The sequence below is a fragment of the Tabrizicola sp. genome (genome assembly GCF_016793705.1).
GTDB lineage: Bacteria > Pseudomonadota > Alphaproteobacteria > Rhodobacterales > Rhodobacteraceae > Tabrizicola.
On the sequence record NZ_JAEULO010000070.1, the window covers coordinates 1 to 43,083 of the forward strand.

General features: G+C 67.8%; 39 protein-coding genes, 1 tRNA gene and 2 pseudogenes. 35 read left to right on the plus strand and 7 right to left on the minus strand.

Annotated elements, in window-relative coordinates; genetic code table 11:
• The first annotated feature begins 1 nt into the window (after nucleotide 1).
• The 8 genes from ftsH (at nucleotide 2) to folD (ending at nucleotide 8,408) form a co-directional block, all read left to right on the plus strand.
• Complete coding sequence (ftsH, locus tag JNJ68_RS19070; RefSeq protein ID WP_294985266.1) at nucleotides 2-1,822, plus strand: ATP-dependent zinc metalloprotease FtsH; 1,821 nt, start codon at nucleotides 2-4, stop codon at nucleotides 1,820-1,822.
• 152 nt (nucleotides 1,823-1,974) lie between these two features.
• Complete coding sequence (locus JNJ68_RS19075; RefSeq protein WP_294985270.1) at nucleotides 1,975-2,952, plus strand: magnesium transporter CorA family protein; 978 nt, start codon at nucleotides 1,975-1,977, stop codon at nucleotides 2,950-2,952.
• Nucleotides 2,943-3,752, plus strand: coding sequence for a methyltransferase domain-containing protein (locus JNJ68_RS19080; RefSeq protein ID WP_294985273.1), 810 nt, complete (start codon nucleotides 2,943-2,945; stop codon nucleotides 3,750-3,752). The genes JNJ68_RS19075 and JNJ68_RS19080 overlap by 10 nt, the downstream gene beginning before the upstream one ends.
• The gene (locus tag JNJ68_RS19085) at nucleotides 3,752-4,348 is read left to right on the plus strand and encodes an MOSC domain-containing protein (RefSeq protein ID WP_294985275.1); all 597 of its coding nucleotides are present in this window, start codon (nucleotides 3,752-3,754) and stop codon (nucleotides 4,346-4,348) included. The genes JNJ68_RS19080 and JNJ68_RS19085 overlap by 1 nt, the downstream gene beginning before the upstream one ends.
• A 162-nt stretch (nucleotides 4,349-4,510) precedes the next feature.
• Nucleotides 4,511-6,187: a formate--tetrahydrofolate ligase gene (locus tag JNJ68_RS19090; protein ID WP_294985278.1), complete on the plus strand. Its 1,677-nt coding sequence runs from the start codon at nucleotides 4,511-4,513 to the stop codon at nucleotides 6,185-6,187.
• 118 nt (nucleotides 6,188-6,305) lie between these two features.
• Nucleotides 6,306-6,617 carry a chorismate mutase gene (locus JNJ68_RS19095; RefSeq protein WP_294985280.1) on the plus strand — a complete coding sequence of 104 codons (312 nt, stop codon included), beginning with the start codon at nucleotides 6,306-6,308 and terminating at the stop codon, nucleotides 6,615-6,617.
• Nucleotides 6,618-6,624: 7 nt separating this feature from the next.
• Nucleotides 6,625-7,503: a bifunctional 5,10-methylenetetrahydrofolate dehydrogenase/5,10-methenyltetrahydrofolate cyclohydrolase gene (locus JNJ68_RS19100; protein ID WP_294985282.1), complete on the plus strand. Its 879-nt coding sequence runs from the start codon at nucleotides 6,625-6,627 to the stop codon at nucleotides 7,501-7,503.
• Between the two features lie 14 nt (nucleotides 7,504-7,517).
• On the plus strand, nucleotides 7,518-8,408 hold the full coding sequence (gene folD, locus JNJ68_RS19105) for a bifunctional methylenetetrahydrofolate dehydrogenase/methenyltetrahydrofolate cyclohydrolase FolD (RefSeq protein WP_294985284.1): 891 nt from the start codon (nucleotides 7,518-7,520) through the stop codon (nucleotides 8,406-8,408).
• A 39-nt stretch (nucleotides 8,409-8,447) separates the two neighbouring features.
• Here the strand turns inward: folD and pdeM are convergent, their stop codons facing one another.
• Complete coding sequence (gene pdeM / locus JNJ68_RS19110; protein WP_294985287.1) at nucleotides 8,448-9,092, minus strand: ligase-associated DNA damage response endonuclease PdeM; 645 nt, start codon at nucleotides 9,090-9,092, stop codon at nucleotides 8,448-8,450.
• Nucleotides 9,093-9,170: 78 nt separating this feature from the next.
• Nucleotides 9,171-11,558 carry a ligase-associated DNA damage response DEXH box helicase gene (locus JNJ68_RS19115; RefSeq protein WP_294985290.1) on the minus strand — a complete coding sequence of 796 codons (2,388 nt, stop codon included), beginning with the start codon at nucleotides 11,556-11,558 and terminating at the stop codon, nucleotides 9,171-9,173.
• A 259-nt stretch (nucleotides 11,559-11,817) separates the two neighbouring features.
• Between JNJ68_RS19115 and JNJ68_RS19120 the strand changes: the two genes are divergently transcribed.
• The 4 genes from JNJ68_RS19120 (at nucleotide 11,818) to JNJ68_RS19135 (ending at nucleotide 16,232) form a co-directional block, all read left to right on the plus strand.
• Nucleotides 11,818-12,630 carry a TIGR00282 family metallophosphoesterase gene (locus JNJ68_RS19120; RefSeq protein WP_294985293.1) on the plus strand — a complete coding sequence of 271 codons (813 nt, stop codon included), beginning with the start codon at nucleotides 11,818-11,820 and terminating at the stop codon, nucleotides 12,628-12,630.
• A gap of 128 nt (nucleotides 12,631-12,758) precedes the next feature.
• On the plus strand, nucleotides 12,759-13,637 hold the full coding sequence (locus tag JNJ68_RS19125) for a DMT family transporter (RefSeq protein ID WP_294985357.1): 879 nt from the start codon (nucleotides 12,759-12,761) through the stop codon (nucleotides 13,635-13,637).
• Nucleotides 13,637-15,415, plus strand: coding sequence for an SLC13 family permease (locus tag JNJ68_RS19130; protein WP_294985295.1), 1,779 nt, complete (start codon nucleotides 13,637-13,639; stop codon nucleotides 15,413-15,415). Before JNJ68_RS19125 ends, JNJ68_RS19130 begins: the two co-directional genes overlap by 1 nt.
• 76 nt (nucleotides 15,416-15,491) lie before the next feature.
• A complete protein-coding gene (locus JNJ68_RS19135; protein WP_294985298.1) occupies nucleotides 15,492-16,232 on the plus strand; it encodes a YebC/PmpR family DNA-binding transcriptional regulator in 741 nt (246 codons plus the stop codon).
• 39 nt (nucleotides 16,233-16,271) lie between these two features.
• Here JNJ68_RS19135 and JNJ68_RS19140 read toward each other — a convergent pair whose 3' ends face one another.
• Nucleotides 16,272-17,156: a LysR family transcriptional regulator ArgP gene (locus JNJ68_RS19140; RefSeq protein WP_294985301.1), complete on the minus strand. Its 885-nt coding sequence runs from the start codon at nucleotides 17,154-17,156 to the stop codon at nucleotides 16,272-16,274.
• 88 nt (nucleotides 17,157-17,244) lie between these two features.
• On the opposite strand from JNJ68_RS19140, the gene JNJ68_RS19145 reads away from it, so the two are divergent.
• From JNJ68_RS19145 to galE, 10 genes and pseudogenes are all read left to right on the plus strand, one after another.
• On the plus strand, nucleotides 17,245-17,850 hold the full coding sequence (locus JNJ68_RS19145) for a LysE/ArgO family amino acid transporter (protein ID WP_294985303.1): 606 nt from the start codon (nucleotides 17,245-17,247) through the stop codon (nucleotides 17,848-17,850).
• Between the two features lie 195 nt (nucleotides 17,851-18,045).
• Nucleotides 18,046-18,744: a GNAT family protein gene (locus tag JNJ68_RS19150; RefSeq protein WP_294985305.1), complete on the plus strand. Its 699-nt coding sequence runs from the start codon at nucleotides 18,046-18,048 to the stop codon at nucleotides 18,742-18,744.
• Between the two features lie 4 nt (nucleotides 18,745-18,748).
• Nucleotides 18,749-19,654, plus strand: coding sequence for a DMT family transporter (locus tag JNJ68_RS19155; protein WP_294985308.1), 906 nt, complete (start codon nucleotides 18,749-18,751; stop codon nucleotides 19,652-19,654).
• Between the two features lie 101 nt (nucleotides 19,655-19,755).
• A complete protein-coding gene (locus tag JNJ68_RS19160) occupies nucleotides 19,756-22,275 on the plus strand; it encodes a DUF2793 domain-containing protein (protein WP_294985310.1) in 2,520 nt (839 codons plus the stop codon).
• A gap of 1 nt (nucleotide 22,276) precedes the next feature.
• Nucleotides 22,277-22,648, plus strand: a complete 372-nt coding sequence (locus JNJ68_RS19165) for a hypothetical protein (protein WP_294985312.1) — start codon at nucleotides 22,277-22,279, stop codon at nucleotides 22,646-22,648.
• A 120-nt stretch (nucleotides 22,649-22,768) separates the two neighbouring features.
• Nucleotides 22,769-24,073: a UDP-glucose/GDP-mannose dehydrogenase family protein gene (locus JNJ68_RS19170; protein WP_294985314.1), complete on the plus strand. Its 1,305-nt coding sequence runs from the start codon at nucleotides 22,769-22,771 to the stop codon at nucleotides 24,071-24,073.
• Nucleotides 24,074-25,259: 1,186 nt separating this feature from the next.
• Nucleotides 25,260-26,447: pseudogene (locus tag JNJ68_RS19480) on the plus strand (hypothetical protein); the annotation flags it as partial.
• Nucleotides 26,448-26,670: 223 nt separating this feature from the next.
• Nucleotides 26,671-26,733 (plus strand): annotated as a pseudogene (locus tag JNJ68_RS19485) (hypothetical protein); the annotation flags it as partial.
• 78 nt (nucleotides 26,734-26,811) lie between these two features.
• Nucleotides 26,812-27,642 (plus strand): calcium-binding protein, encoded by an 831-nt coding sequence (locus tag JNJ68_RS19180; RefSeq protein ID WP_294985316.1) that lies wholly within the window; start codon nucleotides 26,812-26,814, stop codon nucleotides 27,640-27,642.
• A 13-nt stretch (nucleotides 27,643-27,655) separates the two neighbouring features.
• Nucleotides 27,656-28,642: a UDP-glucose 4-epimerase GalE gene (gene galE, locus JNJ68_RS19185; protein ID WP_294985317.1), complete on the plus strand. Its 987-nt coding sequence runs from the start codon at nucleotides 27,656-27,658 to the stop codon at nucleotides 28,640-28,642.
• Here galE and JNJ68_RS19190 read toward each other — a convergent pair whose 3' ends face one another.
• The 4 genes from JNJ68_RS19190 to JNJ68_RS19205 are packed head-to-tail and all read right to left on the minus strand — an operon-like array spanning nucleotide 28,643 to nucleotide 32,848.
• Entirely contained in the window at nucleotides 28,643-29,743 is a 1,101-nt protein-coding gene (locus JNJ68_RS19190) for a hypothetical protein (RefSeq protein WP_294985319.1), read from the minus strand.
• Between the two features lie 53 nt (nucleotides 29,744-29,796).
• A complete protein-coding gene (locus JNJ68_RS19195) occupies nucleotides 29,797-30,972 on the minus strand; it encodes an acetyl-CoA C-acyltransferase (protein WP_294985321.1) in 1,176 nt (391 codons plus the stop codon).
• Nucleotides 30,969-32,096 carry a 3-hydroxyacyl-CoA dehydrogenase NAD-binding domain-containing protein gene (locus JNJ68_RS19200; protein ID WP_294985324.1) on the minus strand — a complete coding sequence of 376 codons (1,128 nt, stop codon included), beginning with the start codon at nucleotides 32,094-32,096 and terminating at the stop codon, nucleotides 30,969-30,971. Before JNJ68_RS19200 ends, JNJ68_RS19195 begins: the two co-directional genes overlap by 4 nt.
• Nucleotides 32,093-32,848: an enoyl-CoA hydratase-related protein gene (locus tag JNJ68_RS19205; RefSeq protein ID WP_294985327.1), complete on the minus strand. Its 756-nt coding sequence runs from the start codon at nucleotides 32,846-32,848 to the stop codon at nucleotides 32,093-32,095. The genes JNJ68_RS19200 and JNJ68_RS19205 overlap by 4 nt, the downstream gene beginning before the upstream one ends.
• 108 nt (nucleotides 32,849-32,956) lie before the next feature.
• Between JNJ68_RS19205 and JNJ68_RS19210 the strand changes: the two genes are divergently transcribed.
• The 13 genes from JNJ68_RS19210 (at nucleotide 32,957) to JNJ68_RS19270 (ending at nucleotide 43,082) form a co-directional block, all read left to right on the plus strand.
• Complete coding sequence (locus JNJ68_RS19210) at nucleotides 32,957-35,242, plus strand: bifunctional salicylyl-CoA 5-hydroxylase/oxidoreductase (protein WP_294985330.1); 2,286 nt, start codon at nucleotides 32,957-32,959, stop codon at nucleotides 35,240-35,242.
• Entirely contained in the window at nucleotides 35,239-35,976 is a 738-nt protein-coding gene (locus JNJ68_RS19215; protein ID WP_294985332.1) for an SDR family NAD(P)-dependent oxidoreductase, read from the plus strand. The genes JNJ68_RS19210 and JNJ68_RS19215 overlap by 4 nt, the downstream gene beginning before the upstream one ends.
• Nucleotides 35,973-36,401 carry a MarR family transcriptional regulator gene (locus tag JNJ68_RS19220; RefSeq protein WP_294985335.1) on the plus strand — a complete coding sequence of 143 codons (429 nt, stop codon included), beginning with the start codon at nucleotides 35,973-35,975 and terminating at the stop codon, nucleotides 36,399-36,401. The genes JNJ68_RS19215 and JNJ68_RS19220 overlap by 4 nt, the downstream gene beginning before the upstream one ends.
• Nucleotides 36,398-37,225: an enoyl-CoA hydratase family protein gene (locus JNJ68_RS19225; RefSeq protein WP_294985338.1), complete on the plus strand. Its 828-nt coding sequence runs from the start codon at nucleotides 36,398-36,400 to the stop codon at nucleotides 37,223-37,225. The genes JNJ68_RS19220 and JNJ68_RS19225 overlap by 4 nt, the downstream gene beginning before the upstream one ends.
• Nucleotides 37,226-37,270: 45 nt before the next feature.
• Nucleotides 37,271-38,407 (plus strand): acyl-CoA dehydrogenase family protein, encoded by a 1,137-nt coding sequence (locus JNJ68_RS19230; RefSeq protein WP_294985340.1) that lies wholly within the window; start codon nucleotides 37,271-37,273, stop codon nucleotides 38,405-38,407.
• On the plus strand, nucleotides 38,404-38,820 hold the full coding sequence (locus JNJ68_RS19235) for a thioesterase family protein (RefSeq protein WP_294985343.1): 417 nt from the start codon (nucleotides 38,404-38,406) through the stop codon (nucleotides 38,818-38,820). Before JNJ68_RS19230 ends, JNJ68_RS19235 begins: the two co-directional genes overlap by 4 nt.
• Nucleotides 38,813-39,211 (plus strand): RidA family protein, encoded by a 399-nt coding sequence (locus tag JNJ68_RS19240; RefSeq protein WP_294985346.1) that lies wholly within the window; start codon nucleotides 38,813-38,815, stop codon nucleotides 39,209-39,211. Before JNJ68_RS19235 ends, JNJ68_RS19240 begins: the two co-directional genes overlap by 8 nt.
• A 26-nt stretch (nucleotides 39,212-39,237) precedes the next feature.
• On the plus strand, nucleotides 39,238-40,851 hold the full coding sequence (locus tag JNJ68_RS19245; RefSeq protein ID WP_294985348.1) for an AMP-binding protein: 1,614 nt from the start codon (nucleotides 39,238-39,240) through the stop codon (nucleotides 40,849-40,851).
• 98 nt (nucleotides 40,852-40,949) lie between these two features.
• Nucleotides 40,950-41,168, plus strand: a complete 219-nt coding sequence (gene infA / locus JNJ68_RS19250) for a translation initiation factor IF-1 (RefSeq protein WP_135450909.1) — start codon at nucleotides 40,950-40,952, stop codon at nucleotides 41,166-41,168.
• Nucleotides 41,165-41,740, plus strand: a complete 576-nt coding sequence (locus JNJ68_RS19255; protein ID WP_294985350.1) for a Maf family protein — start codon at nucleotides 41,165-41,167, stop codon at nucleotides 41,738-41,740. Before infA ends, JNJ68_RS19255 begins: the two co-directional genes overlap by 4 nt.
• Nucleotides 41,737-42,774: a ribonuclease E/G gene (locus JNJ68_RS19260; RefSeq protein ID WP_294985351.1), complete on the plus strand. Its 1,038-nt coding sequence runs from the start codon at nucleotides 41,737-41,739 to the stop codon at nucleotides 42,772-42,774. The genes JNJ68_RS19255 and JNJ68_RS19260 overlap by 4 nt, the downstream gene beginning before the upstream one ends.
• Complete coding sequence (gene yacG, locus JNJ68_RS19265; RefSeq protein WP_294985354.1) at nucleotides 42,771-42,947, plus strand: DNA gyrase inhibitor YacG; 177 nt, start codon at nucleotides 42,771-42,773, stop codon at nucleotides 42,945-42,947. Before JNJ68_RS19260 ends, yacG begins: the two co-directional genes overlap by 4 nt.
• Nucleotides 42,948-43,006: 59 nt before the next feature.
• Nucleotides 43,007-43,082 (plus strand) — tRNA-Phe (locus JNJ68_RS19270).
• Nucleotide 43,083: the final 1 nt, after the last annotated feature.

The window sequence follows — 43,083 nt, forward strand, 5'->3', positions numbered from 1 at the left end:
GCTGACCTATTCCGACTTCATGGAACGGGTGGACGCCGGTCAGGTCAGCAAGGTGACGCTGGACGGCGAGCGGATCGTGGTGACGGGCAAGGACAGCACCACCTATGTGACGATCAAGCCGCCGGGGGATGTCGTCACCGATAACCTGTCGCGCGACCTGATCGCCAAGGGGGTCGAGGTCGAGGCCGAGCCGCAGGCGCAGTCCGGGTTCGTCTCGGTTCTGCTGAGCTTCCTGCCGTTCCTTTTGCTGATCGGGGTCTGGATCTATTTCATGAACCGGATGCAGGGCGGCGGCCGTGGCGGGGCGATGGGCTTTGGCAAGTCGCGGGCCAAGCTGCTGACCGAAAAGCAGGGCCGGGTCACGTTTGACGACGTCGCCGGGATCGACGAGGCCAAGGAAGAGCTTGAGGAAATCGTGGAATTCCTGCGGAACCCGCAGAAGTTCTCGCGTCTGGGCGGCAAGATCCCGAAGGGGGCGCTGCTGGTTGGCCCTCCGGGTACCGGCAAGACGCTTCTGGCCCGCGCGATTGCGGGTGAGGCGGGGGTGCCGTTCTTCACCATCTCGGGCTCGGATTTTGTCGAGATGTTCGTGGGTGTCGGTGCGTCCCGCGTGCGCGACATGTTCGAGCAGGCGAAGAAGAACGCGCCCTGCATCGTCTTCATCGACGAGATCGACGCGGTGGGCCGGGCCCGGGGCGTCGGCATCGGCGGCGGCAATGACGAGCGTGAGCAGACGCTGAACCAGTTGCTTGTCGAGATGGACGGGTTCGAGGCGAACGAGGGCGTGATCATCATCGCGGCCACCAACCGCAAGGACGTGCTGGATCCGGCGCTGTTGCGTCCGGGCCGGTTCGACCGGCAGATCCATGTGCCGAACCCGGATATCAAGGGGCGCGAGAAGATCCTGTCGGTCCATGCCCGCAAGGTGCCGCTGGGGCCGGATGTGGACCTGCGGACGATTGCGCGCGGTTCGCCGGGGTTCTCGGGTGCGGACCTGATGAACCTGGTGAACGAGGCCGCGCTGATGGCGGCGCGGGCCGGTCGGCGGTTCGTGACCATGATCGACTTCGAATCGGCCAAGGACAAGGTGATGATGGGGGCCGAGCGGCGGTCGATGGTGCTGACGCAGGACCAGAAGGAAATGACCGCCTATCATGAAAGCGGCCATGCCATCGTGGGGATGGCGCTGCCGAAATGCGATCCGGTCTACAAGGCGACGATCATTCCTCGGGGTGGGGCGCTGGGCATGGTGATGAGCCTGCCGGAGATGGACCGGCTGAACTGGCACAAGGACCAGTGCGAGCAGCGCATCGCGATGACGATGGCCGGGAAGGCCGCGGAAATCCTGAAATGGGGTGAGAACTCGGTGTCCAACGGGCCGTCGGGCGATATCCAGCAGGCTTCGGCCCTGGCCCGCGCGATGGTGCTGCGCTGGGGCATGTCGGAGGTGGTCGGCAACATCGACTATGCCGAAGCGGCGGACGGCTATTCCGGCAACACCGGGGGCTTCTCGGTTTCGGCGGAGACCAAGCGCCTGATCGAGCAGGAGGTGAAGCGCCTGATCGACGAGGGCTATGAGACGGCGCGGCGCATCCTGATCGAGAAGAACGAGGAATGGGAGCGGCTGGCCAAGGGTCTGCTGGAGTATGAGACCCTGACCGGCGACGAGATCCGCAAGGTGATTGCGGGCGAGCCGCTGGGGGGCGACGACGGCGCCGATGCGCCTCCGTCCGGTGGGGGCTCGGCTTCGGTCACGGCGATCCCGAAGACCAAGGCGCGGGCCAAGAAGCCCGGACCGGACCCGGAACCGGCGCCGCTTTGATCACCGAAAAGGCCCCGCATCGCCGGGGCCTTTTGCTTTCCCCGCATTGGCTTGTCGGGCATTTGCGTCGCAATCCGCGCGGCGCCGAGAGAAGTGCTCGACGAGCGGTCCGTGGCAGGGGATAGTCCCGGCATCGCCTTCTGGAGACTGGCATGATCTCGGCCTACCTGTCGCATCACAACCGGCTGGAGAAGCTGGACCTTTCTGACCGGCACCTGTCCGAGGCGGTCTGGATCGACCTGGAAGCCCCGACGGAGGCCGAGGAAGACGCGGTGGAAGCGGCGCTTGGCCTGGATATCCCGACGCGCGAGGACATGCAGGAGATCGAGGTTTCGTCCCGCATCTACCGCGAAGGGGGCGTGCTGTTCCTGACCGCGCAGGTCATCGCCAGCCCCGAGGCGCGCGAGGCCGAGATCGGGCCGGTGACCTTCGCCGTCCAGCCCGACCGGCTGGTGACGGTGCATTACCACCACCCGCGCTCGCTGACCTATTTCGCCGACTGGGCTGCGCGCCACGACACGGCGCTGGAAACCGGGCTGGATGCGGCTTTGGGTCTTCTGGAGGCCATCGTCGATCGGCTGGCCGACATTCTGGAGGGTGAGACCCGGCAGCACGAGGCGCTGGCGAAGGCGATCTTCGCGGCGCATCGCCCGTCCGGCAAGGCCGAGACCTTGCAGGTGGTCTTGCAGCGGATCGGGCGGGCCGAGGCGATGAACGGCAAGGTCAACGAAAGCCTGGCGACGGTGCTGCGGCTGCTGACCTACCTGACCTCTACCCCCGAGGCGGCGGACGGGCCCTGCCTGCACGCCCGGCAGATGCCGATGGCGCTGGCGCAGTTGCAGGACTTGCGGTCCCTGCGCGAGGTGGCGGCGGCGCAGGCCGACAAGGTGCGGTTCCTTCTGGATGCGACGCTGGGGGTGATCAACATCCGGCAGTCGGACGTGATCAAGATATTCTCGGTCGTGGCCTTCGTCTTCCTGCCGCCGACGCTGATCGCCAGCATCTACGGGATGAACTTCAAGCACATGCCCGAACTGGACTGGACCTGGGGCTATCCGATGGCGCTGGGGCTGATGGTGATCTCGGCGCTGGTGCCCTGGCTTTTGTTCAAGTGGAAGAAATGGCTGTGACCGGACCGACGACGAAGGATTGGGACCCCGCCCGCTATGGGGCTTTCCGCGACCTGCGGCTGCGGCCGGCGCTGGATTTGCTGGCGCAGGTGGGGGAGCTGCCGTCGGGCGATGTGGTGGACCTTGGCTGCGGCGACGGGGCGGTGGCCGAGGCGCTGGCGGCGCGGTTCAGGCCGGATCATCCGCTGATCGGCGTGGATTCCTCGGCTGCGATGCTGGAGAAGGCCGCCGAGCGGATGACGCAATGGGAAAACCCGCTCTACAGCCGCCTGAAGCAGGCGGACATTGCGCTTTGGGCGGCGGAGACGCCGCCCGCGCTGATCTTCTCCAACGCCGCGCTGAACTGGCTGCCGGATCACGCGAGCCTGATGCCACGGCTGGCGGGGATGCTGGCGCCGGGCGGGGTGCTGGCGGTGCAGATGCCGCGGCAGGAAGCGGCGGCGTCGCACCGGCTGCTTCGAGAAGTGGCGGAGCGGCTGTTTCCGGGGCGCTTCCCGGCGAAGCCCGCGCCGGTTTTGCCCGCAGGGGACTATGCGCGTATGCTTCTGCCTCTGGGCGAGGTCCGGGCCTGGACGACCGACTATGTCCAGATCCTCGACCCCGTGCCGCAGGGCCATCCGGTCCGCGCCTTCACCGAAAGCACCGCGATGCGGCGTTTCGTGGAAGGATTGACCGAAGCCGAAGTGGCGGCCTACGTCTCCGCTTATGACGAGGCCCTGCCCGAGGCCTATCCGGCGCTGCCCGACGGGCGGGTGCTGTTTCCCTTCACCCGCGTGTTCTTCATCCTGGAGCGTTCCTGATGCCCCCGTTGATCCCCACCACTCACAGCGCCCGCGTCACCTGGCTGGGCTACCAGCCGGTGCCGGTGGAGAAGCTGGTGATCACCTCGGCGCCGGTGGGGGAGATGCCGCTGAGCTTCGCCGGGTTCGAGGGCGAGGTCCATGCCGGGCTGACCCGCCCCTCGTGCTCGCGCGTGCTGAAGCTGTACCCACGCGATACCGAGATCCGGAACGTGCGCCAGTTGAGCATTGTCAGCGCCGAGGAGATGGCGGAGGTCGCGCGGGACATGGGGCTGGAGGCGATGGACTATGCCTGGGTCGGGGCCTCGCTGGTCGTGGAAGGCATCCCGGATTTCAGCCATCTGCCGCCCTCCAGCCGGTTGCAGGGGCCGGACGGGGTGACGCTGGTCGTCGACATGGAGAACCTGCCCTGCCAGGAGCCCGCGGTGACGATCGAGAAGGCGCGACCGGGGTTGGGCAAGGGGTTCAAGCCGGCGGCCGAAGGCAAGCGCGGGGTGACCGCCTGGGTGGAGCGCGAGGGCATCCTGCGGCTGGGCGATGAGCTGCGCCTGTTCATCCCGGCGCAGCGGGGCTGGGAGCCGGAGCGCGTGGAATAAGCGTTCCGGAATTAGGGCGTTTCATGTAAACGTTCCACAGTTTCGTATCGGAAACACGGCAGGGCGAATTTCGCGGGTTTCAGGTCGGAAACCGCCTTCGGGAAGTGCCCCCGGCCCGCTATCACGTCGCAAATGGCACAATCCGCCCCGTGGGAGACACACATGGCCTTCAAGACCGACATCGAGATTGCGCGCGAAGCGAAGAAGAAGCCGATCATGGAGATCGGTCAGAAGCTCGGCATTCCCTCGGAGCATTTGCTGCCCTATGGCCATGACAAGGCCAAGGTGAGCCAGGAGTTCATCAAGTCATTGTCCGGCAAGAAGGACGGCAAGCTGATCCTCGTCACCGCGATCAACCCGACCCCGGCGGGCGAGGGCAAGACCACGACCACCGTGGGCCTGGGCGACGGGCTGAACCGGATCGGCAAGAAGGCGGTGATCTGCATCCGCGAAGCCTCCTTGGGCCCGAACTTCGGGATGAAAGGTGGCGCGGCCGGCGGCGGCATGGCGCAGGTCGTGCCGATGGAGGAGATGAACCTTCACTTCACCGGCGACTTCCACGCGATCACCTCGGCCCACAACCTTCTGTCGGCGATGATCGACAACCACATCTACTGGGGCAACGAGCTGAACATCGACGCCCGCCGGGTGGTGTGGCGCCGGGTGATGGACATGAACGACCGCGCGTTGCGCGACATCGTCGTCAACCTCGGCGGCGTGTCGAACGGCTTCCCACGCCAGACCGGGTTCGATATCACGGTCGCCTCGGAAGTCATGGCGATCCTTTGCCTGTCGAACGACCTGGAAGACCTGCAGAAGCGGCTGGGTGACATCGTGGTGGCCTACACCCGCGAGAAGAAGCCGATCTACTGCCGCGACATCAAGGCCGACGGCGCGATGACCGTGCTGTTGAAGGACGCGATGCAGCCGAACCTGGTGCAGACGCTGGAAAACAACCCGGCTTTCGTCCACGGCGGGCCCTTCGCCAACATCGCCCACGGCTGCAACTCGGTCATCGCGACCAAGACCGCGCTGAAGCTGGGTGAGTATGTGGTGACGGAAGCGGGCTTCGGTGCTGACCTGGGCGCCGAGAAGTTCTTCGACATCAAGTGCCGCAAGGCCGGGCTGAAGCCCTCGGCGGCGGTGATCGTGGCCACGGTCCGCGCGATGAAGATGAACGGCGGGGTGGCGAAGGCCGACCTTGGCGCCGAGAACGTGGAGGCCGTGAAGAAGGGCTGCCCGAACCTTGGCCGCCACATCGCCAACGTGAAGTCGTTCGGCGTGCCCGTCGTCGTGGCGATCAACCACTTCTACAGCGACACCGATGCGGAAGTGGCGGCGGTGAAGGCCTATGTCGCCGAACAGGGTGCCGAGGCGATCCTGTGCAAGCACTGGGCCAATGGCTCGGCCGGGATCGAAGACCTGGCGAAGAAGGTCGTTTCGCTGGCCGAAAGCGGCTCGGCCAACTTCGCGCCGCTCTATCCTGACGAGATGCCGCTCTTCCAGAAAGTCGAGACCATCGCCAAGCGTATCTACCACGCCGACGAGGTCATCGCCGACAAGTCGATCCGCGACCAGTTGAAATCCTGGGAAGCAGCGGGCTACGGCAACCTGCCGATCTGCATGGCGAAGACGCAGTACAGCTTCACCACCGACCCGAACGTCCGCGGCGCGCCGACGGGCCATTCGGTGCCGGTGCGCGAAGTGCGGCTGTCGGCGGGCGCAGGCTTCATCGTGGTGATCTGCGGCGAGATCATGACCATGCCGGGCCTGCCCAAGGTGCCGTCTGCCGAAGTGATCCGGCTGAACGATCAGGGTCAGGTCGAGGGGCTGTTCTGAGTAGAGCCGGAGGAGCGGGGGCCAGCCCCCGCACCCCCGGGATACTTGTGGACAGAAAATGGGGTTTCCGGGAAGGGGCGGCTGTTCTAAGGAAGAGCCGACTTTTCAGGGGGCAGGGATGCTGAAACCCGCAGATTGCACGACAATGGCCGAGATCAGGGCCGAGATCGACCGGCTGGACGAAGACCTCGTGCGGCTGTTCGCGGAACGGGCGGGCTATATCGACCGCGCGGCGGAGATCAAGGCCGAGGTCGACCTGCCAGCACGGATCGGAAGCCGGGTCGAGGAGGTGGTCGGGAATGTTCGCCATCATGCCGAGACCTACGGATTGCCGCCCGATCTGGTGGAAAAGCTGTGGCGGCGGCTGATCGACTGGTCCATCGCCCGCGAGGAAAGCCGGTTGGGGCCGGACAGTCTGCGGAAGGGGTAAAGACGGGATGACCGCAACGCTGATTGACGGCAAGGCCATCGCGGCCCGGATGCGGGACGAGACGCGCGCCGAGGCCGGGCGGTTGGCGGCTCTCGGCTGGGCGCCGAGGCTGGTGTCGATCTCGGTCGGCGACGTGGCGGCGGCGGAACTGTATGTCCGGAACCAGCAGCGGTCGGCGGAAGCGGCGGGCGTGGGGTTCGAGGCGCGGAACTATCCCGAGTCGATCAGCCTGGAGCAGTTGCAGGGCGTGCTGGCCGGGCTGAACGCCGACCCGCGGGTGAACGGGATCATCATCCAGCGCCCCCTTCCGGCGCATATCCCGGTGAAGGCGCTGCAAAAGGCGGTGCATCCGATGAAGGATGTCGAGGGGATGCATCCCTCCTCCATCGGCAACATTGTCTACAACGACCTGACGCTCGGCCCCTGCACCGCCGTGGCGGCGGTGGAGATATTGAAGACGCTGCCCCTGAAGATGGAGGGGCTGGATGTCTGCGTGATCGGGCATTCGGAGATCGTGGGCAAACCGATTGCCTTCCTGATGATGGGGCTGGGGGCGACCGTGACGGTCTGCCACCACATGACCCGGCAGGTCGCAGTGCATTCCCGCGCGGCGGATGCGGTCTTCGTGGCGGTGGGCAAGCCCGGTCTGGTCAGGGGCGAGATGCTGAAACCGGGCGCGGCGCTGATCGACATCGGGATCAACCGGGTCGAAGGGCGGACGGTCGGTGACGCGGATTTCGCCAGCTGCGCCGAGGTGGCGGGCTGGATCACGCCGGTTCCCGGTGGGGTCGGGCCGGTGACGGTGGCGATCTTGATGAAGAACGCGGTGCTGGCGACGGCGATGCAGATGGACCATTACCGCACGGCCTTTGCCGCAGCGGTTTGAACGGAGGGAACGGGATGACGGCCAAGGTGATCGACGGCAAGGCCTTTGCGGCGGGTGTGCGGGCGCAAGTGGCGGCGCATGTGACGCGGCTGAAGGAGGAGAACGGCATCCAGCCCGGGCTGGCCGTGGTGCTGGTGGGCGAAGACCCGGCCTCGAAGGTCTATGTGAAGAACAAGCACGCCTCGACCATCGAGGTCGGGATGGCATCATTCGAACATCGGCGGGATGCGTCCATCAGCGAGGCGGAGCTGCTGGCGCTGATCGACCAGTTGAACGCGGACCCGAAAGTGCACGGGATTCTGGTGCAGCTGCCGCTGCCGGGCCATCTGAATTCGGAGCTGGTGATCAACCGGATCGATCCGGCGAAGGACGTGGACGGATTCCACATTTCGAACGTCGGCTTGCTGGGAACGGGGCAGAAGAGCATGGTGCCCTGCACGCCGCTCGGTTGCCTGATGATGCTGCGGGATCATCATGGCAAGCTTGCCGGGCTGAACGCTGTGGTGGTGGGCCGGTCGAACATCGTTGGCAAGCCGATGGCGCAGCTTCTTCTGGGCGACAGCTGCACGGTGACGATCGCGCATTCGTGGACGAAGGATCTGGCCGAGGTCTGCAAGCGGGCGGATATCCTGGTGGCGGCGGTCGGGCGGCCCGAGATGATCACCGGCGAGATGGTGCGTCCGGGGGCCACGGTGATCGACGTCGGCATCAACCGGATCGAGCGCGACGGCAAGGCGAAGCTGGTCGGCGACGTGCATTACGAAAGTGCTGCGGCGGTGGCGGGGGCGATCACCCCGGTGCCGGGCGGGGTCGGGCCGATGACCATCGCCTGCCTCTTGGCCAACACGCTGACCGCCTGCTGCCGGGCGAATGGCCTCGCCGAGCCGGAGGGGCTGACGGCTTGAGCAAGTCTAAAAATTTTCGCGAAAATTTTTGGACTTGGGTCAGCGCGGCATCGGAATGGCAAGGACGCGCGGGCCGGTGAGGATGGCCAGCGCGTCCCTTGCCATCAGGGCAGTGAGCGTGGCGTCATGCGCGCGAAGGCCACCGGTGTAGGTGCCGTAGGCGGGCAGGATCAGGCGTTGGGCGTCGGCGAGGAAGCAGGGCCGCGACCGACCGGCAAGGCTGGCCTTGGGGTGGTAGTGGCCTGAGATTTCGGCCCTTTCCTGCGGTTCGGCGATGTGGCGGAAGGTGAAGGGCGTGAGCTTGAGGTCTGCCCGGTGGCTGCCGCCGATCTCGATCGGGCCGGGGTCGTGGTTGCCGGTGATCCAGGTCCAGTTGCGCCCGGCCATCAGGCGGATGAGCCAGAGGCGGGAGGCTTCCTCGATCCCGTCGGCGGCGGCGAGGTCGTCGAAACTGTCGCCGAGGCAGATGACGGTGGTCGCGCCGGTGGCTTCGAGGTCGCGGTCGAGTTTTTCCAGCGTGGCTTGTGTCTCGTAGGGAGGCAGCAGGGTGCCGCCGCGGCGGGCGAGGCGTTCGGATTTGCCGAGGTGGAGGTCGGAGACGGCGAGGGTGTTCCGCGCGGGCCAGTAGAGGCCGCCAGAGGGCAGGAGGTGCAGCGTCTCGCCGTGGAAGAAGAGCTTGTGCATTTGGGGTGAATGCCCCGGCGGTGCGTGGGTGGCAAGGGCGGAGCCTCCGGCGGGGATATTTGCGCCAGTATGAAAGGGTCAGGCGAGGCCTGCGGCCTCCATCAGCGCTTGCGCTTGCGCGGCGGCGAGGCGGTCGCGGCCTGCGCCTTCGACGGGGACGCGGCCGGGTTCGAAGAACAGGGGTGCGGCGAGCGGGGTGACGCGGTCGAGGCGGATGAGGTCGATGTTTGGGCCGACGCGGGCGAGGCGCTGTTCGATGCGGGAGAAGTCGATCAGGCCGCGGAGGGCTTCCTCGCGGGTGATCCTGAGGAGCAGGTGGTCCGGGTCGTAGCGGCGCAGCGTGTCGTAGAGGATGTCGGAGGAGAAGGTGGCCTGCCGCCCGGTCTTGCGGCGGCCCTGGTGGGTGCGCTCGATCAGGCCGGAGATGATCGCGGTGTTGCGGAAGGTGCGCTTCATCACGGCGTTGCCGGAGAGCCAGGTTTCGAGGCCATCGCGGAGGGTGGCGAGGTCGAAGAGGGGGGCGGGGTCGGTGACGGGGTCGAGGCCCCAGATCAGCGTCGCATAGTCGGTGGCGACGAAGCCGAGAGGGGCAAGACCTTGGTATTCCATCTGTTTCGTGACGAGGAGGCCGAGGGTCTGCTGGGCGTTCCTGCCCGCGAAGCCGTAGACGCAGAGGTGTTCCCGGCCGTCGTGGGGGAAGCTTTCGAGGAGCAGGGAGCGGGGGTCGGGGAGGCGGGAGACCTCGCGCTGTTTCGCCAGCCACCAGGCGGTGTGGGCGGGGAGGTCGGGCCAGCTCTCCTGCTGGAAGATCTGGAGGATGCGGTCGGTGAGGAGGGTGGAGGTCGAGAACTTGGTGCCGGAGAAGACGGCGACTTTCGGGTCACGGCCGGGGCTGCGGGAGACTTCCACAGTCATTTCGCGCAAGGATTCGTAGCGGACGACCTGTCCGCCGATCAGGAAGGTGTCGCCGGGGGTGAGGGAGGCGGCGAAGTCTTCCTCGACCTCGCCCAATGGGGCACCCTGGTTGCGGAGGCGGACCTTCAGGAGATCGGTGTCGATGATCGTGCCGAGGTTCTGGCGGATGAGGGCGGCGGCACGGGGGTCGCGGAGGTGCCATTTGCCGTTCGTCTGCTTCAGGCGTTGCCAGCGGTCATAGGCTTTCAGCGCATAGCCGCCGGTTGCCACGAAATCGAGGCAGGCTTCGAATTCCTGCTTGGTGAGAAGGGCATAGGGGCCTGCGGTGGTGACTTCCGCGTAAAGCTGGTCCGCGTCGAAGGGCCCGGCGCAGGCGGTGGCGAGGATGTGCTGGCAGAGCACGTCCTTCGGTCCCGGGCCGCGGGGTTCGCCGTCGAGCGTATGGGCGCGGACGGCGTCGAGGGCGGCCTGGCATTCCACCACCTCGAAGCGGTTGGCGGGGACGAGGAGGGCCTTGGAGGGGGCGTTGTAGCGGTGGTTGGCGCGGCCGATGCGCTGGACGAGGCGTTTGACGTTCTTCGGGGCGCCGACCTGGATGACGAGGTCCACGTCGCCCCAGTCGATGCCGAGGTCGAGCGAGCCGGTGCAGACGATGGCGCGCAAGGCCCCGTCGGTCATGGCTTTCTCCACCCGTTCGCGCTGTTCGCGGGAGAGGGAGCCGTGGTGGATGCCGATGGGGAGGTCCTCGATGTTCTGTAGCCAGAGGTCGTGGAAGAAGATTTCGCATTGGGCGCGGGTGTTGTGGAAGATGAGCGTGGTCTTGTGGCGGGTCACTTCGTTCAGGATGGCGGGGATGGCGTAGCGGCCGCCGCCGCCGGACCAGGGGGGCGGGGCCTCGGTTTCCAGCATCGAGATGTCGGGGTCGGGGCCGGGGTCGGCCTGGAGGATCGTTGTCGAGGGGCTGAGGAAGCGGGCCAGTGCGGGCGGGTTTTCCACGGTGGCGGAGAGGCCGATGCGGCGGAGGTTCGGGTTCAGGCTCTGCAGGCGGGCGATCTGCAGGGTGAGCTGGTCGCCGCGTTTGGATTCGGCGAGGGCGTGGATTTCGTCGATGATGACCCGTTGCAGCCCTGCGAAGATGCGGGGGGCGTCTTCGTAGCTGAGGAGGAGGGCGAGGCTTTCCGGCGTGGTCAGCAGGATATGCGGCGGGTCGGCGCGTTGGCGGCGGCGCTGGGTGTAGGAGGTGTCGCCGGTGCGGTCCTCGACGCGGATCTGAAGGCCCGCGCCTTCGATGGGGGTTCTGAGGTTGCGGCGGATGTCGGCGGTGAGCGCCTTGAGCGGGGAGACGTAGAGGGTGTGGAGGCCGGGGGGCGGGCTCTCGCCCAGCTCGGCGAGGGTGGGCAGGAAGCCGGCGAGGGTCTTGCCGCCGCCGGTGGGGGCGATGAGGAGGGTGGCGGGGTCGTCCGACCGGGCCAGCATGTCCTGTTGGTGGGGATGCAGGGTCCAGCCCTTGGCGGCGAACCAGTCGGAAAGGGCGGCGGGGAGCGGCGTCATGAAGGAAGAGATACTGCGGCGGGGCGGGTTGGGGAACGGGGTGAGACGTCAGGGGCTGACCTTTGACGGCGAATCGCCAGTGGTGAGGGATGCTCGGGCGTCGGTGGAGGCGAAGAATTTTCGGCGAAAATTCTTCTTCTCGGGCGGTTTTTCCGGGTGTGCCGGGGAATGTGGGGAGCTTCGGCCTTTCGGAGAAATTTCTTCCCCGGATGCTGCCAATTCGCTTGCCGGAACCCGGCCTCCCGCCTAATCGGGGCGGATGAGACTGCTTTTCCTTGGCGATGTCGTGGGCCGGTCGGGCCGGACGGCGGTGACCCTTCGGCTTCCCGGTCTGCGGGCGGCCTGGGGATTGGATTTCGTCGTGGTCAACGGCGAGAACGCGAGCCAGGGGGCGGGGATCACCGGGGACCATGCGAAGGAATTGCTGGCGGCGGGGGCGGATTGCCTGACGCTGGGCGACCATGCCTTCGACCAGAAGGACATGCTGAGCTTCATCGAGCAGGAGCCGCGGATCGTGCGGCCGCTGAACTTCTCCAAGGTCGCGCCGGGCCGGGGCGCGCGGGTGTTCGAGGCGACGCAGGGGCGCAAGGTGCTGGTGACGCAGGCGCTGGGGCAGGTGTTCATGAAGCGGCCCTTCGATGATCCCTTCAGCGCGCTGGAGGTGGTGTTGAAGCAGCATACGCTAGGGGGCGTGGTGCAGGCGGCCATCGTCGATTTCCATGCCGAAGCCACGAGCGAGAAGATGGGCATGGGGCATTGGTGCGACGGGATGGCCTCGCTGGTCGTCGGCACGCATACCCATGTGCCGACGTCCGACACGATGATCCTGGCGAAGGGCACGGCCTATCAATCGGATGCGGGCATGTGCGGGGACTATGATTCCGTGATCGGGATGGAGAAACTGGAGCCGCTGCGCCGCTTCCTTACGGGCATGGCAAAGGGGCGGTTTGAGCCGGCGAATGGCGAGGCGACGCTTTCCGGCGTGTATGTAGAGACGGACGACAGGACAGGTCTGGCGACGAAGGTGCGGATGATCCGCATCGGTGGGCGGTTGCAGGAGGCCCTGCCGTGACGGTCGACGCGGGGTTCGAGGTTGCTGGCCCCCCACCCCCGGCCCAACCCCACGGGGGGGAGGGGAGGCACTTGCGACCAGCCGCGGACCAGAGGACAGGCTCTTGGGTGCCGGGGCGATGGTTCTTGGTGGGTGTTCTGGTCTGGCTGGGGGTTGGCTGGGGCTCGACGCATCCGCTGGGCAAGATCGCGACGGAGACGGGTCACGGGCCGTTCGGGTTGATCTTCTGGCAGCAGGTGGTGATGGTCGCGGTACTGGGCGCGATTGCGCTGGTCCGGCGCAAGGGGATGCGGCTGACCGTCCCGGCGATGCGGTTCTACGTGATCGTCGCAGTGCTGGGCACGCTGATCCCGAACGGCACTTTCTATGTCTCGGTCGCGCATCTGCCGGCGGGGATCATGTCGATCATCATCGCGACCGTGCCGATGCTGGCCTTCCCGATGGCGCTGGCTTTGGGGATGGATCGTTTCTCGGCACTGCGGCTGGCGGGGCTGGCGCTGGGGCTTCTGGGCGTGGCGCTGCTGGCGGCCCCCGGTGCGGCACTGCCGGATGCGGCGATGGCGGCCTGGCTGCCGGTGGCGCTGGTCGGGCCCTTGTTCTATGCCATCGAGGCAACCTATGTGGCGCATCGGGGCACGCAAGGCATGGACGCCTTGCAGGCGATGCTGGGGGTAAGCCTGACCGGGCTGGTCCTGTGCCTGCCGGTGATGCTGCTGCTGGGACAGGGCTATTCACCGCTGCCCCTGGGTCGGGACGATGCGGCGCTGGCGCTGTCCTCGGCGCTGCACGCGCTCCTCTACGCCACCTATGTCTGGCTGGCGGCGACGGCGGGGTCGGTGTTCGCGGCTCAGGCGAGCTATCTGGTGACGGGGGCGGGAATGATCTGGGCGATGGTGCTTCTGGGTGAGCGGCCTGCGCCTATGGTCTGGCTGGCGCTGGTGGTGATGCTGGCCGGTGTGGCGCTGGTGCAGCCGCGCGGGCGGGCGGGGAAAGCGGTGGCGGCCTGATGTTCGGTATCTCGATCCCTGCGGAGGCCGCGCCCTGGGTGGCGATGGCGATTCTGGTGGTGATGTTCGTCCTGTTCGTGCTGGAGCGGACGCCGGTCGAAGTGACGGCGATCGGCGGCGCTGCGCTGATGCTGGTCCTGGGAATCCTGCCGGTGAAGGAGGCGACGGAGGTGCTGGCCAACCCCGCACCCTGGACCATCGCGATGATGTTCCTGGTCATGGGCGGTCTGGTGCGGACCGGCGCGGTCGAGGCGGTGGTGGGCGCCGTCACGCGCCATGCGGGGGATCGTCCGAAGTCGACGGTCGCGGTGCTGATCGGAGCGGTTGCCGTCGCTTCTGCCTTCATGAACAACACGCCGCTGGTCGCCGTGATGATCCCGGTGGTGATCCAGCTGGCGATCCGGATCGGTGTGGCGCCGTCGAAACTGCTGATCCCATTGTCCTACATGACCGTGCTGGGGGGGATGATCACGCTGATCGGAACCTCGACCAACATCCTGGTGGACGGCGTGGCGGCGAAGGAGGGGCTACGGCATTTCGGCCTGTTCGAGATCGCGCCACTTGGGATTGCGGTCACGCTGGCGGGGGGTGCGTTCCTGGCGCTGTTCGGCGGGCGGCTGCTGCCGGACCGGCAGTCTATGGGGGTGCTCTTGAACGACCGGCGGAAGATGAAGTTCTTCACCGAGGTCGCAGTGCCCGAGGACAGCCAGTTGATCGGCCAGCCGGTGCTGGACATCGACATCTTCAAGCGCGACGGGGTCCGGGTGATTGACGTGCTGCGGGGCGACGCCTCGCTGCGGCGCGACCTGGCGCCGGTGACGCTGGAGGCCGGGGACAGGGTGGTCCTGCGCACCGAGATGACAGAACTGATGGGCCTGCATGCCCGCAAGGACGTGCATCTGGTGGACAAGCTGTCCTCGGTGAAGACCGAGACGGTGGAAGTGCTGATCGGCCCCGGCTGCCGGATGGAGGGCAACCGGCTGGGCGACCTGCGGCTCCGGCGGCGCTATGGGGTCTATGTGCTGGCGGTGCACCGGCACAACCAGAACATCGGACGGCAGCTTGACGATCTGGTCGTGCGGGTGGGGGATACGCTGCTTCTGGAGGGCACGGTCGAGGACATCCAGCGACTTGCGGCGGACATGAGCCTGCTGGACGTGAACCGGCCGCGGGTGATGGCCTTCCGGCGCGACAAGGCGCCGATCGCGCTGGCGGCGCTGGCGCTGATCGTCACGCTTTCCGCGCTGGACCAGGCGCCCATCCTGCCGCTTGCGCTGCTGGCGGTCGCGGGCATCCTGATCACGCATTGCGTCGACAGCGACGAGGCGTTCGGTTTCGTCGACGGGCGACTGCTTGCGATGATCTTCGCCATGCTGGCCGTGGGCGAGGGGCTGGACCAGTCCGGCGCGGTGGAGCTGATCGTGAACGGAGTCGCGCCCTGGCTGGCGGGGCTAGGCCCGTTCCTCTTGATCCTTGCGGTCTATTTCCTGGGCCTGGTGCTGACCGAGTTCCTGTCGAACAACGCGGTGGCGGTGATCTATACGCCTGTGGCGATCCAGCTGGCCGAGCGGCTGGGCCATGACCCGCGGCCCTTCGTGGTGGCGGTGATGTTCTCGGCCACGCTCGCCTTCGCGACGCCGGTGGGCTACCAGACCAACATGATGGTCTACGGGCCAGGGGGCTATCGCTTCAGCGACTTCACCAGGGTGGGGCTGCCCCTGAACATCATCGTCATGCTGGTGGCTTCCGCCCTGATCCCGCTGATCTGGCCGCTGTAGGCGCACGGGCTTGCCCTTGCCGCGCCTGCGGGTGTAGAGGGGCGCATCACCGAAATGGGACCGAGGTAAGGCCATCATGGCAGGCCATTCGAAATGGGCGAACATCCAGCATCGCAAGGGCAAGCAGGACAAGCTGCGCTCCAAGGCGTTTTCCAAGCTGTCGAAGGAGATCACCGTCGCGGCCAAGATGGGGATGCCCGACCCCGACATGAACCCGCGCCTGCGGCTGGCCATCAAGGCGGCGAAGGCGGTGTCGATGCCGAAGGACGTGATCGACCGGGCGATCAAGAAAAGCCAGATGGGCGACGGGGCGGATTACACCGAAATCCGCTATGAGGGCTATGGGGTCAACGGGATCGCGATCATCGTCGAGGCGATGACCGACAACCTGAACCGCACCGCGTCGAACGTGCGGAGCTATTTCACCAAATGCGGCGGGAACCTTGGCACAACCGGCTCGGTCGCGCACAGCTTTGACCGGGTGGGCGAGATTTCCTATCCCGCCTCTGCCGGGTCGGCGGACGAGGTGATGATGGCGGCTCTGGAGGCCGGGGCCGATGACGTCGAAAGCGACGAGGACGGCCACTGGATCTATTGCAAGGTCGAGAACCTGCCGGAAGTCTCGGATGCGCTGGAGAAAGCGCTGGGCGAGTCGACGGAATCGAAGCTGGTCTGGAAGCCGCAGGTGTTGACCGAGGTCGACCTGGAGACCGCGCAGAAGCTGATGCGGCTGGTCGACCTTCTGGAAGAGGATGACGACGTGCAGGCGGTGACGCACAACTTCGACGTCCCCGAAGATGTCGCAGCGCAGCTCTGATCGCGGTCGGCGCAGGCCGCGCGATACAATGAACAGGTTTCAGGCCGGTGGCACCAGGGCGCTGCCGGCCTTTTGTCTGATCGCGGCCGTCACCGGGGCGAGGACGGGTCCGGCAAGCCGGGTGAACTGCCAGTAGAGTTCCACGTCGAGCGCGGTGTCGGGCAACAACTCGACCAGCGCGCCCGAGGCGAGATGCGGGGCGACCAGCGGCTCGGGGTTCACGCCCCAGCCGAGACCGGCGAGACAGGCGTCGACAAAGGCCTGCGACGAGGCCATGCGGTGCGTGGGCAGGGCCTGGCGCCGCCGTTTGAAATGGCGGTCGGCCCAGCGGGCCTGCAACTGGTCCTGATCCGAGAAGGTCAGGGTCGGCGCGGCCAGCAGCGCCGGGGCGGTGACGCCATCGGGAAACCAGCGCGCGACAAAAACGGGAGAGGCGGTCGCTCGGTAGGGCAGGAGGCCAAGCGGGATCGTGTCGCAGCCTTGCAGCGGGCCGGGATGCGAGGTGATGGCGGCCACAACCTCGCCACGTCGCAGCCAGTCCTGGCTGACATCCTGATCGTCGATCACGAGGTCGAAGAGAAGGCCCGAGGTCGCGGCAAGGGCGGGGATGACCCAAGTGGCGAGGCTGTCGGCGTTGACGGCGATGCGCAGGGTGGCCGGGCCGGGCGCAAGGCCGGGAAGGTCGGCGGCAAGGCTGCGTTCCAGAAGCGCGATCTCGTCATGGTGGCGGATCAGGCGGAGGCCGGTCTCGGTGGCGGCGCAGGGCTGGCCGCGGCGGATCAGGAGGGTGCCGGTGACCTCTTCCAGCGCCTTGATCCGTTGGCTGACGGCCGAGGGGGTGACATGCAGCTCGGTCGCCGCAAGGTCGAAGGACCCGCGGCGATGGACGGCGGCAAGGGCGGCAAGCTGGGCAGGGTCGAGCATTAGCGTGACTTATGTTGCAAGAAAAAGATTAAGTGGATTGTTGTCGCGGCGCGCGGTAGCCGTCAACCATGAAGGTAAGGGGTTGGTGATGTTTCAAGCGGCGGTGAACGGTTATCTGGTGGCGCTGAGCCTGATTCTGGCGATCGGGGCGCAGAATGCCTTCGTGCTGCGGCAGGGGCTGCGACGCGAGCATGTGGCGGCGGTGGTGGCGGTCTGCGCGCTGTCGGACGCGGTGCTGATCGCGGCGGGGGTGGCGGGGTTCGGCTCTCTCAGCGCGGCGGTCCCGTGGTTCGGCGAGGCGATGCGCTGGCTGGGGGTGGTGTTCCTGGCGGTCTACGGCGCGCTGCGGTTCCGGGCGGCGCTGCGGGGCGGGGAGGCGCTGAAACCGACCGAAAACGGGACGGCGCCGCTGGGGAAGGTGCTGGCGACCTGCCTGCTGCTGACCTGGGCCAATCCGCATGTCTATCTGGACACGGTGGTGCTGATCGGGTCGATCTCGGCCCAGTATGATCCGTATCAGCTGGCCTTCGGGGTGGCGGCGGTCTGTGGCAGCTTGAGCTTCTTTGCGGCGCTGGGCTTCGGGGCGCGGCTGCTGGCGCCGGTCTTTGCGCGGCCTGCAGCCTGGGTCTGGCTGGAGGTCGGCGTGGGCCTGACGATGTGGGGCATCGCGGCGGGGCTGGCCTTCGGGGGGTGAGCTGTGTCCACGCAGGACAGGCGGAGCGTGTCCCGTGATTTCAAGTGCTTGGCTGTGGGCGTTCAGAAAAGCTTTACCCTGTTCGCACGGTCTGGACCTAGTATCGCCCCGCCGGTGGCGCTAAGCCGGGGGTGAGCGGCGCGGCTAGCAAGGTCTGGCAAGAGCGTGCGCGGCGCGCGAGGGGAGAGCTGGACAATGGCAGAGGACATGCGGCACTGGACGGCGCGGGAGCGGCCTTCGGCGCGGGTCATCGAGGGGCGCTTTGTGCGGCTGGAGCGGCTGGACCCCGCGCGGCATGGCGAGGGGCTTTACGAGGCTTCGGCGACAGGGGAGGCGGAACAGAAGTTCCGCTGGTTGCCCGAGGCGCCGCCGAGCGACCGGGAGAGTTTCCGGGCCTGGGTCGAGAAGGTGGCGGCGAGCGAGGACCCGCTGTTCTATGCGGTGATCGACAAGGCCTCGGGTCAGGTCGCCGGGCGGCAGACGCTGATGCGGATCGATGCGGCCAACGGGGTGATCGAGATCGGCAATATCTACTGGGGGCCGCTGATGGCGCAGCGCCCGGCGGCGACCGAGGCGCTGTATCTGTTCGCAAAGCATGTGTTCGACGATCTGGGCTACCGGCGCTTCGAGTGGAAGTGCAACGACGACAACCTGCCGTCGAAGAAGGCGGCGGCGCGGTTCGGATTCACCGCCGAGGGGGTGTTCCGGCAGCATCTGGTGGTGAAGGGGCTGAACCGGGATACGGCCTGGTTTTCCATCATCGACAAGGAATGGCCGGCGTTGCGGCAGGCCTATGAGGCCTGGCTTCAGCCTGCGAATTTCGACGCCGAGGGTCGGCAGAAGCGGCGGCTGGAGGAGTTTCGGTCCGAGTTCGGGGTGGAGGCCGGGGCCTGAGGTCATGAGTGCGGTGCAGGCGAGCGATCTGGGGCGGCCCTTGGAGGGCGCGCTCTGGATGATGGGGGCTGGGCTGTCCTTCGTGGGGGTGAACGGGATCGTCCGTTACCTGGGCACCGAATTGCCCGCAGCGCAGTCGGCGTTCATCCGGTTCGGGTTCGGCTTGCTGTTCCTTCTCCCGGCCCTTTGGGCGATGCGCGGGATGCGCTTCGCGCCGGGGGTGGGGCGGATGTTCCTCGGGCGCGGGGCCTTGCATGTGGTGGCGGTGATCCTGTGGTTCTACGCCATGGCGCGGGTGCCGGTGGCGGAAATGGCGGCGATCGGATTCCTGGGGCCGGTGATGGTGCTGGTGATCGGCGGGCTCTTGCTGGGCGAAGGCCTGGGCGCGCGGCGGATCGCGGCGGTGCTGGTGGCGGTCGCGGGCGGGCTGATCGTGCTGCGGCCGGGGGTGCGGGAGCTGAGCCTCGGACATCTGTCGCAGCTGGGGGCGACGGTGTTCTTTTCCATGAGCTACATCATCGCCAAGCGGCTGAGCCGTGAGGCCCCGGCCTCGGTCATCGTGGGGGTCCTGTCGGTGACGGTGACGCTGGGGCTTCTGCCGCTGGCGGTGGCGCAGTGGCAGCCGGTGCGCTGGGAACAGGTCGGCTGGCTGGCCTGCGTGGCGGGGCTGGCGACGCTGGGGCACTATGCGATGGCGCGGGCGTTCCGGGCGGCTCCGCTGGCCGTGACGCAGCCGGTGACCTTCCTGCAACTGATCTGGGCGGCGCTGCTGGGCGCCCTGGCCTTCGGCGAGCCGGTGGAGCCCTGGGTCATGGCGGGGGGCGCGCTGATCATCCTGGCGATCAGCGCGAACACCTGGGCCGAGGCGCGACGTGAGCGGGTGGGGCTGGTGGCTGCGGACGATCTGTAGGGGCGTTGCGCCAGACGGCGGGGCCGCGAGCGGACTGGTGAGGGGGCGTTGAGGGCTTTTGCCTAGCTTCCCCCGCCGAGGCGTTCCCGCGGAGGTTCCTGATGCCCGACGATACGACGATCCTGTCGCTGCCCCTGATCCTTCCGGCGCAGGCGCAGAAGCATGTCACCCACAACGAGGCGCTGGTGAAGCTGGACCTGATGGTGCAGCTGGCGGTGATCAACCGGACGCTGACCGCTCCGCCGCCGCTGCCGGTGATCGGCGACCGGCATATCGTGGCGGCGGGGGCGACGGGGAGCTGGATCGGGCAGGCCGGGCGGATCGCGATGTACACGCAGGCGGGGTGGCAGTTTACCCAACCCCTGCCGGGCTGGCAGGCCTATGTGATGGCGGAAAGCCAGATGGCCTTTTTCAATGGACTGACCTGGATCGCGCTGTCGGACGGGCCGTTCGCGGTGGGGCGGCTGGGGGTTTCCGCCACGCCGGATGCGACGAACCGGCTGGCGGTGTCCTCTCCCGCGACGCTTCTGAACCATGCGGGGTCGGGGCACCAGCTGAAGCTGAACAAGGCGGTGGGATCGGACACGGCGAGCCTTCTGTTCCAGACGGGGTTCGGCGGGCGGGCCGAGATGGGGACGGCGGGGTCGGATGACTTCAGCGTCAAGGTTTCGGCGGATGGCTCGGCCTGGTCGGTGGCGATGGTCGCAGGCGCCGCGACGGGCGAGGTGACGCTGCCGCAGCCGGTGCATCTGGGCGGGCAGGCGGTGGACCCTGCGGCGCCGGTGGACGGGACGCTTTGGCTGAACACGACGACGGGCGAAGTGAAGGTGCGGTCGGCCGGGGCCACTCAGGTGGTGGGCGGCGGGGGCGGGGGCGTCAGCGATGGCGACAAGGGGGATATCTCGGTCGCGGGGTCGGGCACGGTCTGGACCATCGACGCGGGGGCGGTGTCCCTGGGCAAGCTCGCGGACGTGGCGACCGACAGCTTCCTGGGCCGCGACAGTGCGGGGACGGGGAGCCCCGAGGCACTGACGGTGGCGCAGGCGCGGGGCATCCTGAACGTGGCGGACGGGGCGACGGCGAACGCGGCGGATGCGGCGCTGCGCGATCGCGCGACGCATACCGGGACGCAGGGTGCCGCCACGATCACCGGGCTGGCGGCGGTGGCGACGAGCGGGTCGGCGGCGGATCTGACGGCGGGCACCCTGCCTGCGGCACGGTTCGACGACACGGCGCACGGGTCGCGGGCCGGGGGCGGCTTGCACGCGGTGGCGACGGGCGCGGCTGCGGGGTTCATGGCGGCGGCGGACAAGGCCAAGCTGGATGCAATCAGCGGGACCAACACCGGAGACCGGACGATCACGCTGACGGGGGATGTCACGGGATCGGGCACGGGGTCGTTCGGGGCGACCATCGCGGCGGGTGCGGTGACGAACGTGAAGCTTGCCGATGTGGCATCGGGTACGATCAAGGGCCGGGTGACAGCGGGCACGGGGGCGCCGGAGGACCTGACGGGCATGCAGGCGACCGCGTTGCTGGATGTGTTCGATGCGGTGGCGAAGGGGCTGGCCCCTCCCTCGGGCGGGGGAACGGTGAACTTCCTGCGGGCGGACGGGAGCTGGGCGGCGCCTGCGGGCGGTGGCGGTGGCTCTCCGGGCGGGGCGAGCGGCGCGCTGCAATACAACAGCGCCGGGGCCTTCGCGGGGGCGGCGGATGTGGAGATCGAGGGGGGGCAGTTGCGGTTGAACGCGGTGGCTTCTCCCGGCGTCCCGGCGGCGGGCGGGGTGAAGCTTTACGGGACCGACTATCTGGGCCCGACGCGGCTTGGCTTCCTGGGGCCGGACGGCAAGGTGCGGTTGCTCCAGAACGACCTGGGCGAGTTCAGCGTCCAGCGCTTCCAGCCTGCTGCCGGGTTGAACAGCCTGGTGGGCGAGAACAGTCTGAACCTGACAGTGATGGGGACCGCCACCGCGGCGGCCACGGCGATCACCCGGCTGCATGTGATGAAGCCGCGACTGGATGTGCTGGTGACGACGGCCTCGGCGACGGCGATTGCGGGGATCAGGCCAAACGCCGCCGCAGCGGGCCGCCCGGTCCGGGTCGGGCGCGACGCGAACGCCCCCGGCGGCTTCCTTGTGCGCTTCGTCTGGGCGCCCGCGACGGGGGTGTCGAACGCCTCGCACCGGGCGTTCTGCGGGCTGGACGGGACGACGAACACGCCCACCGATGTCGAGCCATCGGGCAGCACCAGCAACACCGGGATCGTCGGCATGGGCTGGGATGCGGCGGATGCCAACATCCAGATCATGCACAACGACACCTCTGGCACGGCCACGAAGATCGACCTGGGGTCGAGCTTCCCGGTGCCCTCGACCGACCGGGGCGAGGTCTACGAGGTGCAGCTTTACAGCCCGAACAGCCTGACGCAGTCGGTCAGCTACCGGGTGATCCGCTACGACACGTCCGACAACACGGTCCTGGCCGAGGCGACGGGCACGATCACCACCAATCTGCCGCCGGTCGGCACGCTGCTGGGGCCGCATATCCGCATGAGCGTGGGGGGCGTGTCCTCGGTCGTCGGCATTGCCTGCATGGGTATCCTGATCGGGAGGGAGTATTGAGATGAGGCTGCATGTCCTTTTCACCAAAGACGGCATCCCCGGCTGGATCGGCAGCGCCCCGCGCGCGGGCAGCGAGCCGGTCGAGGGGCTGACCATCGAGTTCCTGGCCGCGCATCGCCGGACGGCGAAGGGCAACTGGGTGGCGCGCGCGATCCCGGAGCCGGTGGCGCCCACGCCCGAGGAGATCGCGGCGGAAGCGGAGGCTGCATATGCGGCGGCGCTGGAGGCGCGCGACCAAGCCCTGCGCGAGGCGCTGGCCGCCGAGGCCGACCCGCAGTTCTTCCGCTGGCAGCGCGGCGAGGCGGAGAGGGAGGATTGGCTGGCCGCGGTCGCTGCCGTGAAGGCGCGGTTTCCGAAGCCGGAAAAGCCCTGACAGTCCGGCGGCCGTCCGAAAGGGCGGGCCGTTTCAGTCGGCCCCGGCCAGTCGCGCATCGTTTGACAGCCCGGCGTGCCCTGCATAGACATGCCCTCGGCTTCACGGGAAGGCGGCACGATGCGCATAGCGATGATCGGAACGGGATATGTCGGGCTGGTCTCGGGGGCGTGCTTTTCCGATTTCGGGCATGACGTGATCTGCGTCGACAAGGATGCCGGAAAGATCGAGCGGCTGCGGCGCGGCGAGGTGCCGATCTTTGAGCCGGGGCTGGAGGGGCTGATCGCCAAGAATGCGGCGGCGGGGCGGCTGTCTTTCACCACCGATCTGGTGGCGGCCGTCGACGGGGCCGACGCGGTGTTCATCGCGGTCGGCACGCCGGTCCGGCGCGCCGATGGTCATGCCGACCTGAGCTATGTAATGGGGGCTGCGGAGGAAATCGGACGGGCGCTGACCGGCTATGCCGTCATCGTCACCAAGTCGACGGTCCCGGTCGGCACCAACCGCAAGGTGGCCGAGGCGGTCCGCGCCGCCAATCCGGCGGCAAGTTTCGATGTCGCCTCGAACCCGGAATTCCTGCGCGAGGGCGCGGCGATCGACGATTTCATGCATCCCGACCGGGTGGTGGTGGGGGTCGAGACGGTGCAGGCGCGCAAGGTGATGGCCGAGCTTTACCGCTCGCTGGCGCTGCGCGAGTTTCCGATGGTCTATACCGGGCTGGAAAGCGCCGAGATGATCAAATACGCGGCGAACGCCTTCCTCGCGACCAAGATCACCTTCATCAACGAGATCGCCGCCCTGTGCGAGAAGGTGGGCGCCGACGTGAAGACGGTCGCGCGCGGCATCGGCATGGATGGGCGCATCGGCGACAAGTTCCTGCATGCAGGCCCCGGCTATGGCGGAAGCTGTTTTCCCAAGGATACCAAGGCCCTCGCGCGGATCGGGCAGGACCATGCGGTGCCGATGCAGATCGTCGAGACGGTGATCAAGGTCAACGAGGAGGTGAAGCGGCGGATGATCGACAAGATCGTCGACCTCTGCGGCGGGTCGCTGCGCGACAAGACCATCGCCGTGCTGGGCGTGACCTTCAAGCCGAACACCGACGACATGCGTGATGCACCGTCGCTGACGATCATCCCGGCGCTGGTCGGCGCAGGGGCGCGGGTGCGGATCAGCGACCCGCAGGGCCGCCACGAGGGCGAGGCGCTGTTGCCCGGGGTGAAATGGATCGAGAACCCCTATCAGGCGGCGAACGATGCCGACCTGCTGGTGCTTCTGACCGAATGGAACGAGTTCCGCGGCATCGACCTGGCCAAGATCGCCCGCAAGATGGCAGTGCCGCAGATGGCCGACCTGCGCAACGTCTACGACCCGGCAGAAGTGCGCGAGGCGGGGTTCAAAGCTTACGTCGGTGTCGGACGCTGAGCACGGGCCGCCTCGGACAAGGCCGCAGTCTTCCTGTCGGACAGGCATCGTCAATCCTTCGGCTTTGCGGAAAATCGCGGTCAATCGCCGCGATTGCGCCGTGATTGCGGCATCAGCCGACCCGCCCGCCCCGGCACCCTTGGCCTTGGGTAAATGGGTGTGACTGGGGCCGGAAGTGATCAGCTTTCAGGTTATGGAAACGTTCACGGCAGCGCCGCTGAACATGGTGTCGGGTATTTCGGATCTGGAGCTTGTGGTGCAGGAGGGGAGGACCCTCCTTTACACCGCGACGCGGGCCGGGGGCGGAGTGCTGGCGCTGGAGATCGACGGCGCGATGGGGCTCGTCGACCAGGAGCTGATTGCGCCGGGACTGGCCCTGCCGGCCGAGGCCGAGATCGAGCGGGTGGTGATCAACGGCACGCCGCATCTGATCGTCAGCGGGGCGAACCAGGCCGGGGTGCAGGCCTATGCCATCGCGGGCGACGGGTCGCTGGCCGCCGCAATGCAGCTGCCGGGCAGCCTGTCCGGCGCGCTGGCGGCGCAAAGCGTGGTGCAGGTCGGTGGGACGACCTATTTCTACGCCGCCCGGATGGGGGAAAGCACGATCCACTGCTATGCGGTCGCGACCAACGGCAGTATGGTTCTGGTCGGCTCGCGGGTGATCGACGGGCCGCATAGCGGGGTCGACACCGCCGCGCTGACCCCGGTCACGGTGGGCGGGAACCGCTTTCTGGTCAGCCTGTCGCTGGAGGCCGACGTGGTCCGCGCCTTTCCGGTGGCGGCGAACGGGACGCTGGCGGCGCCGACGTTCATCGGCGCGCCGCAGGGGCTGGGGATTGCCGACCCCTCGGCGGTGAAAGTGGTCGAGTTGGCGGGGACGACCTATCTGCTGGTCGCCTCGGCGGGCTCGTCCTCGATCAGCGTGATCGCCCTGGGGGCGGACGGGTCGATGCAGGTGGCCGACCATGTGATCGACACGCTGGATACCCGCTTTCAGGGCGTGCAGGCATTGGCGACGGCGCAGATCGGCGACCGGGTCTTCGTGATCGCGGGCGGCGGCGACGACGGGCTGACGGTGATGGTGCTGACGCCCGAGGGGCGGCTGCTGGACTGCGGGCAGATGCTGCAACTGCCGGGCCTGGCGCTGGACAACATCACCGCGATGACGGCACGGGCCATTGACGGGATGATCGAGCTGTTCGTCACCGGCGAGGGCACGGGGATCACCCGGTTGCAGATCGACCCCGGCAGTCTGGCACCGATCCAGACGGGCGGGCCGGATGCGGCAGAGTTGTGCGGGACCTCCGGGGCCGACATGATCCTGGGCGGTGACGGGGATGAACTGGTGCAGGGTGGCGCGGGGTCCGACATCCTGGGCGACGGCGCGGGCTGCGATACGCTGTTCGGGGGCGCGGGCGACGATCTTTTCGTGCTGTCGGCAGATGGCAGTTATGACCGGATCGCCGATTTCCAGCTGGGGATCGACCGCATCGACCTGTCGCCCTGGGGTCCCATCCATTCGCTTGCCGCGCTGACCATCACCGCGACGGCGACCGGCGCTCTGATCGCCTGGGGCGACGAGGTGCTGGAACTGGTGACGCCGAACGGATTGCCGCTTCTGCCTGGCAGCTTCCGGGCGGGAGATTTCATCGGGCTCTGGCACGCGCTGCCCGCCGCGCCGGAGCTGCCGAACGCGGTCTTCGGCAGCAATCAGCCGGACCTGCTGCCCGGGACCGGGGCTGACGAGATGTTCGTGCTTTCCGCCGGGGCGGATACGATCCTGGGTGGGGACGGGTTCGACTGCATCGTGCTTTCGGGCGCGACCGCGGGGGTGCGGGTCAGCCTCGGCAGCTCGAACCTGGGCACCAATATTGCCAGCGGGCAGACCTATGTCTCGATCGAGGGGATCATCGGATCGGACTTTAGCGACCATCTGATCGGCAATGCCGGGGACAACCGGATCGAGGGGCGCGACGGCAATGACCGGCTGATCGGCGGCGCTGGCGCGGACAGCCTGTTCGGCGGTCTTGGCAACGATCTGCTTTACGGTGGCGCGGGCGCCGACTTGCTGGACGGCGGCCTCGGGAGGGACCGGGCAATCTACCGCGATGCGGCCACCGGGCTGGTGGCTGACCTTGAGCTTCCGGTGCGCAACAGCGGCGACGCGGCGGGCGACAGCTATGCGAGCATCGAGGATCTTGAAGGGACGGCGTTTTACGACACCCTTGGCGGCGATGCGCAGGCGAATGCGATCTACGGGCTGGACGGGAACGACCGCATTGAGGGGCGGCTGGGCAATGACAGCCTCTACGGCGGCGAGGGCGACGACACGCTGTCGGGCGGCGAGGGGGCTGACCGGCTGGACGGCGGCAACGGCTTCGACATCGCCAGCTTCGAGACTGCGGCGACCGCGATCCGTCTTGATCTCCTGGCTGTGGCGTCGGCCACGGGTGAGGCGTCGGGCGACCAGTTCGTCTCGATCGAGGGGTTCCGGCTGGGCGAACTGGCCGACAGTTTCGCGGGCACCGACGTGACGGATCTGGTCTGGGGCGGGGCGGGCAATGACACGCTGACCGGGCGAGGCCGGAGCCGACTGGCTGTCGGGCGGCGCGGGCAACGACCTGCTTTACGGCGGGGATGGCGACGACACGCTGACGGGCGGGGCGGGGGCGGACCGGCTGGACGGCGGGTCTGGCCGGGACCGGGTGTCCTATGCCGATGCGGCCCAGGGGCTGAAGGTGGACCTCGCCACGCCCGCGCAGAACACCGGCGACGCGAAGGGCGATGTGCTGGTCGCGATCGAGGAGCTGGAGGGCTCGGCCTTCGATGACACGCTGGTGGGCAATTCGGCGGCGAACCTGATCCTGGGGCTGGGGGGCAACGACCTTCTGCCGGGCCGGGCGGGCAATGACACGCTTGTGGGCGGCGAGGGCGACGACACGCTGATGGGGGGCGCGGGGGCGGACCGGCTGGAGGGAGGGGCGGGGCTGGACCTTGCGTCCTATGCCGAGTCCGGGGCGCTGCGGGTCGATCTCGCCACGCCGGGGCTGTCGACCGGCGAGGCGAAGGGGGACGTTTTCGACGGGATCGAGGGGCTTCTGGGCGGCAAGGGCAACGACACGCTGCTGGGCGACGGGCAGGCGAACGTGCTGATCGGCGGTGCGGGGCAGGACCAGCTGGACGGGCGGGACGGTGACGACACGCTCTTCGGCGGCGATGGCAACGACAGGCTCTGGGGCGGCGAGGGGAGCGACCGGCTGGAGGGCGGTGGAGGTGCCGACCGGCTGGACGGCGGGGCGGGCGACGACATCCTGACGGGTGGTCTGGGCGCCGACAGCTTCATCTTCAGCGGCGGAGCCGATCTGATCACCGACTTCACCGGCTTGCAGGACAAGCTGGTTCTGGACCTGCGGTTGTGGAGCGGGCCGCCGCCTGCCATGGCCGATCTTCTTGCGGGGGCTCAGGTGACGGAGATGGGACTGCACTTCGATTTCGGGCCGGGGAACACGCTGGACATCGCCGGGATTTTCGACGCAAACCTGCTTATGGGCGACATTCTGTTCGTGTGAGAAGGCGGAACCGATGGCTGAGAAGGTGCTGGTGACGGGCGGCGCGGGATATATCGGGTCGCATGCCTGCAAGGCACTGGCGCGGGCCGGCTTCGAGCCAGTGGTGTTCGACAATTTGTCGACCGGCTGGAAGGGTGCGGTGAGATGGGGGCCGCTGGTCGAGGGCGACCTGATGGACCGGGCGAGCATTGATACGGCGCTGGCCGAGCATCGCCCCGCAGCGGTGATGCATTTCGCGGCGCTGTCGCTGGTGGGGGAGTCGATGCGCGACCCGGGGCGTTACTGGCGGGTGAACGTCGGGGGTGCGCTGAACCTGCTGGAGGCCTGTGCGGCGGCGGGGGTGCGGAACTTCGTCTTTTCGTCCACCTGCGCGACTTACGGCGATCAGGATGGGGTGCTGCTGACCGAGGAGACGCCGCAGCGGCCGATCAACGCCTATGGCGGGTCGAAGCTGGCGATTGAACAAATGCTACAGGATTTCGGCAAGTCAGCCGGGATTTCCCATGTGATCTTTCGATATTTCAACGTTGCGGGCGCTGACCCGGAGGGCGAGACCGGCGAACAGCATGTGCCGGAGACGCATCTCATCCCGCTGATGCTGGACGCGGTGGCGGGCAAGTGCCCGGCGCTGACGGTCTTCGGGACCGACTATCCGACGCGCGACGGCACCTGCGTGCGCGACTATGTCCATGTGACGGACCTGGCCGAGGCGCATGTGCTGGGGTTGCGGCGCCTGCTGGACGGCAAGGGCAATGGCGTTTTCTGCCTGGGCACCGGGCGGGGCTTTTCGGTGCGCGAAGTGATCGAGGCGAGCCGGGCGGTGACCAACCGCGAGGTGCCGGTGGAGATCGGCGGAAGGCGGGCAGGGGATGCGGCGGCGCTGGTGTCTTCCTCGACCCATGCGATCGAGGAATTGGGGTGGGAGCCGCAGCATTCGACCCTGCGGCAGATGATCGGCGACGCCTGGGCCTGGGCGCAGAAGCCGGGGTTTGCCGAGTAGTCAGAGATCCCAGTCGACGGGTTTCTTCGGTGGGGTTGCCTCGGTCCCCAGCCCCAGCCAGGCGGATCGCAAGGGCAGCTTGCGTTCTGCGCCCCAGTCGCCGGTGATGGTCAGCTCGTCGCCCTCCAGCATCACGCCCGCCACCATCTGGCCCGAGGGCCAGTGGATCGCCCCAAGGATGTGACGGATTTCAACCGTGCCGAGGGGGTCGAGCGTCAGGAGCGCGGGTTGCCCGGCGGCGGTCAGCGGGTCGGGGGTTTCCTGCGAGGAGAGGCCGAGGACGGGGAGGGCGGCCCCTTCCTCGATGCCCAGACAGCCGGTGTGGCGGCTGTTCCAGGGGGCGTAGTCGCGTCCGCCGTTGGAGTGCCAGAGCATGGTCATCGGCAGTGCGCGGGCGTTGCGCAGGGTGAGGATGAGGTCGCCTTCAGTGGGGCGGGTGATGGCGGTCCAGCCGAGGCGAGAGGAGGGGTCCTCGATCCCGGCGACGAAATCCTCATGCGCCTCGCCCCAGGGGTAGCGGTGCAGGTTGACCGTGCTGCCATCGGCGGCGGGGAATTCGGCGGCGTCCTCGGCGCGGCGGGGGTAGGCGAGGCGGGAGCGACCCCTCGTGGTCTCCAAGGGCTCGGGCAGGGTTTCCCACCAGCGCTTGCGCGAGAAGGAGAGCTTCGCGCCGTTCGGGACCGAGATCATCGCGTGGTTGGCGGCGGGCAGCGCGCCGGTGCCGCCGATGAACAGGTGGCGCTGGTAGACGAAGGGGTGGTCGTCCGCGAGCGACAGCTCCTTGACCACGGTCGCGCCCTGCACGGCGCCTTCCAGCACGGCGCGAAGGGTGGCGGGGGTGGAGGGGGTGACGCGCCAGTCGCCGTTGGCGGTGAGGCCGTGGAGACCGTCGGGGTCGGCGCCAAAGGGGGCGGCGAGAAAGTCGCCCGCCAGCCAGCGCTGGTGCGGGGGCGCGTCGGCGGGGACCTCCTCGGGCGACCAGGGGGCGTGGTGCAGGGGGGCGATGGCGGCGCCCTCGTCGGTGACTTCCAGGTGGCGCAGGACGCCGCCCTGCGGGGCGAAGGTCAGGCGGATGCCGCGGGCGGTGAGCGTGTGGGTCATGGCGGCGCCTCCTTTGGCGCGAGGCTAGCCGCTGGGGTCGGCCCGGCGCAAGGTCAGGCGGGCAGAAGCTCCAGCGCGACGCCCTGGCCGACGCCGACGCAAAGGGTGACGAGGGCCGATTTGCCGCCGGTTTCGGCCAGGCGGCGGGCGGCGGTTCCGGCAAGCCGCGCGCCGGACATGCCAAGCGGGTGGCCCATGGCGATGGCGCCGCCATGCGCGTTCAGGCGCGGGTCGTCGTCGACCAGGCCCCAGGCGCGGGTGCAGGCGAGGACCTGAGCGGCGAAGGCCTCGTTCAGCTCGATCACGTCATGGTCCTGTGCGGCGCGGCCGGTGCGGGCGGTCAGGCGGCTGGCGGCCTCGACCGGACCTAGCCCCATGATGCGGGGTTCGACGCCCCCCGAGGCGGCGGCTCCGATGCGGGCGAGGGGGGTGAGGCGGTGTTTGCGGACGGCTTCGGTGCTGGCGAGGATGACGGCGGCGGCCCCGTCGTTCACGCCCGAGGCGTTTCCGGCGGTCACGGTGCCGGGCTTGCGGAAGGGGGCGGGGAGGGCGGCGAGTTTTTCCAGGCTGGTGGGTCTTGGGTGTTCGTCGGTGCTGACGATGGTGTCGCCCTTCCGGCTGGAGATGATGACCGGCAGGATGTCGGGCGCGTGCCACTCGGCGTCGTAGCGGGACTGCGAGAGGAGGGCGTAGCGGTCCTGATCCTCGCGGCTGATGACATGGTCGGCGGCGAGGTTTTCGGCGGTTTCGGGCATGGATTCGGTGCCCCAGAGTTGCGCCATCCGGGGGTGGATGAAGCGCCAGCCGATGGTGGTGTCGAAGATTTCCGGGGTGCGGGCGAAGGGGGTTTCGGACTTCGGCATGACGAAGGGGGCGCGGGACATGCTCTCGACGCCGCCGGCGATGATCACATCGGCGGCCCCGTCGCGGATGGTGCGGGCGGCGGTGATCACCGCATCGAGGCCCGAGGCGCAGAGGCGGTTGACGGTCAGCGCGGGGACGGTCGGGCCGAGGCGGGACAGGAGGGTGGCCATGCGGGCGACGTTGCGGTTGTCCTCGCCCGCCTGGTTGGCGCAACCGAAGATCACCTCGTCGACCGGGAGGTCGTGCAGGTCGAGAAGGCCGTCGATGACGCGGGTGGCGAGGTCGTCGGGGCGGACGGGGGCAAGCGCCCCGGCATAGCGGCCGATGGGCGTGCGGCGATGGGCGCAGAGGAAGACTTCGGTCATTTCGTCTCCAGCCCCGGTGCGGGGTCGTAGCGGGGTTTCAGCGCGTCTGGCGCGACGGCGCGGAGGCGGGCGAGTTCGGCGAGGATGGCTGGGCGGCCATACTTGGCCAAGGCCTCGAACGGGCCGCGGGGGAAGTTGAGGCCGAGGCGCATCGCGGTGTCGATGCCCTCGGGCGTGGTGCCGCCTTCGGCGAGGAGCCAGTGGGCTTCGTTGACGAGGGTCGCCTCGATGCGGAGCGCGATGGCTGCGGCGTCGGCGGGCGGGCTGGCGGGCGGGTCGAGGAAGACGAAGCCCTTGCCCGTCTTGCGGCCGAGATTTCCGCTGGCGACCTGGGCCTTCAGCGCCGGGAAGGGCAGGTAGCGTGGGTGCTGGCGCATGGCGGCGTGCATCCCCTCGGTCGCGGCGAGGTTGATGTCGGCGCCGATCAGGTCGATCAGGGCGAAGGGGCCAAGCTTGTAGCCTGCGGCGGTCATGGCGGCGTCGATCTCGGCGGCGCTGCGGCCTTCGGACAGAAGGGCCAGCGCCTCGCCGTAATAGGGCCGGGCGCAGCGGTTGACGATGAAGCCGGGGCGGTCGGGGCAGAGGATGACGGTCTTGCCTGCGGCCTCGGTCCATTGCTGCGCGCGGGCGATGGTGGTGGGGGAGGTGCCCGCATGGGGGGCGAGTTCTACCAGCTTCATCGCTGGCGGCGGGTTGAAGAAATGCAGCGCGAGGGTGCGGTCGGGGTGTTTCAGGCCGTCTGCGATGGCGTGGATCGGCAGCGAGGAGGTGTTGGTGGCGAGGATCGCGTCGGGGGCGATGAGCGGCTCCAGTGCGGCGAAGAGGGCCTGCTTGGCCTCCAGCTTCTCGACGATGGCCTCGATGATCAACTGGCAGGGGGCAAGTTCGGCCAAATCCCCGGCCACGGTGAGGCGGGCGAGGGTGGCATCGCGGTCGGCCTCGGTCAGCCTTCCGGCGGTGACGCGGGATTGCAGGGTGTCGCCAAGCCTGGCGAGAGCGCTGTCTCGGGCGGGCTGATGGGCGTCGGTGGCGATGACCGGGAAGCCCGCCTGGGCGTAGACCTGTGCGATGCCGAGGCCCATGGTGCCCAGCCCGACGATGCCGATGGCGGGGCGAGCGGTCATTGGCCGATAAACCCCGGCTTGCGCTTTTCGCGGAAGGCGCGGATGCCCTCGGCCTTGTCGGCGGTGTCGAGCAGGGTCTCGAAGGCGGCGCGTTCCTGGTCCAGCGCCAGCGCGCCTTCCGCCCCGGCGACAAGGGCGGCCTTGGCGGCTTGCAGGGCGAGGGGCGCGCGCTCGGCCAGCTTTTCGACCAGCGGGCGGGCGATCTCCTCCGCCGTGCCGTCCGAGAGCCAGCCCGCGATGCCCCAGTCATGGGCGGTGGCAGCAGGCAGGATTTCACCGGTCAGGACCAGCCGGGTCGCCCGTGCCCGGCCCACCAGCGACAACAACCGCTGCGCCCCGCCCGCGCCGGGGATCAGGCCGAGGTTCGTCTCGGGCAGGCCGACCCGCGCCGTCGCCCCCAGCACAAAACAATCGGCCATCAGCGCCAGTTCGAACCCGCCGCCCAGGGCGAAACCGTCCACGGCGGCGACCAGCGGCTTCGGAAAGGCGCGGATGCGGGCCCAATGCGCCTTGCGGGGGTCTGCTGCGCCATCCGCCGAAGATTTCCCCTCGATCTCGCCGATGTCGGCCCCGGCGGCGAAGTTGCCATCGGCGCCGGTCAAGAGCACTGCGCGACAGGCAGGGTCGCCCGCGAGTTCGGTCAACACCCCCGCCAGTTGCGCCAGAAGCGCGGTGTTCAGCGCGTTCTTCGCCTGCGGCCGGTTCAGCACCAGCCGGGTCCAGGCCCCCTGCGGTTCGACGATCAGATCCATGCTTTGCATCCTGCACTGGCGGCACGTAATTTCAAGCTAGAAATTTCAAGCTTGAAATTATTTTATCACGGTGGCAGGCTCCGGTCAGTCAGGGACTCGGAGGGTCAGGTGAAAGTTCTTTGCCTTGGGGGTGGTCCGGCGGGCCTGTATTTCGCCATCTCGATGAAGCTGCGCGATCCTTCGCACCAGGTCACGGTTCTGGAGCGGAACAAAGCGAACGACACGTTCGGCTGGGGTGTCGTGCTGTCGGACGACGCGATGGCGCGGATGAAGAAGAACGATCCGCAATCCTACGAGGCGATCAAGGCGAGCTTCGCCTATTGGGACGACATTGCCGTGGTGCATCGCGGCGAACGGATCGTGTCGGGCGGGCATGGCTTTGCCGGGATCGGCCGGATGAAGATGCTGCTTCTGTTGCAGGACCGCGCGCGTGAGCTTGGGGTGGACCTGCGCTTCGAGACGGAGTTCAAGTCGGCCGAGGATTACCGCAAGGATTATGACCTGGTGGTGGCGACGGACGGGATCAACAGCCTGGTGCGCAAGGAATATGCCGAGGTGTTCAAGCCCGACATCGACCAGCGGCTGGTCAAGTTCATCTGGCTGGGCACGCACCAGAAATTCGACGACGCCTTCACCTTCATCTTCGAGGAGACCGAGTGGGGCTGGTTCTGGGCGCATGTCTACCAGTTCGACAATGACACCGCGACCTTCATCGTCGACTGCATGCCCGAGACCTGGGACCGGGCGGGCTTCGCCGAGATGTCGAAGGAAGAGATCGTCGCCACCTGCCAGCGGATCTTCGCGAAGCATCTGGGCTGTCACGACCTGATCTCGAACGCCAATCACCTGCGGGGCAGCGCGGTCTGGATGCAGTTCCCGCGCGTGCTGTGCGAGCGGTGGTACAACGGCAATGTCGTGCTGATGGGCGACGCGGCGGCGACGGGGCATTATTCCATCGGCTCGGGCTCGCGGCTGGCCTTCGACTCGGCGATCGCGCTGGCGGATTACCTGCATTCCGAACCGACGATGGAGGCCGCCTTCCAGCGCTATCAGGAGGAGCGGCGGGTCGAGGTCCTGCGCCTGCAATCGGCGGCGCGGAACAGCCTGGAGTGGTTCGAGCGGGTCGAGCGCTATCTGGACATGGCGCCGATGCAGTTCGCCTATTCGCTGTTGACCCGCAGCCAGCGGATTTCGCATGAGAATCTGCGGTTGCGTGATCCGGAGTGGTTGCGCAAGGCCGAGGACTGGTTCCAGCGCCAGGCCGGGGGGCAGGCGGGCCGTCAGCCGATGTTCGCGCCGTTCCAGCTGCGCGGGATGCGGCTGGAGAACCGCGTCGTCGTGTCGCCGATGGCGCAGTACAAGGCGGTGGACGGATGCCCGACCGATTGGCACTTCTCGCATTACGCCGAACGGACCAAGGGCGGGGCGGGTCTGGTCTATGTCGAGATGACCTGCGTCTCGCCCGAGGGGCGGATCACGCCGGGCTGTCCGGGGCTTTATGCGCCCGAGCATGAGGTAGCGTGGAAGCGACTGGCCGATTTCGTCCATGCCGAGACCCATGCGAAGCTCTGCTGCCAGATCGGTCATTCGGGGCGGAAGGGCAGCACGCAACTCGGCTGGGAGGAGGGGGACGCCCCGCTGGCGTCGGGCAACTGGCCGGTGATGAGCGCGAGTGCGATCCCGTGGAGCGCGGGCAATGCGGTGCCGAAGGCGATGACGCGGGCGGACATGGATGCGGTGCGCGAACAGTTCGTCGCCTCGACCAAGATGGCCGAGCGTGCCGGATTTGACATGATCGAACTTCATGCGGCGCATGGCTATCTGATTTCCTCCTTCATCAGCCCGAAATCGAACATCCGGACGGATGAGTACGGTGGCAGTCTGGAGAACCGCCTGCGCTGGCCGCTGGAGGTGTTCCGCGCGATGCGGGCCGTGTGGCCCGAGGACAAGCCGATGTCGGTGCGGATTTCGGCGAGTGACTGGGTGGGCGATGAAGGGGTGACGCCGGAGGAGGCGGTGGAGATCGCCAAGGCCTTCGCGGAAGCCGGGGCGGATATCATCGACGTCAGCGCCGGGCAGACCAGCACGGACGCAAAGCCGGTCTATGGCCGGATGTTCCAGACCCCGTTCAGCGACCGTATCCGCAATGAGGCGGGGCTGGCGACGATGGCGGTCGGCAACATCACCGAGGCGGATCAGGTGAACGGCATCCTGCTGGCAGGGCGCGCCGATCTGGTGGCGCTGGCGCGACCGCATCTGGCCGATCCCTACTGGACGCTGCACGCGGCGGTGAAGGCGGGGGACGAGGGCGTCTTCTGGCCGAATCCCTATCTCAACGGCCGCGACCAGGCGCTGCGCTTGCAGGCGCGGGCGCAAGAGGTGATCCGGGTATGACGCTTCAGGGCAAGCGCGTATTGATCACGGGGGGCGGTTCCGGTGCCGGGGCCGACCTTGCGCGCGGCTTTGCCGAGGCGGGGGCGGAGGTGGTGATCGCGGGCCGCCGGGCTGAGGCGCTGAAGGCGGTGGCAGAGCCGCTGGGTGCGCGCTGGGTGACTGCCGATGTGACCGACGAGGCCTCGGTCGCGGCGATGTTCCGGGAGGCCGGGCCTTGCGACATTGTCATCGCCAATGCGGGCGCGGCGGACAGCGGGGTGCTGGCGAAGACCTCGCTGGCCCAGTGGAACGCGATGATTGCGGTGAACCTGACCGGCGTGTTCCTGACCTTCCGCGCGGCGCTTGGCCAGTTCCGGGGCGAGGGGCGGCTGATCGCGGTGGCCTCGACGGCGGGGCTGAAGGGCTATGCCAAGGTCGCGCCCTATGCCGCGGCGAAGCATGGGGTGATCGGCATGGTGCGGTCGCTGGCGCTGGAAGTGGCGCGGAAGGGGATCACGGTCAACGCGATCTGTCCGGGGTTCCTCGACACGCCGATGACGGAACATTCGGCGCAGGTGATCGCGGATAAGACCGGCAAGAGCCTGGCCGAGGCGCGGGCGGCGCTGGAGGGTCTGAGCCCTCAGGGGCGGCTTTACCAACCCGCGGAAGTGACGGCGGCGGCGTTGTACCTGGCCTCTGACGTGGCGTCGGGCGTGAACGGGGCTTGCCTGACCATTTCGGGGGGCGAGGTGTGAGCGAGGGATCGAAGCGGCGGCTGAAGATGTGGATCCGGCTGCTGGGCGTGACCCGGGCGGCTGAAAACGGGTTGCGCGAATACCTGCGGGTCAATCACGACACCACCTTGCCGCGGTTCGACGTGATGGCCGCGCTCTACCGCCGCCGCGAGGGCGTCACGATGAGCGAGCTTTCCCGGATGCTTCTGGTGTCGAACGGCAATGCGACGGCGGTGGTGGACCGGCTGGAGGCCGAGGAACTGGTCCGGCGGACGCCCTCGGAACTGGACCGGCGGACGGTGCATGTGGCACTGACGGCGGAGGGGACGACGGCTTTCGAGACCATGGCCGAGGGGCACGAGGCGGAAGTGGCGCGTCTGTTCGCAGGGCTGAGGGACGAGGAACTGGAGCAGATGACGGCGATCCTGAAGAGGATGGGAAGATGAGCTTTTCGGTGGGGACGACGATGGCCGGTCTGAAGCCGGAGCATTTCCTGTGGGAGGTGAAGGACCGGATTGCCGTGGTGCGGCTGAACCGGCCCGACCGCAAGAACCCGCTGACCTTCGACAGCTATGCGGAATTGCGCGACAGCTTCCGCGCACTGGTCTATGCGACGGATGTGGACGTGGTGGTCTTTGCGTCAAATGGCGGGAACTTCTGTTCGGGGGGCGATGTGCATGACATCATCGGCCCGCTGATCGGCCTGCCGATGAAGGACCTGCTGGCTTTCACGCGGATGACCGGCGATCTGGTCAAGGCGATGATTTCCTGCGGGAAACCGATCATCGCGGCGGTGGATGGGGTGGCGGTGGGGGCGGGCGCGATCATCGCGATGGCCTCGGACCTGCGGCTGGCGACGCCCGCTGCCAAATGCGCCTTCCTGTTCACGCGGGTGGGGCTTGCGGGCTGCGACATGGGCGCCTGTGCGATGCTGCCCCGGATCGTCGGGCAGGGCCGGGCGGCGGAGCTTCTGTACACCGGCCGGGTGATGGGGGCCGAGGAGGGAGAACACTGGGGCTTCTGGAACGCGCTTCATGCGCCCGAGGTTCTGGAGGCCGAGGCGATGGCCCTGGCCCGGCGATTGGCCTCGGGGCCGGTCTTTGCGCATGGGATCACCAAGACCCAGCTGAACCAGGAATGGAACATGGGGCTGGAGCAGGCGATCGAGGCCGAGGCGCAGGCCCAGGCGATCTGCATGCAGACCAAGGACTTCGAGCGGGCCTATCGGGCCTTCGTCGCCAAGGAGAAACCCGTCTTCGCGGGTGACTGAGCCCCGGGGCGCTGCCCCGGACCCCGGGATATTCAGAGACAGAAAATGGCAGATCAGAGTTTCCTTTCCTGGCCGTTCTTCGAGCCCCGCCACCGCGAAATGGCGGCGGCGCTGGAAGAGTGGTGCGTGGCCAATCTGCCGGTGTCGCATGGTGATGTGGACGCTGCCTGCAAGGGGCTGGTCGCGGCGCTGGGGGCGGGAGGCTGGCTTGGGCACTCCGGCGCGGGGGAGGGGGAGCGGCTGGATGTGCGCTCGTTGTGCCTGATCCGCGAGACGCTGGCGCGGCATGACGGGCTGGCGGATTTCGCCTTTGCGATGCAGGGGCTGGGGATGGGGGCGGTGTCTCTGTTCGGCACGGCGGGGCAGCGGGAATGGCTGGCGAAGACGCGGGCGGGGCAGGCGATTTCCGGCTTTGCGCTGACCGAGCCGGGGTCGGGGTCGGATGTGGCGGCCACGGCGACCATGGCAGAGAAGGTGCCGGGCGGCTGGCGGCTCAACGGCGAGAAGACCTATATCTCGAATGGCGGGATAGCCGACGTCTACGTGATCTTCGCCCGCACCGGCGAGGCGCCGGGGGCGAAGGGGCTGTCGGCCTTCCTCATGCCTGCGGCGACCAAGGGGCTGGAGGTGGTGAGCCGGATCGAAGTGATGGCGCCGCATCCGCTGGCGCATCTGCGGTTGAACGACGTGGAGCTGCCCGAGGAGGCGCTGATCGGCAAGCCGGGCGATGGCTTCAAGATCGCCATGTCGGTCTTGGACGTTTTCCGCTCCACCGTCGGCGCGGCGGCGCTGGGGTTTGCCCGGCGGGCGCTGGACGAGGCGCTGGCGCGCACGCAGGGCCGCCGCATCCAGGGGCAGGCGCTGTCGGAGCTGCAACTGGTGCAGGGGCACCTTGCCGACATGGCGCTGGAGATCGACGCCTCGGCGCTGCTGGTCTACCGGGCGGCCTGGGTGAAGGACATGGGCGCCGCGCGGGTCAGCCGCGAGGCGGCGATGGCGAAGCTCTACTCCACCGAGGCGGCGAGCCGTGTGATCGACATGGCGGTGCAGTTGCACGGCGGCGACGGGGTGCGGCAGGGCTTTGCGGTCGAAAGCCTGTATCGCGAAATCCGGGCCTTGCGCATTTACGAGGGCGCCAGCGACGTCCAGCGCATCATCATCGCGCGGGGCCTTCTGGGATGACCTATGAGCGCCTGATCCAGATCGAGTTCAACCATTGCGACCCTGCGGGGATCGTCTTCTATCCACGCTATTTCGAGATGGTGAACTCGGTCGTCGAGAATTTCTTCGCCGATGTGGTCGGCCGCTCCTTCGCGCAGATGCACAACGACGGGGCGTCGAACGGCGTCCCGACGGTCGCGATCGAGGCGGCGTTCCAGCGCCCGTCACGTCTGGGCGACAAGGTGCGCTTCACGCTGAAGGTCGAGAAGATCGGTGGCTCCTCGACGCGGGTGCTGGTCGAGGGTTTCGGGCCGGACGGCCCACGGTTGCAGGTCCGGATGACGGTTGCCTGGATCAACCAGATGAAAGCGGCGCCCTGGCCATCAGAGATGCGGGCGGCGCTGGATCACTACAGGGAGACGCAGGATGCATGAGATCCTTCATCCGAAGCACTGGAAGCCTGCCAAAGGCTACGCCAACGGCATGGCAGCCGAGGGGCGGATGGTGTTTACCGGCGGGATCATCGGCTGGAACGCCGAGCAGGACTTCGAGACGGATGATTTCGTGGGCCAGGTCGAACAGGCGCTGAAATCCATCGTCGAGGTGCTGGCCTGTGCCGGGGCGGGACCGGAGCATCTGGTGCGGCTGACCTGGTATGTCACGGACAAGCGCGAATACCTGGATCGGCTGAAGGACCTGGGCGCGGTGTACAAGGCCGTCATCGGGCGGAATTACCCGGCAATGGCCCTGGTGCAGGTGGTGGCGCTGGTCGAGGACCGGGCCAAAGTGGAAATCGAGGCGACCGCCGTCATTCCGAAGTCGTGACGCACAGGGTTTGGGAGGACTCCGCAATGCTTGGACCGACAGGACATAGCGATACATTCACCCGTGACCGTCTGCCCGCCCCCGAGGACTGGCCGGTCATAAAACTGGCTGGTTTCGACTACCCCGACTGGCTGAATGCCGGGGTGGAACTGACCGACGCGATGGTGACGAAGGGGTTTGGCGACAACACCGCGCTGATCGGCAACGGGCGCAGCCGGACCTACAAGGAGCTGGCCGACTGGTCGAACCGCATCGCCCATGCGCTGGTCGAGGATTACGGGGTCAGGCCCGGCAACCGGGTGCTGATCCGGTCGGCCAACAACCCGGCGATGGTGGCCTGCTGGCTTGCGGCGACGAAAGCGGGCGCGGTGGTAGTCAACACCATGCCGATGCTGCGCGCTGGAGAGCTGAGCCAGATCGTCGACAAGGCCGAGATCACCCATGCGCTCTGCGACACGCGGCTGATGGAGGAGCTTGTCGCCTGCGCCAAGACATCGAAATTCCTGCGGACGGTGGTTGGCTTCGACGGCACCGCGAACCATGACGCCGAGCTGGACCGGGTGGCGCTGTCGAAATCGGTGAAGTTCCAGGCGGTGCAGACCGGGCGCGACGACGTGGCGCTTCTGGGGTTTACCTCGGGCACGACCGGGGAGCCCAAGGCCACGGCGCATTTCCACCGCGACCTGATGATCATCGCGGACGGCTATGCGAAGGAAGTGCTTGGCGTCACGCCGGAGGACGTCTTCATCGGCTCGCCTCCGCTGGCGTTCACCTTCGGGCTTGGCGGGCTGGCCGTGTTCCCGCTGCGCTTCGGCGCCGCGGCGGCGCTATTGGAGCAGGCCAGTCCGCCGAACATGATCGAGATCATCCAGAAGCACCGGGCAACGGTCTGCTTCACCGCACCCACGGCCTACCGCGTGATGCTGAAGGCGATGGCGGAAGGGGCGGACCTGTCCTCCTTGCGCGCCGCCGTCAGTGCGGGGGAAACGCTGCCCGGTCCGGTCTACGAGGAATGGATGGCCAAGACCGGCAAGCCGATGCTGGACGGGATCGGCGCCACGGAGATGCTGCATATCTTCATCACCAACCGCTTTGACGACCACCAGCCTGCCTGTACCGGCCGCCCCGTGACGGGCTACGAGGCGAAGATCGTCGGCGAGGACATGGCCGAACTTCCCCGCGGGGAAGTCGGGCGGCTGGCGGTGCGCGGGCCGACCGGCTGCCGCTATCTGTCTGACAAGCGGCAGAAGAGCTACGTCAAGGCGGGCTGGAACCTCACCGGCGACAGCTTCTGGCAGGACGAGGAGGGCCGCTTCCACTTTGCCGCCCGGTCGGACGACATGATCATCAGCGCGGGCTACAACATTGCCGGGCCGGAGGTGGAGGCGGCGCTCCTGTCGCATCCGGCGGTGCTGGAATGCGCGGTGATCGGCACTGCGGACGAAGAGCGCGGGCAGATCGTCGAGGCCCATGTCGTGCTTGCGCCGGGGCACCTTCCGGACGGGCTTCTGGTGAAGATCCTGCAGGATCACGTGAAGCGCACCATCGCGCCCTACAAGTATCCCCGCCGGGTGGTCTTTACCGACGCGCTGCCGAAGACGCAGACCGGAAAGATCCAGCGCTTCCGCCTGCGGACCTGAGTCGCACCAGAATCCGCTTGTAAACCGCCCCTTTCGCGGGCATATCGCCCCCCGGAAGCCTGCGGCCACCCCGTGGGCCCGTCTGCAATGGAGAGACCATGGCCAAGGAAGACATTCTCGAATTCCCCGGTGTCGTGAAGGAACTCCTGCCGAACGCGACATTCAGGGTCGAACTCGAGAACGGCCATGAACTGATCGCGACCATGGCAGGCAAGATGCGCAAGAACCGCATCCGGGTTCTGGCCGGTGACAAGGTGCAGGTCGAAATGACCCCGTATGACCTGTCGAAGGGCCGCATCAACTATCGCTTCAAGTGAAATTCATCCTTGGATCGGGCAGCCCGCGCCGGAAGGAATTGCTGGCGGGGCTCGGGATCGTACCCGACCTGATCCTGCCCCCTGACATCGACGAAGACCCCCGCAGGGGAGAATTGCCCCGGCCCTATTGCCTGCGGCTGGCAGAGGAGAAGGCACGCGCCGTGCCTTCCGGTCCCGATGACGTGGTGCTCTGCGCCGACACCACCGTCGCGCTTGGCCGCCGCATCCTTGGCAAACCCGCAGACGCGGGCGAGGCCGCAGCTTTCCTGACGGCTCTGGGGGGCCGCAGGCATCAGGTGATTACCGCCATCGCGGTGCGCCGGGGTGCGCGCGTACTGGTGCGCGAAAGTGTCAGCACCGTCAAGATGAAGCGCCTCTCCGACGCCGAGATCAACGGCTATCTCGCCAGCGGAGAATGGCAGGGCAAGGCGGGCGGCTACGGCATCCAGGGGCTTGCGGGCGCGCTGATTCCATGGATTTCGGGGTCGTTTACCGGCATCATGGGCCTGCCGGTGGCCGAGACAGCAGCGCTTCTCTCGGCAGTCGGCTATCCGGTCTGGAGGCAGGAATGAAGGGCCGCGTTCTGGTGCTGGACGAGATCGAGGGCCGTCAGGCGGCCGCGCTGATGATCGACGGGCGGCTGGAAGAGCTTGCCATCGATCCGGCGGGCGATGTGGCGGTCCCCGGCGCGATCTACCGCGCGGTTGCTGATCGTCCGGTCAAGGGGCAGGGCGGCATCTTCGTGAAGCTGCCTGCCGGCTCCGGTTTCCTGCGCCAGATTTCCGGTGTCGCACCCGGCCAGCGCCTGCTTGTGCAGGTGACGGGGCCGACCGAACCCGGCAAGGCCATTCCGGTCGCCACGCGGCTGCTCTTCAAGTCGCGCTTCGCCATCCTTACGCCGGACGCGCCCGGCCTGAACATCTCGCGCCGGATCAAGGATGAGGAGCGTCGCGCCGATCTTGCCGACATGGCCGAGACGGGGATGGCAGGGGCGGACGAACGGCTGGGCCTGATCCTGCGCTCTGGCTGCCTTGAGGCCGAGGATACCGCCATAGCGGAGGACATCGCCGCGATGCGTGGCCTCGCCGAGGCGGTTCTGGCCGACTTGAGCGGCCCGCCGGAGCTTCTGGTCGACGGCCCCTCGGCGCATGACCTTGCCTTCCGCGACTGGCTGGACCCGGCGGTGGACGATGCCGACACCGATCCCGAAAGCTTTGGCCGCCACGGCGTGACCGAGGCGCTGGATGCCCTGCGTAGCCCGCGTGTCGCGCTGGAGGCGGGGGCACATATGATGCTGGAGCCGACGCGCGCCCTGGTGGCGGTCGATGTGAACACCGGCCCCGACACCTCTCCGGCAGCAAGCCTGAAGGCCAATATCGCCGCCGCCCGCGACCTGCCACGGCAGCTGCGGCTGCGGGGGCTGGGCGGGCAGGTGGTGGTGGATTTTGCGCCGATGCCGAAGCGCGACCGGCACATCCTCGACCAGGTCATGAAGGCCGCATTCAAGGCCGAGGGCGAGACGAACCTTGCCGGTTGGACGACGCTTGGCCTCTACGAGCTGACCCGCAAGCGCGACCGCCTGCCGCTGACCGAGCTTCTGTCATGACATGCCCGATCTGTGGCAAGCAGGCCTCTCCCGACTACCGTCCGTTTTGCTCGCGCCGCTGCGCCGATGTCGATCTTGGCCGATGGCTGACGGAGGGCTATCGCATCCCGGCAGAAGCCGAGAAAGAGGTTGAAGATCCCGCACCGGACGACACCCCGCCGAAGCCGCACTGAGGGCGTTTTCCCTCTGGACAGCCCCCCGCAGCTTGGGTATCACCCCGCCACCCAACGGTGCCCAGATAGCTCAGTTGGTAGAGCAGCGGATTGAAAATCCGCGTGTCGCTGGTTCGATTCCGGCTCTGGGCACCAT

Coding starts and splice junctions, on each gene's coding strand:
- folD (WP_294985284.1), top strand. CDS start 7,518: ATGACGGCCAAGGTGATCGACGGCAAGGCCTTTGCGGCGGGTGTGCGG.
- JNJ68_RS19230 (WP_294985340.1), top strand. CDS start 37,271: ATGGCAGATCAGAGTTTCCTTTCCTGGCCGTTCTTCGAGCCCCGCCAC.
- JNJ68_RS19160 (WP_294985310.1), top strand. CDS start 19,756: ATGCCCGACGATACGACGATCCTGTCGCTGCCCCTGATCCTTCCGGCG.
- JNJ68_RS19085 (WP_294985275.1), top strand. CDS start 3,752: ATGCCCCCGTTGATCCCCACCACTCACAGCGCCCGCGTCACCTGGCTG.
- JNJ68_RS19130 (WP_294985295.1), top strand. CDS start 13,637: ATGTTCGGTATCTCGATCCCTGCGGAGGCCGCGCCCTGGGTGGCGATG.
- infA (WP_135450909.1), top strand. CDS start 40,950: ATGGCCAAGGAAGACATTCTCGAATTCCCCGGTGTCGTGAAGGAACTC.
- JNJ68_RS19090 (WP_294985278.1), top strand. CDS start 4,511: ATGGCCTTCAAGACCGACATCGAGATTGCGCGCGAAGCGAAGAAGAAG.
- JNJ68_RS19205 (WP_294985327.1), bottom strand. CDS start 32,848: ATGGATCTGATCGTCGAACCGCAGGGGGCCTGGACCCGGCTGGTGCTG.
- JNJ68_RS19200 (WP_294985324.1), bottom strand. CDS start 32,096: ATGACCGCTCGCCCCGCCATCGGCATCGTCGGGCTGGGCACCATGGGC.
- JNJ68_RS19075 (WP_294985270.1), top strand. CDS start 1,975: ATGATCTCGGCCTACCTGTCGCATCACAACCGGCTGGAGAAGCTGGAC.
- JNJ68_RS19140 (WP_294985301.1), bottom strand. CDS start 17,156: ATGCTCGACCCTGCCCAGCTTGCCGCCCTTGCCGCCGTCCATCGCCGC.
- JNJ68_RS19225 (WP_294985338.1), top strand. CDS start 36,398: ATGAGCTTTTCGGTGGGGACGACGATGGCCGGTCTGAAGCCGGAGCAT.
- JNJ68_RS19235 (WP_294985343.1), top strand. CDS start 38,404: ATGACCTATGAGCGCCTGATCCAGATCGAGTTCAACCATTGCGACCCT.
- yacG (WP_294985354.1), top strand. CDS start 42,771: ATGACATGCCCGATCTGTGGCAAGCAGGCCTCTCCCGACTACCGTCCG.
- JNJ68_RS19155 (WP_294985308.1), top strand. CDS start 18,749: ATGAGTGCGGTGCAGGCGAGCGATCTGGGGCGGCCCTTGGAGGGCGCG.
- JNJ68_RS19195 (WP_294985321.1), bottom strand. CDS start 30,972: ATGACCGAAGTCTTCCTCTGCGCCCATCGCCGCACGCCCATCGGCCGC.
- JNJ68_RS19100 (WP_294985282.1), top strand. CDS start 6,625: ATGACCGCAACGCTGATTGACGGCAAGGCCATCGCGGCCCGGATGCGG.
- JNJ68_RS19145 (WP_294985303.1), top strand. CDS start 17,245: ATGTTTCAAGCGGCGGTGAACGGTTATCTGGTGGCGCTGAGCCTGATT.
- JNJ68_RS19135 (WP_294985298.1), top strand. CDS start 15,492: ATGGCAGGCCATTCGAAATGGGCGAACATCCAGCATCGCAAGGGCAAG.
- JNJ68_RS19215 (WP_294985332.1), top strand. CDS start 35,239: ATGACGCTTCAGGGCAAGCGCGTATTGATCACGGGGGGCGGTTCCGGT.
- JNJ68_RS19260 (WP_294985351.1), top strand. CDS start 41,737: ATGAAGGGCCGCGTTCTGGTGCTGGACGAGATCGAGGGCCGTCAGGCG.
- JNJ68_RS19245 (WP_294985348.1), top strand. CDS start 39,238: ATGCTTGGACCGACAGGACATAGCGATACATTCACCCGTGACCGTCTG.
- JNJ68_RS19115 (WP_294985290.1), bottom strand. CDS start 11,558: ATGACGCCGCTCCCCGCCGCCCTTTCCGACTGGTTCGCCGCCAAGGGC.
- JNJ68_RS19240 (WP_294985346.1), top strand. CDS start 38,813: ATGCATGAGATCCTTCATCCGAAGCACTGGAAGCCTGCCAAAGGCTAC.
- JNJ68_RS19150 (WP_294985305.1), top strand. CDS start 18,046: ATGGCAGAGGACATGCGGCACTGGACGGCGCGGGAGCGGCCTTCGGCG.
- JNJ68_RS19080 (WP_294985273.1), top strand. CDS start 2,943: ATGGCTGTGACCGGACCGACGACGAAGGATTGGGACCCCGCCCGCTAT.
- JNJ68_RS19095 (WP_294985280.1), top strand. CDS start 6,306: ATGCTGAAACCCGCAGATTGCACGACAATGGCCGAGATCAGGGCCGAG.
- pdeM (WP_294985287.1), bottom strand. CDS start 9,092: ATGCACAAGCTCTTCTTCCACGGCGAGACGCTGCACCTCCTGCCCTCT.
- JNJ68_RS19190 (WP_294985319.1), bottom strand. CDS start 29,743: ATGACCCACACGCTCACCGCCCGCGGCATCCGCCTGACCTTCGCCCCG.
- JNJ68_RS19170 (WP_294985314.1), top strand. CDS start 22,769: ATGCGCATAGCGATGATCGGAACGGGATATGTCGGGCTGGTCTCGGGG.
- galE (WP_294985317.1), top strand. CDS start 27,656: ATGGCTGAGAAGGTGCTGGTGACGGGCGGCGCGGGATATATCGGGTCG.
- JNJ68_RS19120 (WP_294985293.1), top strand. CDS start 11,818: ATGAGACTGCTTTTCCTTGGCGATGTCGTGGGCCGGTCGGGCCGGACG.
- JNJ68_RS19165 (WP_294985312.1), top strand. CDS start 22,277: ATGAGGCTGCATGTCCTTTTCACCAAAGACGGCATCCCCGGCTGGATC.